Source organism: Synechococcus sp. 63AY4M2 (genome assembly GCF_002760475.1).
Taxonomy (GTDB): domain Bacteria; phylum Cyanobacteriota; class Cyanobacteriia; order Thermostichales; family Thermostichaceae; genus Thermostichus.
In genome coordinates this window covers 2,753,892-2,810,110 of the sequence record NZ_AXUX01000001.1, presented here as the reverse complement: position 1 = coordinate 2,810,110, position 56,219 = coordinate 2,753,892, and the positions used below count along the sequence as shown (strand labels likewise).

Here is a 56,219-nt window from a genome sequence, read left to right as displayed (position 1 = left end):
TGGTGTCCGACTCCCGCACCACTTCTTGGCGGCGGAAGCGGCGGGCAAAGTCGAGCTTGCGCAGCAGCGCCTCGGAGGGACGCTTCAGCCGCTCTTGCCAGAACCGCCGGATGCGATTGCGGCGCTCCACCCCCTGGTTGCGGAACTGCAACGTCAGCCACCGCACTGCAGGCACTGCCAAAAACAGCGTGCCGTAGAGAAAGAGGAATCCAATCAGCGGGTAGATAAACGCCAAAAAGGCGTTGCTGCCAGCGGCGGCTGCCACCTCCTCCCGCGCCCCGTAGAGAATGGCCGCCAAGAGGAAATTGAGCACACCCAAGCCAGCAGCTAGGGTCAGTTGCTCAGGGGTGGCGCGGCTAAACACCCAGGGTTTTTCTTGCAACACCTCCGGGATCTTCTTGGAGCGGCGCTCTGAGGCGGCCACCTGTAGCTCTGGGAAGCGATAGACGATATCGCCGTCCTCGCTTACCTCCGGCTGGCCGTCGAACTTGAGCAGAATGGGCAGCATATAGTCTTCGTATTCTAGGGCCGGGGATCCCGGCTCCACATCCAGGTAGGGCAGCACCTGCTCGGCGGCGATCACCCCCCCGTTGGCGCGGATCACTTGGCCGATCAAGGCATAGCGCTCCTCTTCCAGGTTGGCGTTGGGATCCCCGTCCCCAAACAGGAAGCTGTACACCGCCTCCAAAAAGTTCATCTCCGATTTTTCCCGGCGGGGCTGCGCCCGACCGGAATAGCCCCCGTAGTAGGGGTAGGGACTCCAGAAGGGGTTGCCCACCCAAAGGTTGGGGAAGTAGAAGAACCCCACCTCGCGCGAGCGACTGCGACTGCCGCTGCCCTCTTCACGACTGCTGGCCATCTGCAGAGCTATCAACGCCAGGGTGATGAGGATAATCGACACCACCAACAGGATGCCGAAGGAGATGCGCAGCCCGTAGAGAAAGCCGCCCCACAGCTTGCGTCGCAAGGCTGCCAGCCGATCCTGCTGCTCCCTGCGCTTGAGAATGTCGCGAAAGTCGGGCGGGAAAACGTAGGCAATCTCCCCCTGCCGCGAAACCTGGAGATGCCCCCCAGCCTTTTGGGCTAACTTCAGCAACTCCTGTTTGGCCTCCTCTAGGGCCAGGCCTGTGCTGGAGGCAATATCTCCCAGAGTGACCCGCAAGCCCAACTGCTCTACTGCATCGATGACCAATGTCTGTGTAGCCACTCTCAACCTCCGCTGGTTACCTACTGTTGCCCGGGATCCAACTGGGACGCTCGCCCAGCATCTGCAGCCAAGGGTTACAGCCATCCCTATTCCCAGTATCTCTCTTCAACTCGGGGGCGACGAGGGCGGCTGTTGCTGCTTTTGGGTCAGGCAGCCTGTCTCTGCGCCGACCCAGGGCTGGGCTAGGGCAGCCAGGCCATCACCGCTAGCAGGGCGAAAAGGATCCCGATCAACACCCACGTCAGCCGTTGGGTATTCAAGGGGGGAGCAGCCTCGCGGCGGATGGGATCGGCGACTTTTGGCAGGGAAGCTGGGCGGCGGGGGCGCTCATAGACCAGACGGCGTTCCCCTGGCTCGGCCTCTTCCAGATGGCTGAGATCTGGGATTTCGAGCAACCACTCTGCTGGTCGCCGCAGACGCGGAGCCTGCCAGATGCCCAACACGTAGCGGGCCTGTTGAGCCACTTCCGGATCCGGGTTGCCCAGCAAGGTTTGCGCCAAGCGGATCGCCTCCTGGGTCTCTCCAAGGGCCTCCTCGGCCAGGGCCTGCCAGAGCCGCAGCTTGCCCGCTTGCGGGTAGCGGCTTTGGGCCTGTTTCACCTGTTCCAGAACCCGACGGTATTGTCCCCGCTCAAAGCTGGCCTCAATCCGGGCCAGATGCTGGGGCAGGCGCAAGTCTTCGGGAGGGATCAACTCCGGATCCACCGATAAACCCCCCTAGGTAAGCTTTTGTTCTACCCCAAACCCCACCAGCAGCAGCTCCTCCAAGGGCTGACCGTGAGGGGGTCGTTGGTAGGTGAGGATCTGGCGCAGGCGCAGGCGTGGGTTAAGCAAGGTGATGGTATCCACAGCAACGACGCGGGTGTAGGTGGTGGTCATCACCAGTTGCAGGGATCCGGGATCGAAGCGGAAGCTGGCCACTATGGGGCGGTCTTCCTCATAGGCCCGATCCCGCAAGTAGTCGCCCTCCAGCCCACGGGGCCCTTCTCGCCGGGGCACGAAGAGCATGTTTAGCTCTTGCCCAGCCTCCTCCCCTTTTTCGGAAACCGTCTCAAACGCCAGGTGGAAGCCCAAAAACCCGTCCACACCGTGGTTGGGGTAGTTGTTGTCGGCCAGGACCTTCTCCTTGAGCTCAGGGGTGAGGGTGCGAATGGTGAAGTCGGTGCGCGAACGCTCCACCTCCCCTCGATCCAAATAGTGGTAGGTGCGCTCGGTGTGCCAGGCGCCAATGCAGCAGTTGAAGAAGTGGTGAAATTTTTGCAGGGCATTCATGCCAGAGGGATCGAGAGCAGGGCCAAGTGGACGGCTAAACCCGATCCTAAAACGAATCGCAGACAAACAGGCACTCCCCTTCTCCCCCTCAGGTGTTAGCTGCCGCTGGGATCCCCTGGGCCACCGACAAAGTCGCCCCCAACACTTCCAAAGCCCGCTGCAACTGCCCATCCTCAGGGCCGCCCAGGCTTTCTGCCGTCAGGGGAACAGGGCCCGCGGCCACCTCCACATCGGGCTGGATCCCTTGGCGATGAATGTCGTGGCCGTTGGGGGTGAGGTATTTGGCAGTGGTCACGGCCAGCCCCGAGCCGTCCGCCAGCTCCAGCAGGGATTGGATCAGCCCCTTGCCGAAGGTGCGCGTTCCCACCAGTTGCGCCCGTCCGCTGTCCTGCAACGCCCCCGCCAAGACTTCGCTGGCGCTGGCACTGCCCTGGTTCACTAAGACGACCAAGGGGGCTGCCGTGAGGACTTCGCCGGTGGCGGGAATGCCGTCCTGAATGCCGTAGCGATCCGTCACTCGCACGATGTCGCCTTTGGGGATCCAAAAGCGAGCAATCTCAATGGCCGCCTGCAGTAACCCTCCGGGGTTGTTGCGCAGATCGAGGATGTAGCCCCGCACTCCTCGCGCTTCTGCGGCCTGGATGGCCTGACGCACTTGAGCGGCGGCATTGCCGTTAAACTGGCTGAGGCGGATGTAGGCTACCTCCCCCTGGGGCAGCTTGAAAAAACCGGTGCGCACCGGGTTGATCAGGATGGACTGCCGCACCAGCTCCACCTCCCAGATGCGCTCCTGCCGCCTTAGCCGTAGGCTAACGGTTGTGCCGCTGGGGCCGCGCATGCGTTCTGCCACCTCATCCAAGCTCAGCCCTGCCACTGGCACCTGATCCACCGCCAGGATCTCATCTTGAGGTTGGATCCCGGCCCGCTCGGCAGGAGTCCCCTCCATTGGGGCGATGACCCGTACTGCCCCCTGCCCGTCGATGGCAATCTGGAGGCCGACGCCGCTCAACTCGCCAGCAGTGGAAGTCTGCAGGCTGAGGTAGTGCTCCCTGTCCAAAAAGCGGGTGTAGGGATCCCCCAGAGTTGCCAGCATCTCCTCGATGGCCCGGTAGGTCTCTTGCCGATCCTTCAGGGGCCGAGAGAGAAAGCGCTGGCGCACCTGCCACCAGTTCTGTCCGTTGAAACCCGGATCCACGTAGGCCCGATCCACATAGGCCCACGCCTGCGCCAGCAGTTGCTGCTCTTCCCCCCAGCGGCTGGCCTGCACCTGACAGGCGCCAATGCCCAAACTCGCCCAGAGCAGGCACCCTAGCAACAAAACTCGGACAGCCTGGCGTAACCCCCATCCGATCCCCAACCCTCTGCAACTGCTTTCCCCAGATCTCGGCTTCTGCGCAATCATCGGATCCCAAACTGAAGAAGAAGCTAAGAAATACTAAGAAACGTGAACAAGATGAGACATCAGCAGGCGTTTGGGCTGTTGGTGTAGGGATCCCTGTCTCAAAGCTGAGCCCGACTTCATGATCGTGTTAACGAATTGTGTTACAGTGCTATAGGGAGTGGGCCCGCCCCGCCCTGGATATCCAACTCTAAAAATTGCAGGCATCATGAGCAAAGTTTACGACTGGCTAGACGAGCGGCTGGAGATCACGCCTTTCGTCGATGACGCAACCGGAAAATTCATTCCGCCCCACGTTAATATCTTCTACTGCCTCGGCGGCATCACGCTGGTGTGCTTCCTCATTCAGTTTGCCACCGGCTTTGCCATGACTTTTTACTACCGTCCAACGGTGGCCGAGGCTTTTGAATCGGTCAACTACATCATGACCCAGGTCAACTTCGGCTGGCTGCTGCGCTCCATCCACCGCTGGAGTGCTTCCATGATGGTGTTGATGATGATTCTACACACCTTCCGGGTTTACCTGACGGGGGGGTTCAAGAAGCCGCGCGAGCTGACCTGGGTAACTGGCGTGATCTTGGCGGTACTGACGGTTTCCTTTGGGGTTACCGGTTACTCCCTGCCTTGGGATCAGGTGGGCTATTGGGCAGTCAAGATCGTCTCCGGGGTGCCCAGTGCCATTCCGGTGGTGGGGGATGCCCTGGTCCAGCTTATCCGCGGCGGCGAGGCAGTTGGCCAAGCCACCCTCACCCGTTTCTACAGCCTGCACACCTTTGTGTTGCCTTGGCTGACGGCGGTCTTCATGACGATGCACTTTCTGATGATCCGCCGCCAGGGCATCTCCGGGCCTTTGTGATCCCAAACCGGTTCTTGTGAGCCGGGCACCCTGGATGCATCTTTTCAGAACTTTTGCCCTAGACAAGGAGAATGGCTATGCCGGTCTCAAAGCAAGTGATAGCAACCGAGGCGATTACCCGCAAAGTTGACCTAGACAATCCCAAAGTTTTGGCCAAGCTGAAGAAGAACATGGGCCACATGACCTACGGGGAGCCCGCTTGGCCCAACGATTTGCTCTTTATGTTCCCGGTGGTGATCCTGGGCACTATTGGGGTGATTGTCGGCCTGGCGGTCATGGATCCGGCGGGTGTCGGCGAGCCGGCGGATCCCTTTGCCACGCCGCTGGAAATTCTGCCGGAGTGGTATCTCTACCCCGCGTTTCACATTTTGCGCATTGCTCCCAACAAGCTCTTGGGCATTGCCCTGATGTCGGCCATTCCGGTCGGCCTTCTGTTTGTGCCTTTCATCGAAAACGTCAACAAGTTTCAGAATCCGCTGCGCCGCCCCGTGGCGACGACGGTGTTTTTGATCGGCACCTTGGTCACCCTCTATTTGGGCATTGGCGCCACCTTGCCTCTGGATAAGTGGGTCACCCTGGGCCTGTTCTAGAGGGCAGAATATCGGCTTGATAACTCTGAGTGCAGCAGGCCGGTGGCCGGGCTGCACTTTTTTTGGACGTGGGGGACTTTTCGGCAAACCTGGGGGCCAAGGGATGGTAATATCGCTACGCATTCTTTTGCTGTGACCGCCCATGAGCGTTCCTTCCTCTGCTGTCCGAACCTATCGGATTACAGCCCTGGCCGGAGATGGGATCGGTCCTGAAATCATGCAGGTGGGGCGGGCGGTTTTGGATGCGGTTGCCGCTCAGGTGGGGTTTTCCCTCCAGTGGCAGGAGGGCTTGATTGGCGGGGCCGCCTACGAAGCCACGGGGGATCCCTTGCCGCCAGAGACCTTGAAAATGGCCCAGGAGAGCGATGCTGTTTACTTGGCGGCAGTTGGCGACTTTAAGTACGACACCCTGCCGCGGGAGAAGCGCCCTGAGCGGGCTTTGTTGGGCTTGCGGGCGGGCCTGGGGCTGTTTGCCAACTTGCGCCCGGTGAAGATCTTTCCGCAACTGGTGCAGGCCTCTTCCCTCAAGCCGGAGGTGGTTGCCGGGATCGACCTGGTGGTGGTGCGGGAGCTCACCGGCGGCATCTACTTCGGCCAACCCAAAGGGATCTTCACAGATGCCAAGGGATCCCGGCGGGGTGTGAACACCATGGCCTACAGCGAGGCGGAGGTGGATCGCATTGCCCGTGTGGCTTTTGAACTGGCCCGCAAACGCCGGCGCAAGCTCTGCTCGGTGGATAAAGCCAATGTCCTGGAAGTGTCACAACTGTGGCGGGAGCGGGTTACCGCCATTGCGGCTGAGTACCCCGACGTGGAGCTGTCCCACCTGTACGTCGATAATGCTGCCATGCAGTTGGTGCGCTGGCCCAAGCAGTTTGACGTCATTCTCACGGAGAACCTCTTCGGGGATATCCTCTCCGACGAGGCGGCGATGCTGACCGGGTCCATCGGCATGTTGCCCTCTGCCTCTTTGGGATCCTCTGGCCCTGGGGTGTACGAACCCGTACACGGGTCAGCCCCGGATATTGCCGGACAAGACAAGGCCAACCCCATTGCCCAGGTGCTCTCCGGGGCAATGCTGCTGCGCTACTCCTTGGATCAGCCCCAGGCTGCCGACCGCATCGAACAGGCCGTCGAGGCGGTTTTGGCCCAGGGCTACCGCACTGCCGACATCTACTCTGAGGGGATGACCCTCGTCGGCTGTCGGGAAATGGGGGAAAAGATCTTGGCTGCTCTGGCCCAGCAGCAAGCCTCCCCCCAAGGATCGCTCTCAGCCCCTGGTGGTTGAGGGGAGGTTCCCTCGTCGCTGCCCTGCCCTGGTGGCACGGCTACTCCTCTCCCAGAGGGAGGGATTGTCCCGACTGGTAAATTCCTGGAAACGGCCCTAGGGGCAGCTTCTCCCCCTAGGCAAAGCGATGGCCAAGCTGCATTGGGTCGTGGACGGTGATCTTTTTCTTGTGGATGGAAATGTAGTTCTTCTTGCGCAGCTCCCCCAACAGACGAGTGATGGTGACGCGAGTGGAGCCGATCGCTTCCGCAATGGCCTGGTGGGATAGCTTGAGATCGATGGTGACTCCATTGGGGCCGGGCACCCCGAAGTCGCGGCAGAGGATCAGTAGAAAGCTGACCAGACGGGATCCCATGTCGCGGTGGGCCAGCGTCTCGATCATCATCTCCGTCTGCAAGATGCGGGAAGACAGGCTCTTGAGGAGCAACATGGAGAGCTCAGCGTTCTCCCGCAAGGATTTTTCCACCTGTTCGATGGGCAGAGAGAGCAGCTCGACGCGGGTAAAGGCCACCGCGTGATAGAAGCGGTCGGAGCGCTGCCCCGTGATGAAGGAGAGCACCCCAAAGATGCTGTTTTCCCGCAGGAGAGCGACGGTAATTTCTTCCCCCATTTCGTAGACCCGCGAGAGCTTGACAGCTCCTTTCACCAAAAAGTAAACCCGCTCCGCCGGATCCCCAGGAAAGAAGATGGTCTTACCGCGCTCAAACGTTTCGATAACCGGAGGATGGTGAGGCCCTCCCAACTGTTTGAAGGCTGCAACCAGAGATTTTTCTGCAATGGCCACTGCCATATTCTTCAACCTTTTAAGGTCAGTTTATCCCTTAGAATCAACCCAACAAGATCAGCCAGGAGTGCCGGGGTTGAGCTGCCCGCTATTGACCCAAGCCACCCTTGACTCAAAAATGACCTCGGCGGCAAGATTATCCTAAGCTAAAAGACTCTGCTTGGATATCTTTGTAGCAGGAGCTACATCTTTGAAGTCTTGTCTCCTGTCCAAGATATGCCTCTAGCGCACTGTTTTGGGACGGTGCAGGCGGGAGGTGCGAGGAAAGTTATATGGGGATCGCGCAGGGTGGGGTTGCCGCCCCTTCTCAGCTAAGCCGTCAGCATTTCACGGTGCGGATGCCGGAGCCGGCCAATCACCTTTTGGAGGTGGAACTACAGATCCAAGAGGTGGATCCAGAAGTACCTCTGCAACTGCGGCTGCCGGTGTGGACGCCGGGATCCTACCTGGTGCGGGAATATGCCCGCCATGTGCAAGAGTTTCAGGCAGCAACGGAGCAAGGGATCCCTTTGGCCTGGCGGAAGGTAGATAAGCACACTTGGGAGATCGAGCCGCCCCGCTGTTCGGCTGTCGCGATCCGCTATCGGGTCTACGCCTACGAGCTGACGGTGCGCACCAACCATTTGGATCTCACCCACGCCTACTTCAACGGGGCGGCGCTCTTTCTCTACGTGCCCGGTCGCGAGCGGGAGCCCTACACCTTGACGATAATCCCTCCCAAACCCGACTGGCACGTCGCCATCAGTTTGCGACCTTTGAGGTCTTCTTCTGAGGATGCTGCTTCCGGCCAGTCTTTTGTGGCGGCAGACTACGACGAGCTGGTGGATAGCCCGGTGGAGGTGGGCCTGCACCAGTTGCGGTCGTTTGCGGTGGAAGGGATCCCTCACTACTTCGTGGTCTGGGGAGCGGGCACCCTAAATTTGGAGCAAGCGGTGGCCGATGCCGAGAAAATTGTCCGGGCCACGGCGGCGTTTTTTGGCGAGCTGCCCTACGACCGCTACTGGTTTATTGTGCATTTGTCAGCCGGGGGATTTGGCGGCCTGGAGCACAAGTACAGTGCCACCCTCAATTATTCTGGACTGGAGCTGCATCAGCCCCACTCCTACCGCCGCTTTTTGGCGCTGCTGGCCCATGAGCTTTTCCATGCTTGGAACGTCAAGCGGCTGCGCCCTCTGGCTTTGGAGAAAATTAACTACAACCAAGAAAACTACGTGGACTGTCTGTGGTTTTGCGAGGGGGCAACCAGCTACTACGAAAATGTCATCTTGCTGCGGGCAGGGATCCTCAGCGCCGAAGATTTTTTAAAGATCCTGGCCGAGCAAATTGGCCGGCTGCAGCGCACTCCAGGTCGAGCCGTACAATCGCTGCGAGAATCCAGTTTCGACGCCTGGATCAAGCTCTACCGTCCCCACGAAAATAGCCTCAACAGCCAGGTTTCCTATTACCTAAAGGGCGCTTTGGTCTGCTGGCTGCTAGATCTGCACATTCGCCACCTCTCAGGGGGGCAGGGATCCCTGGACACGGCCCTGCGGGATCTGTGGCAGCGCTTTGGTCGGACAGAGAAAGGCTACAGCAACCAAGACTTGCAAGAGGCGTTTGAGCGGGCAGCCGGCGCCGATCTCAGCCCCTTTTTCGCCGCCTATGTGGACGGCACGGAAGAGCTAGACTACAACGCCTACCTCCACCCCTTTGGCCTCACCCTCAAGGTTCACTTCAGCCGACCCAACCCTCCCCCCTACCTGGGCCTCAACTTCAACGGCGAAGGCAATCGCATCAGCGCCGTCGAGATGGGATCCCCCGCTCAAAAAGCCGGCATCTGGGCTGGCGATGAGTTGGTGGCCTTGGATGGCTTCCGGGTAAGCGCTGCCAACTTGCCAGAACGCTTGGCGGCCTACCAGCCCCACCAGGCCATCTGCCTGAGCGTCTTTCAGGGCGATCAGTTGAAGCACTTCTGGATCCCCTTGGATCCACCCCGCCCGGATGTGTACACCCTCGAGGCCTTGCCTGAGCTCACTCCCGCCCAGAAAGCGCTCCAACAAAGCTGGTTGGGATCCCTGCTCGGCTCTTCAGGACAAGATACGCCTCTTCTTGCCTGAGAATCTTGAAACAGGCGGGTAACCTAGTTAACCTAGACAAAAAGTAACAATAGGGGCAAGGAGCCAATCTGATGGACCTCGTTTTGGCTTTGTTAATTGGAGTGGCTGTTGGTTTCTCATTGGGTGTTTACGTTGCCCGCCGTTACAAGGCCAATCCTAGACTAGAGGCCTGGCAGCGAGAGGTCATTAGAGAGATATCTTCATGGCTGGGCCAAGAACTCGACAAAACCTTAATCAAGTTAGGAGAAGGATTGGCAGACGAGACTTCTCAGAGGTTACAGTCTATCCAAGATGATCTTAAAGAGTTCGGGCTGCGTCTTCTAGAAAGTTATCAAAGTTTTCTGCAGGTTTGGGGTAAGGATCTTACGCAGGCTATATCTGTAAAGCTAGCTGAACATAATGAGCAGCTCAACAGTCAGCAAGCTATCCTAAAAAACTTAGTGAAAGAAGCTAGAGGTATCTATCAGAAACTACAGGTTGTTCTTAAAAAATCTTCCAGATTAGGGATATCCCAAGCTACAGATCAAAACTCTCAAAAAGATCAGGCTGCTATCCATAAAACAATAGAGAATAGTCTACCAAAGGAAAAAGTAGCTGCTTCTAACATGCTAGAAGTTGACATATCGAAGATAGAATCTTTCTTAAACTCGAAAAACATAAAGATCAAAATCAAAAAGAGAAGCATAGATATGGAGGAAAAAGAGAAGGAGCTAGATCAAATAGCTGACCTTATGGGTAGTCAGTACTCTTTGATCAAAAGATTCTATAGAATGATTAAGTCAAGTATGAGCAGCGGAAACTCTTTCTCAATAGACCTTAGAGACGAACCTCAACAAGTAATTGACACAACTCGCCAGCTTGCCACAGAGCTACACAAGATCGCATTTTTGGAAGAGTATAGATACTCCGAAGCGCCCAAGTGTCTGCTAGAAGCAAGAGCCAGCAGATCTAAACAAGCACTGAATTTTCTCTCAGGAAACTGGCTGGAGAGATACGTTAGGAATAGGTTGATTGGCCTTGCTAAAAGGCAAACTGGAAAGATTGATTTTCCTTACGTAGCAAATGTTGAAGTTACTTTGTCAAACAGAGATGATTTTGAGATGGATCTTCTCTTCTACGTTAATGATCAACTTTACTGGGTAGAGTCGAAGACAGGTAAGTATAAGTACCGAGATAAAGTAAAAAAGTACTCCAAGATTGCTTCTGACCTTGGTCTTCAGAGAAACCAAGCCATCATAGTTTTGACCGACGTTAGTCAAGATGCAAAAACCGATCTATCCTCTCTCTATCATTTGTCGGTCATCAGTGTTGATGAGGTTGAGGCTACATTTGAGAGGATCTTAAAAAGTCACCTTCGAGAAGTCTGAAAGGCACCCAAGAGCATTAGCTTAAGCCACAATTTTGACAGCTTGTTCCATACACCACCAGGGATCCTCGGCAAAAGCTGGCATGGGCGTGCTGCCCGCCTTGCCCAGAATGGCCAGCCTGACTTCTCTATCCAGACGGGATCCGGAGCCATAGGGATCGTCAGAGGGGGGCTCCAGCCTTTGTCCTAGAGGGGGCATTGCCATAATGCCCGGCTGCATGCCGGTACTGGTGACCCAGATTTTGAAGCGATCCACCGCCGTTTCTGTGTCTTCGGGCAGTTGCATCTGGAGCAGATAGCGAGGGCCAGAGCCAACTAATACGCTTTCGCTGGGGCGCAGGCGGGCAGGAGAGTCCGGCTGGTAGGGATAGACTAAACCGACGCTGCACTGCCGTTCGTCAAAGACTGTTACATAGACGTGCACCGGCGTAAGGGCCCTGTTGCGCAGGGCGATGGCGAGGTTGCGGCCTGCTTGAATTTGCACCTGGCCTTGGGGATCCCGCGGCAAAGGGCTAACTTCAGCAGGGCTAGAGCCACTGGCCGGCGTTTCCAGTTGCAGAAACTCTACTTCCAGAACACTGCTCAGAGCATCGCTGGCAGGTTGCAGGTTGAGGAGGTTGTCGAAGGCGGCCACATGTTCCAGCAGCCGCACCAGCTTGCGGGGCAGAGCCTGTGGCTTTTTTACCGGGATCCGAAAGGCTGCCAGCGCCACCTCTTCCTCCCGTCGGTAGAAGTGGTAGATGGCATCTGGCAGCATCTCTACCCGCAAGTCCGCTGCTTCTGGGTCGGTGTAGGCTAGAAGCGGCGAGGCCGGCAGAGCCGCCAGCAACTCGGCAACAGGCATTTGCGCTTGGCTGGGATCCGCACAGGTGAAGGCCACCCGCAACGGCTGAAACCGGACGGCAGACATGGGCGATCCTCAGAAAAAATCTCGTGATCCAGATCTACCGGATCCGCAGACCCAGCTCCAGCTTTGCCCTGTGCTGTAACGGCAAAGCATGGCAACGCATCCTGAACCAATCGGGCGTTCGCTTCAGCAGCGCGGAGCGCCTACGCTTGGGGAGAGATGCCTCACTGCCGGCATGGTGAATTAGGGACTAGCCACTGGCTAGCTAAGTGCGCTCGTAGAACCCAAAACTAGGAATCCCTACCCTTTAAGGCAGGGGGCAGGTCAACCAATTCTGAAGGGGTACCCATTACCTCGAGGGAAGTGCTTGCTTTCTGCCAAAGCAACCCGCTATGCTACCGCCCAGATTGAGGCATCCTTCTGTGGCAAGTCAGCAGCTTCGAGTCTATGTCCCCTCTCACCCGCTCATTAAGCACTGGTTAGCTGTGGCTCGCGACGTGGAAACCCCCACGCCCTTGTTTCGCAGTGCTCTATCGGAGCTGGGCCGCTGGCTGACCTATGAGGCGATGCGGGATTGGATCCCAACTCAGGCGGTGCAGGTGCAAACTCCTCTGGAACCTGCTGCAGCAGAAGTTATCGCCCCCAACACGCCGCTGGCCATCGTGCCTATTTTGCGGGCTGGGCTGGCCCTGCTGGAAGGCTGTCAGTCCCTCTTGCCCCAGGCACGGATTTTTCATGTGGGCCTGGTGCGGGACGAAAAGACGCTGCAGGTGAGTTGTTACCTCAATCGCCTGCCGGAGCGGATCCCGGAGCAGATGCGCATTCTCATCCCTGAGCCGATGTTGGCTACTGGCGGCACCTTGCTCTGGATCTTGGACGAGCTGAAAAAACGGGGAGCGGATCCCAGCTTAGTGAGAATTGTGAGCGTCTTGGCTGCTCCGCCGGGGCTGCAGCGGCTGGGATCCCATTACCCGATGGTGCAAATTTTCTGCGCCATGATCGACGAGCGGCTAAATGACCGGGGGTTTATCCTGCCCGGGCTGGGGGATGCTGGGGATCGCGCTTTCGGCACCTGATCCCTCAAAGGAATCGCGAGTCAAGAGGCTTGCTCTGCCGCTAGTATCGGCTGGGCACGGCAGCAGAGTGTAACATTTGGCATCAATTGCCCCAATGCCGCTCTGGGTGCTTCACTCCTCCAGAAGGTGGCCAAGAAGGGCACGTTGAATTAAACCTCTTCACTTCTGTCAAGGCTGTTGGATGATGGGAATGCTGGCCGCTTGAGCCCCAAGCCCGCCTCAGGGATCCGGCTTGCGCTCCTCGGGCTAGAGGCCGTTTGATCTGGCTAATTGACTGCTGCCAGCGCCTTTTCCTTTCCTGGGCTTATGCGACTTGTCCTCAGCAGTTTGGATGGCAGCCTCTTAGATCCCCAGTCCAACAGCTATGGCGCTGCCCGACAAGCTTTGGCGGCTTTGGAGCGCCGCTCCATTCCCTTAGTGCTCTACAGCCTGCGTACCCGCACCCAACTGGAACATCTGTGTCGACAACTGCGCCTGGAGCATCCCTTCATCTGCGAGGACGGCTCCGCTATTTACGTTCCCGAACATTACTTTCCCGCAGGCATTTTGGACGAGCGCTGGCAACACCGCCCTCCCTACTACGTGTGTGCCCTGGGATTGCCCTACCCCTGCTTGCGCCACATTTTGCAACAGGTGCGCCAAGATTACCACTTGGATCTCATCGGGTTCGGGGATTGGACAGCCTCGGAGCTAGCTGCCGCCACTGGGATCCCTTTGGAGGAAGCAGAACGGGTGCAAAAGCGGGAATATAGCGAGATTTTCAGCTATTCCGGGGATCCAGCAAGGCTGCGAGAAGCCCTTGCCCAACAAGAGGCCACCCTCACCCAGCACTTGTTACGGCTGCACCAGCTCCACTTCTCCGACCCCTCGCGGTGGTATTTGACCGGCTGGAGGCGGACAACCTTAACCTCAGAGCCCAGTTCCCTACCGGGAGAACAGGCGGTGCGGCTGCTCCTGGATTGCTACCAGCGGCATTTGGGCCCTGTCAGGGCCTTGGGCATCGGCTGCTCCCCCCCAGATTTGGCTTTTTTGCGGTGGGTGGAGCGGAAAGTAGTGCTTCCCAGCCCAATTGCGGATAGCCTCTGGAAGGAGGCCGTTCGCCTCGGCGGGCCAGAGGTTCAGACCCAGTGGCAACTGGCCCGGCTCCCCGGTCCTGAGGGGTGGAACGAAGTGGTGTTGAGGTGGCTGGAGGAAACCGATCATGGGGATGAATAAGCAACAAACCGGTGGACGGACTGCTCCCTTGGGCCTGCGTGTGGTGGGATGCCTGCTGAGTTTGGCGCTAGGACTGCCTGCCTCTGCCCAGCCGCCTATGAATCTGCTCACCGGGGAGCCGACAGTGGCCCAACTCAAGGAAGATGCAGCCCGCTACCTGCAGATGGGCTTTCACACCCTAGCCATCAACGCCTACCGGGCCGCCCTTGAGCTGGAAGACAAAACCAAAGTTCTCCCCAGCGAGCGGGATCCCGACGTGCCTTTTAACCTTGGCCTGATCTACGCCCGCCAGGGCAACCTCCCAGAGGCGCGAGCTGCCTTCCAACGTGCCGTAGAAGTGGATCCCACTAGCTTTAAGGCACGCTACCAATTGGCTCTGGTGGATCTTAAGTTAGGGAACCTGGTAGCGGCCAAGGAGCAGCTTACCCTCTTGGCCCATGCTGCCCGCAGCAATCCCGAAACCTACAGCCACATCCAGTCCCTGCTGGCCCCCCTGGAGTCGGTGCCCTTGCCCAACCAGCAGGCCAGCAACCCGCCTCGCCCTCCAGCCGCTGAGCCAGAAGCAGCCAAGCCTGCGCTCGAGCCCGAAAGGGACAAGACAACCACTCCACGGGCAGCCGCCTCGAAAAAGCAGCCAGAAGAGGAGAAGCCTCTCTCGGCCTTGCAACGGCTACGTCGGCGGGAGTTGGACTAGTCCAAACCGGGCCCAGACAGCTACAGCTTAGGAAGGAGAGCTAACCCCCCCCGAGAGCTACTGGGAGTGGAGCTTTCCCCAGCGCGCTTGACACTTAGGGCATAAAAAAAGGCTGGTATTAAACAGCACTTTTCAAGCTTGCAGGAGCAGCAGTAGAATCCTGCTAGCAAGGCAGCAGAGGCGGGATCCCTTCATGAAAGATTTCTATAGCGAGCTGGAGGTAAAGCCCGACGCGACCTCTGAAGAAATCAAAGAGAGCTACAGGCGGCTTGCCAAAGAGTATCATCCCGATCGGCTTCCTCCCGGCACACCGGAAAAGGCCCGACGGTACATCGAAGAAAAATTTAAGTCCCTTCAAGAAGCCTATTCAGTGCTGAGTGATCCCGTAAAGCGGAAAGCCTACGATTCCCAGAGGCTTTCCCAAACGAAAGGAAACGAACGTGATCTAGGTCTAAAAGCCAAACCAAGCTACAGCACACAAGACGGCAGCACTTGGCCGTTTGACCCTGACAAGATGCAGAAAGCTGCCGAGGAGATAGAGCTGCGGAGGCGAAGGATTGAAACCAACTATAACCAGAAAATAGAGCAAGTGAAGTCAGAGCTAAAGAGAAACCTTATTTTAATCGGCATTAAGGAAGAGGATGCCAGAGTTGACTATACCTTCCTTACTAGAGACGAAAACATACAGAGCTGCTTTGTCTTTTTGTTTTTGGGCTTGTTGGCTTTCTTAGGAGGCTGGGGATGGATTGGTGCTATACTCGTACTCATTGCTTTGGTATCCGCTTGGTCGGCATTTTTTGAATCTGGGTATAGTAAAGAGCAAGTGGAAAAAGCCAAAAGTCTCCAAGAAAGGGCAAAGTCAGAAATAGAACTGCGCGAGAAAGAAAAAAGCTCAGAGCTCTCTCAACTGACGCTTTACTGCAGGAGCAGGATCGACTACTTTAAGAGTCTCCCCCTTGAGTCTTTATCCCCTGAGTTTATAAGCGGGCTTAGCGGAGAGGATCAACTCTTCCTGTTGACAGCGATAAAGGAAAGAGCCGACGCTGAAAAGCTAAAGGAGGATCTGAAACTAGCAGCTGGGATCGCTGTCGGTATTGGCATATTAGCCGTCTTGTTTGGTTTGGGCGGCGGATTCTACCCCCATTGATCCTGCTTCCTAAGCCGGCAGGAGCAGTAAAACTTTGGGGCCTGGATCCTCAGACGAGTTTTTTGGCGGCAAAACCAGACTTTGCCACTCTTGGTAGCTGAGGCCAAGCCGAGTCATTTCAGTGATTTCGTATCTGTAGCCTTCCAGTCTCCTGTCCAATTCGATCATGGACTGGGCAGCCGCTATAACCTGATTTGCTCGACTGATGATAGCTTCTCTCCGAGGAGGATCCCAAACTATGCCATCCAAGACTGTCCACCAGCTTGGATCAATCAAACGTGGGGCAATGAGGGCAAGGATAGCATTCTTAGATCTTGTCGGCATACTATCAAAATAGGATTCAATGCTTTGTGCGCTGAAAATATCTGGTCGTATATATTTGTCAAACAGCTTATCCACATCCGATTCACTCTTTACATACTTGAGAATCTCCACGACGCTTGATAGGCTAACTCCTTCTTGGTAAGCCTTGTGAAGATATACTGAAGGTTTCGTGGTCAACAAAAGCTCGACATACTTTCTAATACGAGGTCTTAGAATCTCCTCTGCCTCCGCCAGGCGTTTCAGAGCTATCTCATGCTCCTCCATCTCTAGGTAGCATTCAATCTCTGTAACATAGACTAAAGATAGGATTAAGATGTACTCGCAAGCCAAAATGCCGTCGTTCTTGTTCCAATTGGAATCCCACGCAGCTAGATAATAGTGCTCAGCCTCAAGCAGAGGCTGAATGACCTCGGTTACCAATCGCTTCCTGTTGGTCGAAGAAGACATCTTCAAAGCTATTTCTCCAACGTCGATAGCAGACTTAGCTTTGGCAAGAAGCGATCTATCTATGGATTCTCGAAGACTTTCTACGGATGCTTGAAGACTTTGGATTCGAGAATCGATTTGATTGAGTTTAGAGGTAACGACTGCAAAGTCTACGGCAGACAAACCCAAGTTAGTTAGACCAATAGCAGCATTGAATTTGGTTAAGCCTAAGACAGTGTTTAGTTTACCTCTAGTGTCAATTAGTCTTAGGTTGATCTGCCTCAACTGAATGTTGGCAATAATCCCGTTGACTATGTCCACTGCCGGGATGCAATTGCTAATGCTATCTGCGAGTGTCAAGCCTCCAGTTTCTCTCAGCCAGGCCACCACCCGCTTAGAGGCCACTTCTCGCACCACGCCGCCTACGCCTCGTAGGTTCCATTCTGCAGGCCTTTCAGGATGGCTTCGGGGATCTCGAGGATGACTTGCTCGGCAACCATGAGTCAGGAGCTCCCTGCGTTTGCTGCCGTCAAACTAGCATAGAGAAAACCTTCTGAAAATACTTGTACTTGGAGAGTTCGCCAAGGTTTATTCTCAGTTACAGGGGCAAGAGCCTAGCATAGAGATCTAGCCCTCCTCGCTGTTGCGTTGCCGCCATGTCTGAGCCTGCCGGTCGTCTGGTTTGGAACCACTCCACCCACATTTCCGGGCTGATCCCTGTTCTGGAGCGCCTGACTCGACAACCTGGCATTAAAACCGTAACGCCAGGTGCTCTGTCTTGCAGTCGCGGGCGGATCCCGCAGTTGCAGTTGCGGGTTTCCGTGCCCATTCGAGGGGGCTACAAGTTGGTGGCCCGCAAGGGCAGCAGCGTGCAAGAGGTCTTCGTGGTTACCGACCTCAGCCAGTTGGAGCTGGAAGCAGCGATTCGCCGCTGCTTGGAGTAGATTGGGGTTTTCTTGGCAACGCAGTCCTGCTTTGGGCGCGCCATGTCCCGTGCTAGCCTCAAGCCCGCCCGCATTAGCGCTGTGGTGCCCGGATCCCTGGCGGCAAAGGTGGGCATTCGGCCAGGGGAGGCCCTGGTGAGCATCAACGGCGAGAAGCCCCGCGATCTCATTGACTATCGCTTCTTGTGTGCCGATGAATATCTCTGCCTGGAGATCCTGGACAGCCAAGGGATCCGGCGCATCGTCGAGCTGGAAAAAGACATCGATGAAGATCTGGGGCTGGAGTTTGAGACGGCTTTGTTCGATGGCCTCATCCAATGCACCAACGCCTGCCCCTTTTGCTTCATCGACCAACAGCCCCCTGAAATGCGGGCAACGCTGCACCTTAAAGACGACGACTACCGCCTCAGCTTTCTCTACGGCAGCTACCTCACCCTTACCAACTTGACCGCTGCCGAATGGGATCGCATCGCCCGCCTGCGCCTTTCCCCCCTCTATGTCTCGGTTCATGCCACGGAGCCGGAGCTGCGCAGCCGCCTGCTCAAAAACCCGCGCGCCGGTCTGATCCTGGAGCAGTTGGCCTGGTTTCGCCAACACCGCCTGCAAGTGCATGCCCAGGTGGTGGTCTGCCCGGGCTGGAACGATGGAGAGCACCTCACCCGCACGCTCTTGGATCTGGCCGCTTTTCGCCAACCTGTCGAAGGGATCCCAACCGTCCTCTCGGTGGCGGTGGTACCGGTGGGGCTGACCCGCTTCCGCCCCCCCAATGACGAGCTGATCCCGGTGGATGCCGCCAAGGCGGCGGAGGTGATTGCGCAGGTAGAAGCGCTGCAGGCGCAGTTTCGGCAAGAATTGGGGTCCACCTTTGCCTGGCTGGCCGACGAGTGGTACTTGCTGGCAAATCGAGAATTGCCGCCGGCAGAGCACTATGAAGATTACCCCCAACTGGGGAATGGAGTGGGATCCCTGCGCCTGTTCTTGAGCGAGTTTGAGCAGGTGCGGCTGCCGACTGGGATCCCTTCTCCTCTCAAAGTTCTCTGGGTGGTGGGCAACGCAGTGGAGCGAGCCTTCCAGCCGGTGGTGGAGCGGATGAACAGCATCCCCAGGTTGCAGTTGCATCTTCTGCCCATTGCCAGCCAATTCTGGGGACAAACCCTGACGGTAACCGGACTGTTGACGGGGCAAGACATTCTGGGCGCTTTGAAATCGGTTGAAAACTTGGCAAGTTACGACGGCCTGCTTTTGCCCCAGATCGCCCTCAAGGATGGGGAGCGCTTTTTGGACGATCTCACCTGGCAAGAGTTGCAGGCCCAAGTGGGGATCCCGGTGATGCGGGTGGATGGGGGCCCGGCGGGCTTGCTGCAGGCGGTGCAGCGGCTAGGATCAAGGGCGACCTCGAGCGGGACGCTGTGAGGCTATGCAGCGGCTACAGCGAGGGTTGGTTCTCTTGCTTTGGGCGGGGCTGGGGATCCTGGCCATCACAGCTTTGGCCTCTTTCTATGTCGATCTGGCCTGGTTTGCCGAGCTGAATGCCCTGCCGGTGCTCTGGACGCGGGTGCTGGCTCGCTGGGGGCTGGGCCTGGGCGCCTTTGCCTTTGCCCTGGCGGTGGTGGGATCCAACATCCGCGCCTGCTGGCGGGGGGCAAGCACAGCCGGGGCCTGGGCCATTGCCCTGGGGTTGAGCGGCGGCTTGGCCTGGTCTCTTTCTCAGCACTGGTTCGCGCTGCTGCTCTGGTTGCACCAAGTCCCTGTCGGCGAGTCCGATCCAATCTTCGGTCGCGACCTGGGCTTTTTTCTTTTCGGCCTGCCCTTCTGGGAGACGCTGCAGCAGTGGTGCTTCAACCTAGTGCTGCTCACTTTGATCACGGTGGCGCTTATTTACCTAGTGGAGCTGGGGCTATCGGAGCAGCGGCTGACGCTGGCTCTGTCTTTATTTGCCCAACGGCACCTGCTGATCTTGGGGGGAGCTCTGTTTTTGCTTCGTGCCTGGGGCCATTGGCTGGAGCGCTACGAGCTGCTCTATTCCACCCGCGGCGTCGTCTTTGGCGCCGGCTTTGCCGATGTGCACGCCACTTTGCCAGCTACCACGTTGATGAGCGGGGTGGCTTTCCTGACAGCAGTTGGCTTCTGGGCTTTGGCCCGCCAGGGGATCCGATTCAACCTTCCCTTGTTCAAGTCTTGGTGCCCTGCCTGGGCCAGTTCCCTGCTGGCGCCGGCCCTGCTCTGGGGGGCCTACCTGGGGTTTGGGCTGCTGACCACCCGGCTTTACCCGCAACTGCTGCAAACCCTTTTGGTCACGCCCAACGAGCTGGAGCTGGAGCGCCCCTACATCGAGCACAACATCCGTTTTACTCGCGCCGGCTTTGGCCTGGCCGAGGTGGAGGTCAAGCCCTTCCCAGAAGAGGGATCCCTGACCTGGGAGATCCTGCAGCAAAATCAATCCACCCTGCGCAACGTGCGTCTTTGGGATACAGAACCCCTCTTGGCCACCTATCGCCAACTGCAGGAGATCCGCCCTTACTACCAATTTCCCTATGTGGATGTGGATCGCTACCGCATCGGGGGAGAGCTGCGCCAAGTGATGCATGCAGCGCGCGAGCTGGACTTTGCCCAGGTACCACCGGCTGCCCAAACTTGGGTTAACCGGCGCTTTTTCTACACCCACGGCTATGGCCTCACCCTCAGCCCAGTCAACGTGGTTACTGCTGAGGGGCTGCCGGACTTTTTCCTATCGGATATCCCACCGCGGGTTTCCCCCCGCTATCCAGAGGTGGCGCAGGTGCTGCGGGTGGAGCAGCCGGCCCTCTACTACAGCGAGCTGACCACCACCGACGTGTTCGTGGGGGCCGAGGCGCGTGAGCTGGACTATCCCGCTGCCGATCGCTATGTCTACAGCAGCTACCGCGGCACGGGCGGCGTGCCCATCCCCCACCTCTGGCAACGGCTTCTCTACGCCTGGCACTTCCGGGATCTGCGCATCCTTCTCAGCCGCGAGCTCTCCCCCAGCACCCGCTTCCTCTATCGCCGCCAAATCCGGGAACGGGTGCGCCAGGTGATGCCCTTTTTGCTCTACGACCAGGATCCCTACCTGGTAATTCAAGGGGGCAGGCTCTACTGGTTTTTCGATGCCTACACCACCAGCAGCCGCTACCCCTACTCGGAGCATCTGCCCGGCTTCCCCTTCAACTACATCCGCAACTCTGTCAAGGCGGTGCTGGACGCCTACAACGGCAGCATCGACTGGTACATTGCCGACCCTCGGGATCCCCTCATCCAAGCCTACGCCCGCATCTACCCCACCCTGTTCAAGCCGCTAGAGGCCATGCCGGAGCCGCTGCGGCAGCACATCCGCTACCCCCAAGATCTCTTCCGGGTGCAGGTGCAGCAATTTGCCACTTACCACATGACGGATCCCCGTGTTTTCTACAACCGGGAAGACCAGTGGCAGATCCCCAACCAGTTCCGCAAGCGGCGGCGCCTGCCCATGCAGCCCCAGTACCTCATCCTCACCTTGCCAGAGGATCCCCAAAAGGGATCCCCAAACCAGCCCGAGTTTGTCTTGCTTTCTCCCTTCACCCCCCTCAACAAACAAAACATGGTGGCCTGGATGGCGGCCCGCTGCGATGGGGAAAACTACGGCAAGCTGCTGGTGTACGAGTTTTCCAAGCAGCGCCTCATCTACGGCCCAGAGCAAGTAGAGGCGCGGGTCAACCAGGATCCGGCCATTTCCGAGCAAATCGCCCTCTGGAACGAACACGGGTCGCGGGTGAACCTGGGCACCCTGCTGGTCATCCCCATCGAGACCTCGCTTCTCTACATCCAGCCCCTCTACCTGGAGGCAGAACAGGGCCGCCTGCCCCAGCTCACCCGGGTCATCGCTGCCTACGAAGACCGGGTGGTGATGGAGCCCACCCTCAGCCAGGCTCTGGAAGCCCTCTTCTCCCCCACCGGCAGCCGCCGCTCCAACCGCTGAGGCCGGGATCCCTTCTCAGATTTCTAAGGGTAGTTGACAGAACTTAACGGATGATTTAAGGTTAGGTTGTCAATCTTCGCGCTTCCTCAGGGAAGTTTGCCATCATGACCACTGTTATCCAACGTCGCTCAACCAGCAACGTGTGGGAGCAGTTTTGCGAGTGGGTCACCTCCACCGACAACCGCCTCTACATCGGTTGGTTCGGGGTGCTGATGATCCCCACCCTGCTGACTGCCACCACCTGCTTCATCATTGCCTTCATTGGTGCTCCCCCGGTGGACATCGACGGGATTCGCGAGCCAGTTTCGGGTTCGTTGCTGTATGGCAACAACATCATCACCGGCGCGGTGGTGCCTTCTTCGGCTGCGATTGGCCTGCACTTTTACCCGATTTGGGAAGCCGCTTCTTTGGACGAGTGGCTGTACAACGGCGGCCCCTACCAGCTGATTGTGCTGCACTTTTTGATTGGGGTGTTCTGCTACATGGGCCGGGAGTGGGAGCTGAGCTACCGCTTGGGGATGCGTCCCTGGATTGCGGTGGCTTACTCGGCGCCGGTGGCGGCGGCGACGGCCGTGTTTTTGATTTACCCGATTGGGCAAGGCTCGTTTTCGGACGGGATGCCGCTGGGGATTTCGGGGACGTTCAACTTCATGTTGGTGTTCCAAGCGGAGCACAACATTTTGATGCACCCGTTCCACCAGCTGGGCGTGGCCGGCGTGTTTGGGGGTGCGCTGTTTAGTGCGATGCACGGGTCGTTGGTGACCTCGAGCCTGATTCGTGAGACTTCGGAGGAGGAGTCGCAGAACTTGGGTTACAAGTTTGGGCAAGAGGAAGAGACCTACAACATTGTGGCGGCGCACGGGTATTTTGGCCGGTTGATTTTCCAATATGCGTCGTTCAACAACAGCCGGAGCCTGCACTTTTTCCTGGCGGCGTGGCCGGTGATTGGGATTTGGTTTACGGCGCTGGGGATCAGCATCATGGCGTTCAACCTGAACGGGTTCAACTTCAACCAGTCGATTGTGGACAGCAACGGTCGCGTGGTTGGGACGTGGGCGGATGTGCTCAACCGTGCCAACCTGGGGATGGAAGTGATGCACGAGCGGAATGCGCACAACTTCCCGCTGGACCTGGCGGCGGTGGAGGTAGCGCCTGCGGTGCGTGGCTGATGGCCTGACCTGACGCTTCAACAGCATTGGTGGATCCCCCGGCTTGGTCTGGGGGATTTTTTGTTCTCTTTGCTGGGGTGATCTTTCCCAGAGCTTTTCCAGAGTTAAATTGGGGCCATTGCCTCTGTGACTTAGGGATATGGCAATCATTTCTTCTCGGGATACAGGCCAGAACGCTGAGGGCCCCAAGCGGCGGCAGCAAAAGTCTTCAGCCTGGAGAAAAGAAGGCAGAGAGTTGAGCTTTGCTGGGGAAAGGGGAGCGGATCCCTCTGCCCTGTTGCAGCCGCAAGCCCACCCTGGCGAAGCCCAGGAAGAATCTCTGCGCCCGCGCACCCTAGCGGAATATATTGGCCAGACGGAACTTAAAGAAGTGCTCTCCATTGCCATTGCGGCGGCCCGCGCTCGCCAAGAGCCTCTGGATCACCTGCTGTTCTACGGCCCGCCTGGTCTAGGCAAAACCACGGTGGCAGCAGTGCTGGCGGCAGAAATGGGATCCCAGTTCTACATGACCACCGCGCCGGCTTTGGAGAGCCCCCGCGACATTGCCGGGTATTTGGTGCGCTTGAAGCGGGGGGATGTGTTGTTTATTGACGAGATCCACCGCCTGCCCAAGGTTACAGAAGAATTGCTCTATCCGGCGATGGAGGATTTTCGTCTTGATATCACCATTGGCAAAGGTCGCTCTGCTCGCATCACCTCTCTGCCCTTGGAACGCTTTACCCTCATCGGGGCCACAACCCGCATTGGCGCCCTCACTTCTCCGCTGCGGGATCGCTTTGGCCATGTGCAACGGCTGCGCTTTTACGAGCCTCACGAGCTGGTGCAGATCGTGCTGCGCACGGCTCGCCTCTTAAATGTCTCCACCGATCCAGAAGGGGCTGCAGAGATCGCCCGCCGTTCTCGGGGCACGCCCCGCATTGCCAACCGCCTGTTCAAGCGGGTGCGAGATTACGCCCAGGTGCGAGGGGATGGCCACATTAGCCAAGAAGTGGCAGCAGCCGCTCTGGAGCTGTTCCAGGTGGATCCCATGGGTTTGGATTGGATCGATCGCAAGCTGCTGACGGTGCTGGTGGAGCAGTTCGGTGGAGGGCCAGTGGGCTTGGAGACGATGGCCGCGGTGACGGGTGAGGATCCCCAGACAATTGAGGAGGTGTACGAGCCCTACCTGCTGCAGATTGGCTACCTGCAGCGCACGCCCCGGGGTCGAGTGGTTACCCCTGCTGCGCTACGGCATCTGGGCTATGAAGCCCAGTCTCCTCTGCCTTTGTGGAGCTAATTTGTCTTTTCCCTCTCCCACAAAAGGAGAGAAGGGGTTGAGAGCATGCCTCTAACCCCCAAAACCCTGAACTTTGCTGAATTTACTGAGCTTTAGGCGGTTTGGCAAAAGTCATTGAGAGGGATATAGTAGACCAAGTTTCCCCCTGATCCTTGAGTCCACCGCAACGGTTGCCGGGAAGTGAAGGGGGAAAGCGCTCGGGGGGTATTCCTCAGGGCTTTGCGGGATACCGCCTTCCTGCTCAGAGATAGGCAGGATGCGATCGCTTCTTTCCTGAACCATGTTCAGGAGAGTTCAGCGTGAATGTATCAGCTCCATATCTAGCTGCGGTCATTGCCCACAGGGCTGAAGCTGGGCACCACCAGCTCGCGGTTTTGCTTGGTAAGGCGACCGTACAGCTCCTGCGTGTTGGGGAAGTTGGCCGCCGGCAAGGTGGGGAAGCGGCGATAGGGCACCGTGTCCTCGCCGAAGAGATCGCGATACTCCTGGGTGTTCAGCAGGGCGCGCACAAAGGCTTTCACCCCCTGGGTGGCCAAGATCTGGTTGTACTTGCGGATCTCCTGCTGGTTTAGGGGTGCGCGGCCCAGGAAGTGCTTGGTGCCCAGCTCGATCACCTTGGTATTGGGATAGGGAGCGTAGAACTCGGAGCGGTACAGTTCCGAGCACCCCAGCGCCTCGACGAACTCCTTGACGGTGATCTCGCCATTGCGCAGCTTGGACTCGGCAGAGCTGAGCTCGGCGCTGATGTTGTAGATGTCCATGTCGCGCTCGAAGATCTGCCGGTAGGCGGCGCGGATGAGGTTGTTGACTTCGGCTTTGTTGGCCAGGCTGGTGAGCTTGAAGATGGGTATCTCTTGGCGTACCTTGGGCACCCCCTGCTGGACTCGCCGCTGGATCTCCAGCTCGCCGGAGGGCTTGTCCTGGGGCTGGCCCAGCTTGACAAAGAGGGGGATATCGTCGTCGGTGCGGATGGGCCTGGTGACCACGGCCATGTCGCTGGATCCGGGGCGCATGCGCCGCCGCGCTAGACCGGCAGGGGTGAGGTAGCGCTCGTAGGGCACGACGTCTTCCCCGAAGACCTGCTGGTACTCCTCGCTGTCGAGGATGGCGTCCACGACGGCGTAGAAGCCTTTCTTGGAGGCGATGTCAAATAGGCGGTTCATCTCCTGGCGGCCGTAGGTGGGTCGGCCCAGCAGCTTGCGGTGGATGAACTCGATGGCTTTGCAGACATAGAGGCTGGACCAGTACTTGTTGCGGAAGAGATCCGACTTGGCCAGTTGGCGAATAAACTCTTTGACAGGAATTTCCCCCGACTCCAGCTTGATCTCCCAGCGGGTTAGCCGTTGGCCTTCGTAGGGCATGTAGCCGTACACCTGCTGGTAGCAGGCGCGGATCACCGCTTGGGTCGAGACTTCGCTGCCAACAATCCCGGCCCGCACCCCTAGCCGCCGGCTGCGATCGCCGGGGGTTTGGGTGAGCTTGAAGACTTTGGGGCCAAGGCTAGCGGGATCCCCTGCTGCTCTGGGATTGGTGCGGGCGTTGGTGAGGGCAAAGCCGCGCCGGATAAGGATGCGCTTGACATCCTTGTTGAAGGGGGCGGGGCGGGCGCTGAGGGAACGGGTTTCCTTGGGGAAGATGGCCCCAAATTGGATCTCCAGCGGGTCGTTGCCGGAGCCATAGGCATGCTGATCCGGCAGAGGCCGGTTGTAGCGGGCAAAGAGGGTAATGAACTGGGGCACCTTGCGGCGCGGGGCCGCGTAGTTGTAGAGGTCGAACTTGGGTCCCCAGTTGGCGCTGGTTTGGGCTTCTATCCCCAGCTTGCGCAGGTAGGGCACCGTCTCCTCGCCGAAGTAGTCCCCGTACTCGCGGCTGTCCACCAGGGCGTCCACCAGGCCGGCCAGGCCCTTGCTGGAGACGATGGCAAAGTAGGTCTGCACCTCTTCACGGGTCTCTGGTGCCCGTCCCAGGAAGTGGCGGAAGGCCAGCTCCACAACGCGGCTGTTGATGTAGGGCTCGTAGAACTGCTTGCGGTAGAGTTCGGATTTGCCCAGGCGGCGGATAAACTCCTTCATGGAGATCTCGCCGTTTTTGACCTTCGACTCCAGGTCGGCCAGCTTAAGGCCATAGGCACGGCGGATGTCCCGCTCAAACACCTGCCGGTAGGCGGCCTTGATGACTTCTTCCTTCTCGGCGTTGGACAGCCCCGGCTTCATGGCAAAAACGGGAACTTTCTCGGCAGCCAAGTTGTAAACCTGGGGTAGCTGCAGCCCCTGCAGGGGCAGGCCGTCGGCGGTGCTGGCGTTGCGCTGCCGCAGCTTGTCGGAAGGGGCGGGAGCGATGAACTCGCTCAGCAAAACATCGAAGTATTGGTTGATGATGGCAACCGCTTCGGCATCTTTGCGGAAGTAGCCAGCCGCCGCCCGTTTCATCTCTTGAATGGCGACAATGGTGGCCTCGGCGGAGCAGGCGTTTTCGATGATCTCCCGCAGGCCGCGGGTGTTGACGGCGATGATGCTGGGATCCCCGGCCACCAGGGCGTAGGTAACGTAGCGCAAAAACCAGCTCAGATCCCGCAGCGATTTGCGCATGTTGGCAGCTCCGTAGCGGGAGATGTTGATGGGGCGGAAATTGGGGGGAATCTCCACACCGCTGGCGCTAAAGATGTTGCGGATGGCCTCAATGAATCCGCCGGTGGATTCCACGTAGAAGGCAGTACCCAGCTTGAAGGCTTCTTTCTCGTCTTGGGTCGCTTCTGGCCGCTCCAGATAGGCCATGGGCGAGCCCCCTGTGAAGATGCGGTTGGCTGCCCGGCTGACGATGATTTCCGAATTGGCCGCAATGACCTCGGCAATCTCTAGCCGTTTCAGGCCGCTGGAGAAAAAGTCCTCGAGGCGATCCAGCTCGGTGCGTCCCAGATAGCGATCCTGCTGTTCCGCCTGGGAGATGGTCGATACAGGCACGGTTTGGTAGAGACGGGGGTTGGAAACGACTGCGCCAGCGGATACGTTGATACCCATCGATCTCTTAAACTCCGTTTTGATCGAAAAAACTGCCGACAAAGGCCGAGGACAGTGCCATCGAAGGGGGTGAAGAGGCTGACCCACGACTGGAGGAGCATCCCTCTCTGAGCTGAGAAGGATCGATGCCCGATCCCTGAGGGGGAAGCCAAGCCTAGAATACTAGGGGCATGGGCCCAGAGGGGGAGGATTGTTGCAGTTTGTAACACTGTTTCTCATCCACAAAGACATGGCTCCCAACCCAGCTCTACCCCCCCATCTGTTGTCTTCTGCTTTTCTCCTTGAGGATTGGGAGCAGGGGCATTACGAGCACGTCATTCAGGTCTTGCAGCAGCGGCTCGAGCAGGGATCCCCCTCTCCAGAGCTGTATTGGGATCTGGGATCTGCCTATCTCCTGCTGGGTCGGGAACTGGAGGCGCAGCTGGTGTGGCAAGAGGGCTTGGCGATGCTGCAAGCGGGGGGGGGTGGCCGAATCCGAGGCCGTCTACCACCTGCTGAGGAGCTTGCAGGCTTTGGCGGAAAGGCTGTGGGAGAAGGGCCATTGGCCGCAGGCAGCAGCTCTGTATCGGCAGCTTCTGGAGTTGGGGGATGGGCTTTCTGGGCTGGAGCTGTCTTCTGGCCAGGCTTTGGCTGCTCACCGCATTGGCCTGACCCAAGAGCGGAGCCGGCTGTGGGCTGCGGCAGCGGAGTGGTTTGAGCGGGCTTGCCAACGGGATCCGGCGGCAGCAGAGAGTTTTTGGCGCTGGGGCTTGGCCCTGATGAAGCTGGGCCGTTTGCGAGAGGCGATTTCCCCTCTACAGGAGGCTGCGCGGCTGCGCCCTGAGTGGGGGGATCCCTGGGTACAGATGGGCCTGGCGTGGCTGGATCTGCAGGATCCAGTTCAGGCTGTGGGGTGTTTCCAGGCGGCTGAGGCGCGGGGCACCGGGACGGCGCAACTCTACAGCTACTGGGCGGAAGCGGAAGTGCGGTTGGCTCACCCTGAGGCCGCTTGGGAGAAGGTTTGCCGAGCGGTGGCAGCGGAACGGAATTGGGTGCAGGCGTGGTGCGAGGGCAGTGGCAGAGAAAGCCCTCTGCGGTCTGGACTGGAGCAGGCATGCAGAGGGGAGGGCCCCGATTGCCTGCTGTACTCGGCTTGGCGGCAGCGTTGGGCTCCAGAAGGCGTTGCCCTTCAAGCGGACTCTTTTTCCCAGAACACCCCCCCTACAACTGACTTCTGGCCAGTGCCAACCCAAGGCTACCTCACCACCCGACAGTGGCATCAGGCCACGGGCGAAGGGGACTACCAACTGCTGGATCCAGGGGGGGTTCTCTGTCTAAAAGCGCCCCCTGCCGCTGATCCCGACATTTTGCAAAAGTTGCGCCCGCAGCGCATCCCCTTGGCAGAGACCTTTGTCGCCCAGATCCCCCGAGGATCCGTCCACGTGGGCCACTACCCCCGCCACCTCTACGCCAGCTTTGCCAGCGGGGTGCTCACCCGCCGGGGAGAATTGCTCGCCGATCTGTCCCTGAGCTTGCCGCCGCCGGAGTTCCTCGACTGGGACTACAGGCCAGATCACCTGCAGCACCACCCCCTGCTGGGCTTGCCCCATCTCCCCCCACCGATCCCACTGGATGGCCCCGTTGCCCTTTTGCCCTTGGGGGCAGTTAATTACTTTCACTGGATGGTGGATATTCTGCCGGCCCTCGATATCCTGCAGCGGTCGGGCGCCCTGGAAAAGGACATCCCCATCTTGATCCACGGGTATCAAAGAAAGCCCTTTCAGGTGCAGAGCTTGGCTGCTTTGGGGATCCCAGCCGAGCGCATCCTCAGCTTTGAGCAGTTGGGGGGATCCCATCTGCAAGCCCAAAACCTGATCGTGCCCTCAGCAGGCGCTCCGGTGGGGTGCTTGACGCCTAGGGGATTGGAGGTGCTGCGGCAACTGGCCCAGCCGAGTTTCTCCATTGACCCCTTACAACCGCGGCGAATTTACATCAGCCGTCGGTCTGCCCGCTGGCGGCGGGTGATCAACGAAGCGGAGGTGCTGGCCTGCTTGCGCCCCTGGGGATTTGTACCGGTGCCGATGGAAACCCTTTCTCTTCAAGAGCAAATAGCCCTGATGCAGGGGGCAGAGGCGGTGATCGGGATCCACGGGGCGGGCCTGACCAACCTCGCCTTTTGTCCACCCGGCACCACCGTCATCGAGATCTTGCCCAGCAATGCAGTGCTCCCCTATTTTTGGATCATTGCCCAGGTGGCAGGGTTAAGGTACTTCCCTTTGGTAGCACCTGTTTGTGATCCGGCTTTGGTGGCTCTTCTTTCCAGCCCCGATTTGGATCGAGAAGATGCCTGGGTTCGGATCTCGAACTTGCTGGAGGTGCTGGAACAGACAGGGATCAAGGGATGATGGGATCGGAGGGACTCGAACCCTCACGTTCTTGAGGAACAACGGATTTTAAGTCCGTAGCGTCTACCATTCCGCCACGATCCCAATCTGTCGGCAATAGCCGTACTACTCTACCAAACTGCTTGCCTTGGGGGGGCAAGTCTTTAAGTTGGTTCACCCAGCCCTGCAGTGGAGGGTATGAAGTAGGGGATTGCTGCCCCTGCTGATGGGATCCCTGCTGTGCCCGCTGGCTTGAAGCTCCTACAACTTCTCTTTCAAAAAAACGTTGGCCACCCAGATCCCCACCACCGCCAAGGCGGCCATCCCATAAAAGGTATAGCTATAGCTGCCCAGCCTATCGCGAATTTGCCCCGCGATCATCGTTCCCACCAAGGCCCCAACTCCATAGGCGGTAAACACAATGCCGTAGTTCTGGGCGTAGCGTTCGGGATCAAACAAGCGCAGGGTCAGGGCGGGAGCCATGGCCAGCCACCCCCCCAGGCAAAACCAAAGCAAGGAAAAAGTTACCCAGTAGGCCAGAAGGGATCCCTGAGGAGGCAGGAGCATTAGCCCACAGGCCAGCAGGATCAGCCCGTAGGATCCCGTAGTGACCTGATGGGGATGTAATCGATCGGCCAACCAGCCAAACAGAGGACGGCTGATCCCGTTGAAAATGGCGAAGAGAGCCACGCTGTTGGCAGCCGCAGGGGGATCCAGGCCGATCAGCTCTTCCCCCACAGGACCAGAAATCCCAATGGCGCTTAAACCAACCAGGGTGCCGATGGCATAGCAGATCCACAGGCCATAGAAGGAGGGGTTCCTCAGCAGAGGGAGAGAGCGCCGAGAAGTCAACGGAGAGCGATCTGGGCCATTCGTGGATTTTCTTGGAAAAGGTGAGGAAGGGATCCAATCGGGGGGAGGAAATCTCAGTTGGGTTGCGATCCCCAGGATCACTGCCGCGAAGAGGATCCCCAAAATCAGCAGCGTAGGTCGAACCCCCAGCGCCTCGATCAAGCGGTTGGCTAGAGGAGCGGTAAGCAGGGGGGATAGGCCAAAGCCGACAATGGTGGACCCCACCGCCAATCCCTTGCAATCGGGAAACCAACGGGCTGCCACGGCCATCGGCACCCCATAGGCAACCCCTACTCCGCTACCGGCAATCACCCCATAGCAGAGGGTGATCCACCCAATAGAAGGGGCAAAGCTAGCCAGCCCATAGCCCAAACCCACCAAGCTGCCCCCCAGAGCCAGTACTCGGCGGGATCCCCAGCGGGGGATGACAAACCCTGTGATGGGCATGAGGGTAGCGTAGAACACGAGGGCAACCGTGTAGGGCAGCAGGCTCTCACTGGCCCCAATCCCCAGCTCTGTTTCCAGGGGCTTGCGGAAAATGCTCCAGGAATAGACGGTTCCCAAGCAAAGAAGAACCAGGAGCCCCTGGAGGATAAAAAGCCATCTCCCCATATGGGCCGGTTGTCCATACAAAGTAACGGGGAATCCAACCCTTTTCATGGGTATCTAGAGCTTGTTGGAGCTGAGTTCAACCCATTCTCTCAGCCCTTTCGGGGATAGGCCAACAGAATTTTTAGCCAACCGTTGGCTAGAGGCGTTTGGCCTCTACTGTCTTGGGCAGAGACAAAGGCTCCGGCAGCTCCGGGATGGACAATTCCCAACCGTTGCTCAAGGTGAAAATGGTTTCCCCGGCCTCTGAACGGGTGGCCACAACCGATTCTTCCAGATCTTTTTTGGGAACGTAGACCATCAAATGCCCGTAGGCACTTTCGTGCAGGATGACTTTCATAGCCCTTTCTCCACAAGTTCCAGCTCTTGGGCACGGCACCCCACCACCAAGCCTTTGGCCAAGCAGTGGACGGCATAGACGTAAAACCGTTGTAGAAAGGTGCCAATGGAAATCACGTAACCTTCGTCGCCGGGAACGGCCAAGATTTTTCCCACCGGCTGGCCGAAGAAGGTGCCATCGTTGCGGATGACCTTACGGATGCGGACTTTGTCGCCCAGCTCAAATTGGGGAGGGCGATCCAGCTCCAGTTCGTCGCTCATGGGGTACCTCCTGTGATTTCTGCCAGCACCTGACAAAGCTCTTGGCGGGTTAGGCTGCGGCCTACTTGGCGCGCCCGTCGAGACACGGCTGCCAAAATGGCCTGAGATTTGGAAGTTTCCTTTCCGGACAAGCGGTTAGACAACATCGGGATGGCTTTCCTCTGGGATGGGTTCTGGAGTGTGTTGCGCCCATTGCGTCAGCGTTGCGCGGCAATAACGGGCCAGTTCCGCCGGTGGGATCGGATGCTTGCAGTGGGTGACGTGCTGCCGCACCTGTTCCAGGAGCTTTTCCAGTTGGCCAGGTGGGATCTGCTCGACAGGGATCCCGTGTTCCTTGAGGATCTGGAGCAGCAAATGCCGGCCGGAGTGTTTGCCCAACACCAGCCGCCGCTGGCCGCCCACGGCTTCTGGTGGGAAAGGCTCATAGGTCTGGGGATCCCGCAGCACTCCCGCCGCATGAATGCCCGACTCGTGGGCAAAGGCGTTGTCACCGACGATGGCCTTCCAGGGAGGTAGGGGAGCACCGCTGGCCCGTGCCACCTGTTGAGACAGCTCCCGCAAACGGCGGGTATCCACCCCAACATCGATCCCCAAGGTGCAGCGCAAAGCCATCACCACCTCTTCCAAGGGGGCATTGCCGGCCCGTTCCCCCAAGCCGTTGACGGTGGTGTTCACCGACTGAGCGCCGGCGCGGATCCCGGCTAAGGCATTGGCAGTGGCCATGCCCAGGTCGTCGTGGGTATGCATCTCCACAGGGATATCGATGGCCCGCACCAGACGGCGAATCTGCTTGTAGGTGCTAAAAGGATCCAAAACGCCCACCGTATCGCAGTAGCGGAAGCGCCGACAGCCCCAGCTTTGGGCCATTTGGGCCAACTCGATCACCTGCTCCAGGGGGGTGCGGCTGGCATCTTCTGCCCCCACCGAGACCCACAGCCCCTGCTCCAAGGCCATCTCCACGCATTGGCGCAACTGTCGCAGCAGCCGAGGGCGATCCCCTTGGAACTTGGCAGCGATTTGCCGATCCGAGACCGGCACGGAGATGTGGATCCGCTTGAGGCCGCAACGAATAGAGGCGAGGATATCGCTGGGCACAGCCCGGTTCCACCCCAGCAGGTGGGCCCGCAGCCCCAGGCTGAGCATGGCGCGAATGGCTTCCGTTTCCACGGCGCCCATGGCCGGGATCCCCACCTCAATTTCGGGTACGCCAATGGCATCCAAGAGGGCAGCAATGGAGATTTTCTCGGGGATTTGGAAGGCTACCCCTGCCGCTTGCTCCCCATCGCGTAGGGTGGTGTCGTTGATGGTGATAGAGGAATTCATGGGATCCATCCTCCAAGACCTACGGCCCGCCTAGGCAATCGGTAACCGTCGATGGTGCTCCGCACCGCTGGCGCGACCCCGGTTGCGTCAGGGCAATCATGTCCAGGGTAGAAAGCTCAACCGAAGTTCTGGCAGAATTCATCAGATTCCTGTAAGGCTTGGCTGTTCCTCTTAGCGGGGTGGAGTCTTTGGAGCAGGGGATCCTTGACAAGATCTATCTAGCCTCTGGGATCCCCCTACTCCGGAAGCTAACGAATTAAGTCGAAGGAAAAATCGGTTTTGCCGGGGATGATGCTGCGCCGATCTGCCTCATCCAGAATGGTGTTGACAATCCAGTTAAGGAGGTTGAGCGCCCCCACATAGCCATAGGTGGGATAGCGATGCAGATGGTGGCGGTCGAAGATGGGGTAGCCGATGCGCACCAAAGGCGTGCCCGTATCCCGCCACAGGTATTTGCCGTAGGAATTGCCGATCAGCAGATCCACCGGCTCGGTGAACATCAGAGAGCGCAGATGCCAGAGATCCTTGCCCCCCCAGACGGTTGCCCCCTGTCCATAGGGACTGGAGGCCAGCAGTGCCCGCGCCTCGGCTTCGAACTCCTCGTTGCTGTTGGTCACCACCACATGGATCGGCTCCGCTCCCAGCTCCAGCAACAGGCTGAGCAAGCCCATCACCAGATCCGGATCCCCATACAGGGCTACCCGCTTGCCGTGGATCCACGCTTGGGAGTCCGTGAAAGCATCCACCGCCCGGCCCCGTTCGATCTCCAGCTCGGCGGGAATGGGCTTGCCCGTTAACTGGGATAGCTGCATCAAAAACTCATCCGTGCCCCGAATACCCACTGGCCGCGCCGTCAGGGTGGGCCGACCCGAGGCCTCTGCTAGAAACTCCAGGGTCTTGGGCGTGGTGTAGCGCTGGAAGGAAAAAGTAGCCTCGGCGTTCAAGCATTGGGCAGCCGCCTCCAAAGGGGTTCCTCCGGGATACATGTGGAAAGTGCCGTCGTTGGGCGAATCCAAATAGTCGGAGTTGTCCGCCAGCAGGGTCAGCGGGATCCCGAATAAGCCGAAGATGCGCTTGATCTCCCGCAAGTTGCCCATGTAGGTATCGAAGCCAGGGATGACGTTGATGTAGCCATTGCTACCCGTGCGGCCCACCGGCTCGGTGAGGGTGCTGAGAATGGCCTTGAGCATGTTGTCGTAGCCGGTGATGTGGGATCCCACAAAGCTTGGCGTGTGGGCATAGGGCACCGGGAAGTCGCGGGAAATCACTCCCTCATTTCTGGCCGTGGTGATGAAGGCCCCCAGGTCATCCCCGATCACCTCCGCCATGCAGGTGGTGCACACGGCGATCATCTTGGGCTTGTAGAGGGCGTAGGCATTTTCCAGTCCCTCGATTAGGTTTTTGAGGCCGCCAAACACCGCCGCATCTTCCGTCATCGAGGTGGAGACCGCCGAAAAGGGCTCCTTAAAGTGGCGGGTGAGATGGGTGCGAAAATAGGCCACACACCCCTGGGATCCATGGACGAAGGGCAAAGTTCCCTCGAAGCCGACAGCGGCGAAGATGGCCCCTAAGGGCTGGCAAGCCTTGGCAGGGTTTATCGTCAAAGCTTCCCGCTGAAAGTTTTTCTCCCGGTATTCCCAAGATTTTGTCCATTCGGCCACCCGGGCCACTTCTTCCGGGGAAGGGAGATCTTCAAAGGTTTGCTTGCACTGCAGAAGCGCCTGATATTCCGGATCTTGAAACAGGCGGGCGTGATCTTTGATGTCTTGGATATCTTGCGGCATGGTCGGTCTCCTAATGAGGAGCAGGGGAAGGAAGGGCCGTTGGCGTCTGGGATCCCGGCGGCAAGCTAAGACTTCCAGGGGGCTTTGACCAGATCCCAGGTGGGGCTATTCAAAGCCAAATCCATATCGCGAGCGAACACGGCAAAGCCGTCGTAGCCGTGGTAGGGGCCGGAGTAGTCCCAAGAGTGCATCTGGCGGAAGGGCAAAGCCATCTTTTGAAAGACGTACTTCTCCTTGATGCCGGAGGCGATGAGATCTGGCTTCAACCTCTTGGCAAATTCTTCAAACTCGTAGCCGGACACGTCATCGTAGATGAGGGTGCCGTCGTCGATGTACTGGGTGGTGCGCTTGTAGTCGTCGCCGTGGCCGAATTCGTAGCCGGTGGCAATCACCTCCATGCCCAGCTCCCGGAAGGCCGGGATGACGTGGCGGGGTCGCAGTCCGCCCACCATCAGCATCACCCGTTTGCCCTCGAGGCGGGGACGGTACTTGGCAATGATGGCCTCGCTCTGGGGCTTGTACTTGGCGATCACCTGCTCCGCCTTGGCCTGGATGGTCTCGTCAAACCGCTGGGCGATGGCCCGCAGCGACTTGGCAATTTGGGTGGGGCCAAAGAAGTTGAACTCCAGCCAGGGGATCCCGTAGGCTTCCTCCATGTGGCGGCAGATGTAGTTCATGGAGCGGTAGCAGTGGATGAGATTCAGCTTCACCCGAGGGGCAAGCAGCATCTCGTTCCAGGTGCCATCGCCGGAAAACTGGGTCACTACCCGCAGGCCCATCTCCTCCAGCAAAATCCGGGAAGACCAAGCGTCGCCGCCGATGTTGTAGTCCCCAATCAGGGCCACATCGTAGGGGCCGGGCTCAAAGTTGAGGGATCCCTCCTTGGCTTTCTTGTCGGCAATGGGCAGAACCCAGTCCCGCACTGTATCGTTGGCGATGTGGTGGCCCAGGGACTGGGAGACCCCCCGAAAGCCTTCGCAGCGCACCGGTACCACCGGCTTGCCAATTTCTTTGGAAACTCTCTTGGCCACCGCCTCGATATCATCCCCAATTAGGCCAACGGGGCATTCGGACTGGATGGTAATGCCTTTGGCCAAGGGGAAGAGTTCGCTGGCTTCCACCAAGAGTTTGGCCAGTTTTTTGTCCCCCCCGAACACCACATCTCGCTCCTGAAAATCGGAGGTGAACTGCATGGTAACGAAGGTATCTACCCCGGTTGTGCCGACGTAGTAATTGCGCCTTCCCGACCAGGAGTAGTAGCCGCAGCCCACGGGGCCATGGCTGAGGTGGATCATGTCTTTGACCGGCCCCCACACCACCCCCTTGGAACCGGCATAGGCACAGCCGCGAGTGGTCATGACGCCGGGGATCGACTTGATGTTGGACTTTACTCCGCAATCCGTTTTGCCCTCGTCATAGACGTTGAGGTGTTTGGCTCGCTTTTGCTTGGCCTTTTCCGGATAGGTTTCCAGAACTTCTGCAATAACTTTTCGGTTTTCCTCTTTGAGGGCGCTTTTTGGAGTAGTCATGGGAAGAGCCTCATCTACTGGATTTTTTTGAGAAAGAAACTAGGGGGAACCGAGGGCCGAGGGAGGAAGGGATCCACCCCCAGCCCATCTTTAAGTTCACACTGGGGCCAACTCTTTTTCGGTTTTGCCGATGAGGTGGGCGATTTTCTGGTCGTCGTCCAAAACGCCGAACTCTATCAACAACTGCTCCAGCTCATCCATAGAGATGGGGGTGGGGATCCTCAGATCCGTGTTGTTGATGATCTTTTTGGCCAAGGCCCGATACTCGTCAGCTTGGTTGCAGTCGGGGGAGTACTCGATCACCGTCATGCGGCGCAATTCTGCGTGCTGAACCACATTGTCGCGGGGGATGAAATGCAGCATTTTGGTGTTGAGCTTTTCGGCCAGAGCTTCGATCAGCTCGATCTCGCGATCCACTTTGCGGCTGTTGCAGATCAAGCCACCCAAGCGCACGCCGCCAGAGTAGGCGTATTTCAGCACGCCGCGGGCGATGTTGTTGGCCGCATACATGGCCATCATTTCGCCGGAGCAAACAATGTAGATCTCTTGGGCCTTGCCCTCCCGAATGGGCATGGCAAAACCGCCGCAGACCACGTCCCCCAGCACGTCGTAGCAGACAAAGTCCAGATCCTCGTAGGCACCGTTTTCTTCCAAGAAATTGATGGCGGTGATGATGCCTCGTCCGGCACAGCCAACACCAGGCTCGGGGCCACCGGATTCCACGCAGCGCACCCCTCGGTAGCCGGTGAGCACCACTTCTTCCAGCTCCACGTCTTCTACGGATCCCCGCTCAGCAGCCAGGTGAAGGACGGTGGTCTGGGCTTTGCAGTGCAACATGAGGCGGGTGGAATCGGCCTTCGGGTCGCAGCCGACGATCATGATCCGCTGCCCCAATTCGGCCATACCGGCAACGGTATTCTGACAGGTGGTGGATTTGCCGATACCGCCTTTGCCGTAGAATGCAATTTGTCTCATGGTTCAGTTCTCCTAATGAAGACTTGAGGAAAAACTTGAGGGCGACTTAAGGGTTAGAAATCTCTTGCCAATGGGCGCAACTGGTCGCATTAGCGAGACGGGATCCTTACTGCAAAGGATTTCAGCTCGCGGGAAGGCAGCCTTGGATCCCTTGGAATCCAAAAGCAAACCGGTCGAGCGGTGGGGCCCTCCCGAATTGATGCAGGAGATGGGGGAAGCGACGGGGAGTAACAGTGGGGCAGATCATAGGGCTCTCAGGCTTATCGAGAATGGGCAACTAGAGGGCATGCACGGTTAAGGTGGGCCACACCTGTTCTTGCAGGCGGGTTTCGATGAGCAACCGCAGCGTGTTTTGCTGGCTGGGGCAGGTGGTGCAGGATCCCTTGAGGCGTACCCACACCTGATCCCCTTCCAGGTCGTACAGCTCCACATCGCCGCCATCGGCCAACAGCAGCGGGCGAACTTCCTCCTCCAGGACGGCCTGAATGCGGGCGATCTTTTGCAAGGTGGTGAGGGGAGGGGGTGTCGCTGTTGCCGAGACAGGAGAGGGAGCAGCGGGAGAGGGCTCTGTCTGGTTTTGGGAGTTCCCTTTTGAATTTCTTGAATCTTCTGAAGGGGTTGCGTCAGTCTCGGCCAGAACGGCGGCGATCAGGTCTTCAATCTGGGCCAGGCAGGAGCCACAACCGCCGCCCGCTTTGCTGTAGGCTGTTACTTCCTCAGCGGAGGTGAGGTGGTTTTCCCGGATCAGGCGGCGGATCTTTTGCTCGCTGACGCCAAAGCAGGAGCAGACCAAAGCGCTGTCATCATCCGTGTGGTCAGGCAGAGGAAGGCCGCGATAGCTGTAGATGGCTGCCTCCAGAGCCTCTTGCCCCATCACCGAGCAGTGCATCTTGGCGGGGGGCAAGCCGCCCAGGTAATCGGCGATTTGGCGGTTGTCGATCCGCAGGGCTTCATCCAGAGTGAGGCCGGTGATCAGCTCCGTCAGAGCCGAGGAAGAGGCGATGGCGCTGGTGCAGCCGAAGGTTTGGAAGCTGGCAGCCAAGATGCGCTCGCTAGCCTCGTCCACCTTTAAGTAGAGCCGCAGGGCATCGCCACAGGTGATGCTGCCCACTTCTCCCACCACCACCCGAACACCAGGCTCGGAGCTGGGATCCATCGCCCCTTGGTTTTTGGGGTGGTAGAAGAGTTCCAAAACTTTTTCGCTGTAGTCCCACATGGCTGGATCCTGAGTTGAGGATGCTAACGGTCGAGGGAAGATGAGTTTGAGGGGGGTCAGCGGCGAGCCAGTTCCCGTTCCTGCTGTTGCAGCCAGTCTTCCGCCTCGTGGCTGAAGGGGGAGATGGCCCGCAAATGCTCAATGATCCCCGGCAAAACCTCCAGCACCCGCTCCACCTCTGCCGGCTGGGTAAAGCGGGAGAGGCTGAAGCGGATTGAGCCGTGCAAAACGGTGTAGGGCAGGCGCATGGCCCGCAGCACATGGGAGGGTTCCAGGGATCCGGAAGTGCAGGCGGAGCCGGAGGAGGCGCAGATGCCGTATTTGTTCAGCCAGAAGAGGATCGCTTCCCCTTCCACGAACTTGAAGCCCAAGTTGGTGGTGTTGGGCAGCCGCTGAGTGGGGTGGCCGTTAACCTGGACATCCGGGATCCGCTGTAGCAAGCCCTGCTCCAAGCGATCCCGCAGCAGCCGCTCATGGGGATCCCCGAGGTGGGCTTGGGCCAGCTCAGCCGCTTTGCCCAGAGCGATGATGCCCGGCACATTTTCCGTCCCGGCGCGGCGGCCTCGCTCCTGATGCCCTCCCAGCAGCAACGGACGGAAGCGCAAGCCCCGCCGCACATAGAGAGCGCCGATCCCCTTGGGGGCATGCAGCTTGTGCCCGGAAAGGGTGAGGAGATCCACCGGCAGGCGCTGCAGATCGAGAGGGATCTTGCCCACCGCCTGCACTGCGTCCACATGGACAACAGCCCCATAGCTGCGAGCCAGGGATCCCACCGCCTCGATGGGGAAAAGCACGCCCGTCTCGTTGTTGGCGGCCATGCAGCTCACCAGGGCAGTATCGCCGGTCAGGGCTGCTTCCAACTCCAGCAAGTCCAGGCAGCCTTGCTCATCCACCGAGAGGTAGGTGACGCGGTAGCCTTGCTTTTCCAGGTGCTTGCAGACGTTGAGCACCGAGGCGTGCTCTACCTGCGTGGTGATGATGTGGCGCTTCTGGGGTTGGGCTGCCAAGGCTGCATAAATGGCCGTGGTGTTGCCTTCGGTGCCGCCACTGGTGAAGACAATCTCCGTCGGGTCGGCTCCCAGAAGGGCTGCCACCTGTTCGCGGGCTTGGTTAAGGGCACGCCCCACCTGGCCGCCAAAACTGTGCATCGAGGAGGGGTTGCCGTAGAAGGTCTGCAAATAGGGCAGCATCGCCTCCAGAACCAGGGGATCCACGGCGGTGGTGGCGTTGTTGTCCAGGTAGATCACGGGGTTCATACAGGCTCCGAATCGATACAAGGTAGGGGTTGGGCAACGTTAAACGGCTTGCGGAGCGTGGGAATGGCACTGCTTTGGGCAAATGCGGGCGCAAGCCTGACAGCCGATGCAGAGGGCGGCATTGAGGATGGTCATCACTTTGCGCTCACTTTCTTCTTCCTCTTCGTTGTCGACAAACTCGCCGTCTTCGTTGAGGGCTCTGAGGGCAAACACACCACGGCCACAGACTTTGAGGCAACGGCTACAGCCGAGGCAGCGGCTGATATCCAGGCTTTCGATAAACTGTGGGATCCAGGGCAGTCCGCCTTTGGTGAGAGCAGTTGCAGTAGCCATGGCCGCGTCTCCAAAAGATGAGGTCTCAAGATCGGGAAGATTTGCTGTCCAGGGCCTGGTTGACCAACCAGGTGCGGTAAAACTTGAGGGCCACCGTTTCAATGAGGTCGTAGTCTTCCACCACTTCGATGCCGGCCTCGCGAATACGCTTCATGGGGCAATCGCCGATCTTGGAGACCAGCACGGCTCGGCAATCCCTGATGAGATCCAGAATTTGCTCTAGGTTGTTGTCCTCCCCGGATCCCCCGTGGCAGTACTGCGGAACCTTGCGGTGGCCGACAAACTGCGCCCCACGGGCGTTGACCTCGTAGATCAAAAACTCCCGCGCATGGCCGAAGTGGCGATTGACCAGGCCGCCGCCTTTGCTGGCTACGGCCACCAGGATGGAGGGGCTGTCGGGAGGCAGGTCGGCTGTCCAGTGGGTTGGGGTTGACTGCTGCTGAGCTTGCAGTTGGGCAATGCTTGCCTGGACCTGGCGGCGTTTTTCGGGGTCGTATTCGGGGGTCATCTGCATAAAGCGCTCCTTGGTAAACTCTTGGCTGCGGTCTTCCCCCAGCAGGCCCACCGCGTCCGCCCGACACTGGCGACAGTGGCGCATCATCCGCATGTTGCCGGAGCACCGATCTTGCAGGGCTTTCAACTCCTGAGGGGTGGGGCCCCGCTGGCCGATAAGGCCGAAGTAGGTGCCGTGTTCAGGCGCCGAGATCAGGGGCATGATGTTGTGCAAGAAAGCCCCTTTCTCCTGGATCACCCGGTTCACTTCCAGCAGGTGGGTGTCGTTGATGCCGGGAATGAGAACGGAGTTGACTTTGCAGAGGATGTCTGCCTCCCGCAACAGATCCAGGCTTTCCATCTGCCGCTCGTGCAGGATGCGGGCTGCCTCCACCCCCCGAATGCGCTTGCGCCGCCAGCGGATCCAGGGGTAGATCTTGGCTCCGATCTCTGGATCCACCATGTTGATGGTCAGGGTGACGTGGTCAATGTTCAGCCGTTTGATCTCGTCGATGTAGTCCGGCAACATCAGGCCGTTGGTGGAAAGGCAGAGCTTGAGATCCGGAGCTTTCTCGGCAATGCGGGCAAAGGTCTCGAAGGTTTGCTTGGGGTTGGCCAAGGGATCCCCAGGCCCAGCAATGCCCACCACCGTCAGTTGCGGGATCTTGCCGGCAATCACCAGCACTTTGTGGGCGGCTTCCGCCGGGGTCAGCAGCTCGCTGACCACACCGGGCCGGCTCTCGTTGGCACAGTCGAACTTGCGGTTGCAGTAGTTGCACTGGATGTTGCAGGCGGGGGCTACCGCCACGTGCATGCGGGCGTAGTGATGGTGAGCTGCTTCGCTGTAGCAGGGATGGGTGGCGATGCGTTGCTGCAGATGAGGGGGGAGAGCCTGGCGGGGGCTGCTGCTGCAAGCGCAGGCCGATGGGAAGGGGGATCCCTGGCGGGGCGGAGTTGAAAGGGGCGGCATAGTGGGGTCAACCAGGGGATAGAACGTTACTGGCGGTTATATCAACCGCCCTCTGCCCGCTCCGTTGCACTCAGCCCGGTAGAACTGATCGAGTTTATTGGCTTTGTACTCAAGACCTGCAAAGCCTGATGGCAGGCCAAATCCAACTTTTTTTAGGGGTCAAGGGTCTGGTTTTTCAAGGCCGGGGATGCCGTATTTTGACCCAAAGGGGCGGGGGATCCGGCTGTGGGGAGGATCCCCGGAATCCCTGATTCGACAAGGGCTTGGGGCAATGCTTAGGAAATACTAAAAATCTGCTCAGATGCACTCAAGCGCCGCAGCCTCGGCTGCGTTTTGCATCAATTGCTACGATTTAATATCGTATCAGCCCAAAAGTGTATTGAAAATAGCCGTTTGAGTTTGAGGAAAGATCCCCCTGGGGCAAAGTCCTCGCCAAGGAAGTGAAGACTATTGCGGCGGCAGGCCGTCGGACTTTCTTGTTGTGACAGGGGGGATGTACTCGCTCAAATACCCATACCCTTCCCCAAAAATACCGGATCCCTGCGGGCAAAAGACTCAACCCCCTGCCCTCAGAAAAACTTTTTTTGCGCTCTGGGCCAAGCTTCCAGGGTTTGAGTACATCGGCAATAACTCAATCAATCCTGATCGCCCGCTGCCAAGCCTGAGCCCCTGCAGCCGCTTGCTATAAGCGGGGGATATAAGCGGGGGAACAGAAACCCAACGGTTCTGCCCTCTGCTGAGACTCCCTCCTGCTTCCCAACCGGTGAGCTTATGTCCCCCCTTGTTTCTCCCCCACCGAAAACGGCTGAAGTGCTGCAGGTGCCCCGTTGCGATCGCTGGCGGATTCTCTACCGTCTGCAGGAGCTGGATTTGACCTGTGGCTGTACCCCGACCGGCCAACTGTGGGTGATGATTCGCACCCCCACCGAAGCCCTCCTCGTCCACAGTGTGCTCCGCCTTTTCACCCTCAACCGCTCTGGCTGGCTGAGTTGGTTGGATCGCTGCTGGTCTCTCCAAACCTGGGATCCCCCTGAGAGATCTGCAGGAGGGGATGACCACCCCTGAACCTCTGCCGTTTGCCTCCTTGCTTCTCCTGTTCACCTCGTTTTGGTAGCGCCAATGAGCACTCCATCCCCCTCGACTCGCTCCTTCCAACAAGTCCGAGACAACCCCGTTCACCTGGGACGGGAGATCACGGTTCCCATCTGCGAGGGCCTCAACCTAGTTTGGGCCAGTCTTCAGGGGCTGTATTTGCAGTATCTGAAGCACCATCTGGTTGTGGAAGGAGCAGAGTTCTACTCAATTCATCAATTTTTCAACGAAAGTCTACAGGAAGTTCAGAACCACGCCCATGAGGTGGGGGAGCGCCTGAACGGCCTGGGTGGGATCCCGGCCTCCAGCTTTGCCAAGCTGGCGGAGCTGTGCTGCTTCAGCCCGGAAGGGGACGATGCATTGGCCGTGCGGCCCATGCTGGAAGCGGATTTGCGGGCCGAGCAAAGCCTAATCGATCTGCTGCGTCGCCAGGCGGCTCTGGCGGAAAGTGTTGGGGATCGCGCCACCCGTCACCTCTACGAGCAGATTTTGCTGCGGACGGAAGAACGGGCCTTTCACCTGGCCCACTTTCTGGCTGCCGACAGCTTGGTTTTGGGCTTGTCCCCATCCTAGCTTGCCCATCTACGCCCACCCCTCGTTTTGGGAGACTCTGCCATGCTTACCCCCGATCGGGCGCCGCTGCTGCAGTTTTTGCAAGTTGAGCTTGGGATCCCGGAATCCGCCCTCACCTTCGCCCTGAAACGGCATGGGTGTGAACAGGGCCCTTTGCCCATGATTCTTTGGCATTACGGGCTGATTTCCTTGGAGCAACTGGAGCAGATTTTTGAATGGTGTGCTCCCCCTCCTCTTGTTACCAATTCTACCCATTCGGAGGTTTAAGCCATGACTTATCCCTACCCTTCTCTTCCCTTTCCCAGAGTCGGCAACCCTTTGGGATGGCTCGGCCTGGTTTTGAACTCAATTTTCAGATCCGCCCTGAAGTGGCCGCGCCGCTGGCTCAACAGCATTGAAATTCGGGGATCCCGGCAGGCCCGTTGGATTTGTCGTTTGATCCCGGCTTCCTGTCCCTTTGAGCGGGATATCCGGCTGGGATCCCGCACCGTCCACATTCCGGCCCTCTGTCGCATCAACCCCCTCTACGAGGAGATCATTGCCCTGCGGCTACGGGCGGCGGCTTATCTGGCCGAAGCTGCGGCTCAACCCCAGCCCCCCTCTTCTCAGGAGATCCCATCATGCCCTTGATCAGCCGGACTAAAGTGGCGGAGCTGCTCAACGAGACCGCCTGCGAGCACAACCACAAGAAAGACGGCAAAGGCAAAAACAAGGTCTGTGCCGAGCAAGCCAAGCCAGGAGGAGCGCAGGGAGGCTGTGCCTTTGACGGGGCTTCGATTGCCCTGGTGCCGATCGCCGATGCCGCCCATCTAGTACATGGGCCAATCGCCTGCAGCGGCAACTCTTGGGGGACGCGGGGCAGCCTCTCTTCTGGCCCCCAGCTTTATCGGGTGGGCTTCACCACCGATCTGAGCGAGAACGAGATCATCTTCGGGGGGGAGGAAAAGCTGTTCCAGGCCATCCTTGACTTGCAGGCCAAATACCAGCCTGCCGCCATTTTTGTCTATCTCACTTGTGTAACTGCCCTCATTGGCGACGATGTGGAGGCCGTGTGTCAGCGGGCCAGCCGCCAGCTTGGGATCCCGGTCATTCCGGTGAATGCGCCCGGCTTTGTGGGCAGCAAAAACCTAGGCAACCGTCTGGCCGGAGAAGCCCTGCTGGACTATGTGATCGGCACCGCCTCCCCGGAGTACACCACTCCCCGCGACATTAACCTCATCGGCGAGTACAACATTGCCGGCGAGCTGTGGGATGTCTTGCCTCTGTTTGACGAGCTGGGGATCCGCATCTTGGCCAAGATCACCGGCGATGGCCGCTACCACGAGATCTGTACCGCCCACCGGGCCAAGCTGAACGTTCTCATCTGCGCTAAAGCCTTGCTCAATGTGGGCCGCAAGATGCAGGAGCGCTATGGGATCCCCTACATTGAGGCTTCCTTTTACGGGCTGCAGGAGATGAACCACTGCCTACGGGCCATTGCCCAAGGGCTGAAGGATCCCGAACTGCAGGAGCGTACCGAGGCCCTCATCGAGCGAGAAACTCGCGCCACCGAGGCGGCTTTGGCCCCCTACCGGCAGCGGCTGGCGGGCAAACGAGTTGTCCTTTATACCGGCGGGGTGAAAAGTTGGTCGATCATCTCCGCCGCTCGAGATCTGGGGATGCAGGTAACGGCCACCAGCACCCGCAAAAGCACCGAAGAAGACAAAGCCCGCATCCGCGAGCTGCTTGGCCAGGATGGCATTCTCTTGGACAAGGGCAGCCCGCAAGAGCTGCTCAAGGTGGTGGAGCGCACGAAAGCGGACTTGCTCATCGCCGGCGGACGCAACCAGTACACCGCCCTCAAGGCCCGCATCCCCTTTCTGGACATCAACCAGGAGCGGCACCATGCCTATGCCGGCTATCGCGGCCTGGTGAACTTGGCGCGGGAGATCGATGCCGCCCTCCACAGTCCCATTTGGGAGCAGTTGCGACGGCCTGCCCCCTGGGAGACCTCAGCAGCAAAGGAGGTGGGAGGATGGCCCAGTTGATTCAAGAACGCAAGCCCCTCAGCGTCAACCCCCTCAAACTCAGCGCTCCGCTGGGGGCGGCCCTGGCCTTTCTGGGGATCAAGGGCTGTCTGCCGCTCTTCCACGGTTCCCAAGGCTGTACGGCCTTTGCCAAAGCGCTGCTGGTACGTCATTTCCGCGAGGCCATTCCCATGTCCACCACTGCCATGTCCGAAGTGGACACCATCTTGGGAGGCGAGGAGAATGTCGAAGCTGCCATCCTCACCTTGGTGGAGAAGGCCCAGCCGGAGCTGATTGGTCTTCTGACCACCGGCCTCACGGAAACCCGCGGGGACGATATGCCGCGCATCCTGCGGGAGCTGCGCCGACGCCAGCCGCAATTGCAGGATCTGCCCATCGTCTTGGCCTCCACGCCTGACTTTAAGGGATCCCTGCAAGACGGCTATGCCATCGCCGTCAACAGCTTGGTCAGCACCCTGCCGGAATCGCCGTCGGGATCCGTCCGCCCTGCCCAGGTAACGGTGCTGTGCGGGCCTGCCCTCACCCCTGCCGACGCCCAGGAGATCAAAGAAATGGCAGAGGCTTTTGGCCTAGAGCCGATCCTGGTGCCGGATCCCGCGGGTTCCCTGGACGGACACTTGGGCACCGGCTTTAGGGCGACCCCAGACGGCGGCACCACCCTTGAGCAATTGCGCCAGCTCGGGCGTTCCGGCCTCACCATAGCTGTCGGCGAGAGCATGCGCCCTGCCGCTCAGATCCTGGCCCAGCGCTTTGGCACCCCCTATCGGGTTTTCCCCCACCTGACCGGTCTCAAGGCTGTGGATCCCTTTTTGGCAACCTTGGCCGACTACAGCCAACAGCCGGTGCCCCTGCGCTACCGCCGCCAGCGCAGCCAGGTTCAAGATGCCCTCCTGGATTGCCACTTTTTCTTCGGCAACCAGCGGATTGCCTTGGCCCTAGAAGCCGATCTGCTCTGGGGGTGGGTGGACTGGCTGCTGGATATGGGCTGTCAGATCCAGGCGGCCATCAGTCCCACACCGGATCCCCACTTGACCACCCTTCCCATTGAGGCAGTGCGGGTGGGGGATCTGGGGGATCTGGAGGAGCTGGCACCCGGGGCCGACCTGCTGGTGGGCAACTCCCACGTGGCGCGCCTGGGCAAGCGGCTGGGGATCCCGGTGCATCGGATGGGGATCCCCATCTTCGACCGGCTGGGGGCCAACCACATCTGTCAGGTGGGCTATCGCGGCACCCTATCCCAACTGTTTGCCGTCGGCAACCTGCTGATGGAGCAGGAGGAAGCCCGTCACCCCAGCCCACCCCAGGTTTCTGGGCATGGATTCTAAGGGATCCAGAGCTTCGAAGGGCAGCCCAAGTGCCCCTAGCTCCCCCAAACCCTCAAGTTCACGTTTCTAAGGAGAACGCCTATGCAAGTGGCCTTTACAACCCGCGACGGCAAGCACGTCAATGCCCACTTTGGCTGGGCCAACCAGATCGACCTCTACGAAGTCACCCCCGAAGGCTACCGATTTTGTAAGACCCTCACCTTTGGGGGCAACTTGGAGGCAGATGGCAACGAGGACAAGCTGGTGCCCAAGCTGCAGGCTTTGGCCGATGTCACCCTCATCTACGTGGCTGCCATTGGCAGCAGTGCCGCCGCCCGCCTGATCAACCGCCGCATCACCCCCATCAAAGTGCAGTCGGAAGAAGAATCCATCGAGAGCTTGTTGCAGCGCCTGGTATCCACCCTGCACAACCCTCCCCCCTGGCTGCGCAAAGTGCTCTTGGCCGAGCGCGCCCGCAAAGCCGAAGCCCCAAATCCCTCTACTTCCCCTGCGGAGGTTTAGCCATGACGGTTACCCCTCTTTCCCCCTCGACCAGCCCCATCTTGCAAGAGATCGTTCGCCAGATGCGGGCGGCGGATCCCTACGGCACCTACCGCGCCTGGAGTGATGAGTTGCTGCTCAAGCCCTTTGTCGTCACCAAAGCCCAGAAGCGCCAAATATCCCTGGAAGGGGAGGTGGATCCGGCAGTGCGGAGCCGCATCCTCATCTACTACCGCGCCATTGCCGCCCTGATCGAAAAGGAGACGGGCCTCCTGGCTCAGGTGGTGCTGGATCTCAACAGTGAAGGTTTTGGTTGGGTGCTGGTCTTCTCAGGGCGGTTGTTGTTGGTGGTCAACACCCTGCGAGACGCCCATCGCTTCGGTTTCGAGTCTCTCGAACAGCTCACTGAAAAAGCTACTGCCCTTATCGACAAAGGGATCCAACTGGCCCGAACCTACCCCGAGGTGGGCCGGCTGTAGCCGCCTGCCTCCCCTTTTGTCTGTGCAGCAATTTCTTTAGCCATCAGGAGTGCCTTGCCCATGTTGAATGAGAGGGATGTTGAAAATGTTGTGAACGACCTGGCTTTCGAGCCCTTCGAACACCTCTCTGCCGACCAGCTCCGCAGCGAGATCAAGCGCCTAAACAGCAAAGCAGGCCAACTGAAAATGGATCTGCACGATCTGGCCGAGGGGCTACCCGACGGGTTCGAGCGACTCCCCGACTTGGCAGCCCGCACCTATGCCCTGTTTGCCCGGCTGCACACCCTCAGACAACGCTTGAAAACCCTGGAGACCTGCCGATGAGTTGGAACCACAACCGCCGTTGGAAAGACTTCCAAGCCCTAGTCAATGCCGAGGATTATTTCGCTTTTTTCGAGCTCCCCTACGATCCGCGGGTGGTCAACGTGAATCGCCTGCATATCTTACGCAAATTCGCTCAGTATCTGGCTCCTCTGGAGCACTTCCAGGGCAGCGAAGAAGAATGGCTGGAGCAAGCCCGGCAAGCGCTGGAAAAAGCGTATCAAACCTTTCTCACTTCTACCCCGCAGCAGGAGAAGCTCTTCCGAGTCTTTCAAGACTACGGTTGTCCGGATCCCGTTGGCGGCTGTGCCGGCTGCAGCTCTTTGGGAGAGCGGGGCGAATGCAGCCCTGGGATCCCTGCCTAAGCTCCCTTGTTTACCCCTCGTCAACTCTCTGGAGATCTCATCATGGCTACCTACACAGTTCACTTGGTTAACCCAAAACGACGGCTCGACACCTATATCTCAGTAGATGAAGATTCGACCATCCTAGAAGCGGCTGAGGATCAAGATGTGGACTTGCCCTCTTCCTGCCGCTCCGGTAGTTGTTCCTCTTGCGTGGCCAAAGTGGTAGAAGGAGAAGTCGATCAATCGGAGCAAACCTTTCTGGATGAGGAGCAAATAGCCAAAGGATTTGTGCTGCTCTGCGTGGCTAAACCTCGCTCCAATTGTACGATTCGCACTCACCAGGAAGCTTACTTGGTTTGATAGACGGCTGCTCTCCAGTTGCTCGCCGATAGGCTTAAGCAGCCTTTTTTCTATTTTTTTCTAGAATTAGGGATCCCTATATGTTGGCACCGCCCACCGTCCCTAAGATCTCAATAACCATATCTCCTCTCCAACTCATGAAGGTTGGAGAAGAAGGTCGCATCTACCAACTGCGCGGATCCGAAGCTGCTTGCGCCCAATTGCAGCAAATGGGTCTCACTGTGAGCACCTATCTCCAGGTTATCCAACGTCACCCTGAGTGGATCCTACTCCTACCCAGTGGCCAACTTTCCCTTCCTGCTCATTTAGCTAAACCCATCTGGGTTTACATGGATCCCCGTTGCGCCTTGATGTCTACCCAAGAACCGAATAAGAAAACAATCTTAAATTTGCCAAGAGCCTTCTAAAATGTAGTCTATTTACCCAATTTTTAACTTGCAATGAGAGACACTCAAGGTAAGCACATCTCTTCATAACCTATCTTGATTTGGGAGCAAAGCCATGAACACCTGTTTGTTGCACCTGGGCTCCATCCTTAAAGCTGCTGAAGAGCTTAGCCTTGTGGAAAAGCCATTTCCCAAGTTGCAACACATCCAACTCTGCACAGGACTAAGCCCAGAGGAAATCGTGCGGGCGCTGGAGCTAGAACCCAATCCCTTGGGTTGGCATCTGGAGCCAAGCCACAACCTTGCCGATGAATCGACGTATTGGGTGGGCGGACGACCTTGTGTCGGCTTGGTTATTGAGCGTTTCGCCTGACACTTGTTGCAGTTCGGATCCCTAAAAGGCTCTCAAGGGGGGAGGAGTAGCCTGCAAAGCCATCTCAAAAGTTCACTGCAAACATTAGAAGTTAAGAGAAAACAAAGCTTTCCAGAAGGTTCACCCTAGACCAAATCTCCCTGGCCTGCCGGGGATCTTTTGAGGTATCGTTCAATCCAGTTCACGAATTGAGCTTAGGAAACAGACCTTAAACTAAGGTCTCTCGCCGGGCTGCCACGGCTTTGCGAGGAAGGTCTCCATGGCCGGGTTTAGGGTTTTGCAGATGCGATAGCAGGCGTGAACAAAGGAGAGCTACAGGGAAACGCTATGGAGTTCGAGGGCTATGGCTTATCAAATCTCAGGGGATTGTATCGGTTGCCACGCTTGCGTAGATAGCTGTCCTACAAAAGCTATTGTTGTCCAGGATGGGGAATACTGGATTAATCCTCTGTTGTGCAATGACTGCGAAGGTTTCTTCCCAGAACCTCAGTGCGTTAGCCTATGTCCCGGTTCTGCCCCGCAGCCCTATGAAGCCATGAAGGGGCGCAATCGCAGGATCACCGCCCGCATTCGCAGCAGTCCACCTCTATTTTTGAACGGCCATAGCCAGGCTTTTGCTTCGTCAATTGTGGTCTGGGAAGCTTGCAATTTCCTATCTCAATTTCAATCTCTCAATCTGCAAAAGCAGGGAGATAACCAGGTTTGCTATCAGAAATCTGTTGGCCACAACCAGGGATCTCTGACCCTAACTCTATGTTTGGACGGGATCCCACAAAGTGCTCCGATCGATGTGCGAACTGCCTGTTTGCATCTTATTTTTGCTGCCTATGCTGCCGGGTTGAATAGCCCCTGGAAGGAATCCTTTGTTTTCACCGACTCACAATTGGAGTCCTATTTGGGCTGGGATAAACGTAAAGATCTGAGCAAGATGACCCGTCTCCACCTGTTCATGACCTGGATAGAGCAGCTCTGTCGGATTCAAGTCTCCATCGATTGGCCGGATCAGGGGCGGGTGAAGGGGTTTTCGGTACCGGCTGGCCCTCTGTGGAGGCTGCTCAAGATGCATCGCCACTTTCAAAAAGATGAGCAGGGCTGCAACCATCTGGTGGGCCTGACTTGGGCGATTCAGCCCGGCGAATGGACACGGTACTTTCTCAATCGACAAGGGTGCCGCCAGGGGCAAGCCTTTTATCAGTACAGCAGCCTGCCCCTATCCCTGCTGCAGGCCGTGATGAGCCATTGGCAACACCATGAAGGAGCCATGCGCCTGCTGCTGTGGCTGTTGTTCAAAGTGAGGATGGGGCGGCAACAGCGTCTGACGGTGCCCACCCTGATGCGAGTGGCCTACGGGGAAGAGCGACTGCAGGAAGCTTATCTCAATCTCCAAGAACGCAAACGGCTGGTGCGCACCTTTGAAAGCGATCTGGAGGTTCTCAACCACTACGGCCTCAAGCCGGAGTTCGATCCCCTCACCTATCCTTCTTCCATTCAACCCCTGTGGGCTCGCCTGGAAGCTGTGCCCGAGGATGCGGACGAGGCATTGAACTTTTGGATTGAAGATGCCAACAACGGTGGCTTGCTGACGGCTGCCGGGCCGCGGGGCAAGTGGGGACTCTTGATGCAGGCTCGCATTCAACGATTTCATCTGCCCTCCGACTGGCATCGTCAAGCAGTTCAAGAAGCCAGATCCCCAACCCGAGAATCGGGATCTCGGCGGCAGCGTAGGGCAAAGTCTGCGCCTGTTGCAACAGACTCGGATCTCCCTGGCCCTCCCGAAAACCCAAAAGACTTCCCCTCAAGCAAAGCTTTGCGTGGAGCGGATATCTCGGCGGCACGCCGGCAAAAGGGAATCAGCCAGCGGGAATTGGCCCAGAGGCTGGGGCGCAGCCAGAGCTGGGTGCGGGATGTAGAGAATGGGCGGCTTCAGATCAGCCTAAACGATCGCCAGCGCCTTATCAAAGCCCTGTATTTGGATCCCAGGCAACAGCAAGTCTAGGCCAGTCACTCAATTTGCTAATCCACCACTAATCCACGGCGATGACCACATCCGAGGCTTTGATGGCAGCATACGCTTCTTTCCCAACTGCTATGCCCAACCGTTCGGCAGAGTGCTTAGAAATAATGGCTGTTATTTCTATGCCTGGTGCAACTTCCAGAACAATTTCGGCATTGACCATGCCTACCTGGACACTTTTTACAGTTCCTTTAAAAAAGTTGCGAGTGCTGATTTGCATGACTTCTCCTTTGTTGAACAAGCAGAGCAACAGGGGTGTCGACCGAACTGAACAAGAGAGGAGCTTGCCGGATGGTCATTCAACACCGGTTTCAATACTATCAGATGCTTATCGTTGCCTCTGGGGAGGAAGGGCTGCCAATAGTCTAGATTATGTATCCTGAAGATACAAACTGCAACCTCTAATGGTCAAAGTACCGAGCGATTGGTGGATTTTCCTGTTCTGAAAGTCGTCACGGGTCAAAGAAAAATGGCTATGAAACGAAGAACTGCAATGTTATTCCTGGGGATCCTGGCCGCTCTGGCTTTGAGGTGGGGGTCGGCTCCCGGCTTGGCGCAATCTCAGCCCATTTTGGTGGGGGCTGCGGTGAGCTTGCAACCGGCTTTAACGGAAATCGACCGGTTGTTCACCGCCCGCTATCCCGACATCAAGGTTGAGTACAACTTCGCCAATTCCGGCTCTCTCCAGCAACAGGTGGAGCAGGGGGCGCCTCTGGACGTGGTATTTTTCGCAGCCGCCTCTTTTATGGACGCCCTTGCCAAGCAAAACCTGCTGGTGGAGGGATCCCGGCGAGATCTTCTCAGCAACCGCATGGCTTTAATTGTGCCTGCCAATGCCAGAACCAAGGTTCAGGATTTTGCCGACTTGGTGGCGGAAGAGATCCGGGTTCTGTCCATTGGGGATCTGCAGGCCATGCCCGCCGGACGCTATGCCCAGGAAATTCTCACCGAGGCGGGGGTGTTTGAGACGCTGCGGCCCAAGATGGTGTTTGCCAGCACGGTGCGGGAAATTTTGACGGCGGTGGAGCAGGGCAATGCTGACGCTGGGATCCTGTTTACCTCGGATGCTCAGCTTTCAAATCGGGTGCGAGTAGTGGCTACGGCGGATCCCATTACGCCAATTATCTACCCGGTGGCATTGGTGCGCGATACTCCCGCCGGACAGTCTTACTTGGAGTTTTTAACCTCAGAAGAAGCAGCAGAGGTGTTTGTGAAGTACGGCTTTATCCGCCTGTGAGGGATCCCTCTGCAATGGCGCGGATGAGTTACTCCAAATGAGCGACTACGACCTATCCCCGCTTTGGATCTCCCTACGGATTGCCGGCTTGGCCACGGGCATCACCTTTGGGGTGGGGACGCTGGCAGCTTACGGGATGTTGCACTACCGAGGTCGCTGGCGCTCTCTCATCGAGGCCCTCTTGTTGGCGCCGCTGGTGTTGCCGCCCACCATGGTGGGGTTCCTATTGTTGCTGCTGTTTGGCCGGCGAACCCTTCTGGGACAACTTTTGGCCTCGCTGAACTTGTCGGTCATCTTCACCTGGTATGCCGGGGTGATCACGGCAGTGGTGGTGGCCCTGCCCCTGATGTACCGCACGGCCTTGGGAGCTTTCCAGCAGATCGACCCGACGCTGGTGGCGGCAGCCCGCACCCTGGGAGCAAGTAGGGCCAAGATTTTTACGCGGGTGCTGATCCCACTGGCCTTACCAGGGATCCTGGCGGGGATTACCCTCAGTTTTGCCCGCGCTCTGGGGGAGTTCGGCGCCACCTTGATGCTGGCAGGCAATATCCCGGGCCGCACGCAAACCCTGTCCATGGCCATCTTCTTTGCCGTTCAGGCGGGGGATATGCGGGGGGCGGCCATCAGCTCGGCCCTGGTCTTGGGGTTGTCCTTGGGGGTGATGACGGCAGTTAACCTTTGGTTTCAGCGACGGCCCTGGCAGCGACCTCCCTCTCGTCCTCTACAGGTTCTCACCAGAAGGGATCTGGATTTCTCAACTCCGGCCCCCCGCCTCTGGGTGGACATTGACAAGAAGCTGCCCCAATTTGAGCTGCAGGCGCAACTGAGCTGCGACGGGCGGCCATTAGGACTGCTGGGGGCCTCTGGATCCGGCAAAAGCCTACTTTTGCGCTGCATTGCCGGGATCGAAACCCCGGATGGTGGGCGCATTTTGCTCAACGAGCGGGCGTTGTTTGACGCCGAACAGGGGATCCGGCTGCCCCCCGCTCAGCGACGGGTAGGGGTGATCTTCCAGAACTACGCTCTGTTTCCCCATCTCACCGTCGCCCAGAACATCGCTTTTGGGATCCCTGCGGGCTTGAGCGAAGCGGAAAAACAGGAGCGGATCCAGGCCCAGCTGCGGTTGGTCAAGCTGAAAGGCTGGGAAAACCGCTATCCCACGGAGCTCTCTGGAGGACAGCAGCAGCGGGTGGCCCTGGCGCGAGCCTTGGCTTCTGAGCCGGAGATCTTGCTGCTAGATGAGCCTTTTTCTGCTTTGGATGCCCACCTGCGCAGCCAACTGGAGCAGGAGATGGGGGAGATCTTAGCCGACTACAAGGGAGTCACGCTTTTGGTAACCCACAACATTGAGGAAGCCTTCCGCCTCTGCGGGGATCTGGCTGTAATGGAGCAGGGGCGAATCATTGCCCAGGGGGACAAGCGTCAGCTATTTGAGGCTCCCCCCTGCCTTAGTGTGGCGCAACTGACGGGTTGCAAAAACATCTCGCGGGCCAAGCTCCTGGGCCCTCAACGGGTGCTGGCCTTGGATTGGGGCTGTGAGCTGCAGGTACAGGGATCCCCAGCGGGAGAATACATCGCCATCCGCGCCCACCACCTCACCTTCAGGCCCGACGGGAAGCTGCCCAACACGTTTCCGGCTTGGCTGGTGAAGTGGAGCGAGACCCCCCACCGACTGACTCTCTTCTTTAGGCTGGGCGGTCCTCCTGCCCACCGCCAGGACTATCACCTGCAAGCTGAGGTGTGGCGGGAGCGCTGGCGCGAGGTGGAGACTTGGGGATCCCCCTGGTGGCTACAGTTGGATCCCCGGCATCTGATGGTGTTTTGAGTCTGGAGCCCAGGAGTCAGGTGGGCTCGCCCAAGCGGTAGCCCCGCGGGGTAATCAGCCGCTCCCCATGGCGAAAGGTCTGAGAGTTGCCGATAAGAACCAGGGTGAGCATGTCCACCTGCTCTGGATCCAGCTCCCCTAGGGTGGTGAGGTGGAGGGTTTCGCCGGGGCGGTAGAGGTTGCGGGCCAAAGCCACGGGGGTATGGGCGGGTCGGGCCTGCAAAAAGATCTGCAGAGCCTTGAGGAAGGGATCCACCCGCTGCCGGGAGCGGGGGTTGTAAAGGGCCACCACAAAATCGGCAGCTGCAGCCGCCTGCAGGCGTTTTGCAATCACTGGCCAGGGGGTAAGCAAATCCGAGAGGGAAATGGCGCAGAAGTCGTGCATCAGCGGAGCCCCCAGCCGGGCAGCAGCCGCCTGGAAGGCAGAGATCCCCGGCAGCACCTCCAGAGAAGGGCGGATCCCATCCCAGCCAGAGCGGACCAAGCACTCCAGCACCAAGCCCGCCATGCCGTAAATGCCGGCATCCCCCGAAGAAATCACCGCCACCTTCAGCCCCTGCTGCGCCCAAGCAATCGCCCGTTCGGCTCGCTGCAGCTCTTGGGTAATGGGAGAGGCCTCCCGAATTTGGCCGGGGTGCAAAAGGGGATCCACCAGATCCAGATAAAGCTGGTAGCCAACAACCACATCGGCCTGAGTTAAAGCCATACGAGCAGCCAAAGTCAATTGACCCAGATCCCCAGGACCAGTGCCGATGAGCCAGAGGTGGCCGCTGCGAGGGGAATACTCCTGCGCCGCGCGGGCAATGGCCAGGGTGCAGGCCCCTTCGGTTTCTGACGTGAAGACCTGCTTGGGGCAGAGAAGAGTTGCCTTCCCCTCCGCAACGCAAGAGGGCCTCTCAAAAGCTCGGTCACCTCTTCCCCAGATCTGAGCCGCCAAAAGAGCAGCCGCCTCGGCTACGGAGGGAGTGCCCACCGCCTGCCGCACCGCCTCCGAAGGGTGGGGCACTGGGATCCCAGCCAAAGCCTCTGCCGAGAAAAACTCAATGGGCCAGCCGTGGGCCTGAGCCAGCTCCAAAAGACCCGGCTCGTCTTGCTTGAGCTCTAGGGTGGCCAAGCCGGCAATGGCCTCGAACGCCAGCCCCTGGGCCTGCAGCAGGCGGCGCAGGGATCCCTCTAGCCAAGCGCGGGTGGTGCCCCGCTCGCAGCCCACCCCCACCCACAGCACCCGCGGATGCCAGTGCACTGTCGGGATCCCCGTGGGAGGGGAGAGGTATTCCCCAATCCAGATCTGGGCAACGGGATGGGGAGGAGAGGAGGCCACTAGGGGATGATCTGCCGGCCAAGCTTGTCGCCAAAGCCGCGTGCCGCAGGTCTGGTGAACGGCCACCGGCTCTCCCCGCGTCAAGGCGGCTGCCACCCCGTTCCAATCTCCAGCGCCCCGCCGCCAGCCGTAGGGATCCCCCAGCAAATCCAAAGGCGGGATCCCCAGCCCCTCGGAAGCAGAGGTGAGAACCGGCTGGGCTCCCAAGGTAGCGGCCACCTGCCGCGCCAGGGCATCGGCCCCCCCCACATGTCCCCCGCACAGGCTAATAGCCCAGCGACCGGCTTCGTCCACCACCACCACCGCTGGATCCCGCTGCTTGTCCTGCAGGAGAGGGGCAATGAGCCGCACCACCGACCCTGCGGCCAAGATGAAGAGACAGCCCTGCACCTGGGGCCAGGTTTGGGCAACGGCTTCTGCTAGGGAGCCTGGCGCTGTGGGATCCTTGGGATCCCCGTAAGCCTGCCAGGGGGAGGGCAGCCCCTGCGGTTCAGCTTTGCTCCAGCAGATGACCTCCTTGCCTAGGAGGGGGATCAGGGAGTCGGCCAACCGGCGGGCGCGCGGGCTGGGGGCAAACAGAGCAAGCTTCATCGAGCGTGGGCCAAGGCTAGGATTCTCCCCGGATCCTATACTGGACATAGAGCCACCCGCGAAGGGACAAGTGCCGATGGTCATCCCACCTGGACTGATGCTGCCCCTAATCCCCCTGGAGGTTTTGCTCTCCACGAAGGGGCTGATGTTTTTGCTGCTATCGGCCTATGGGGGGGCCATGTGGACATTCTTAAGCGGCGC

Annotated in this window: 52 protein-coding genes and 1 tRNA gene (1 of these 53 only partly in view); 31 read left to right on the top strand and 22 right to left on the bottom strand. The window is 58.7% G+C overall.

Annotated elements, in window-relative coordinates; translation table 11 throughout:
• The 4 genes from SYN63AY4M2_RS12450 to SYN63AY4M2_RS12435 all read right to left on the bottom strand — a co-directional run.
• Positions 1 to 1,207: the 5' portion of a hypothetical protein gene (locus tag SYN63AY4M2_RS12450; RefSeq protein WP_041438408.1), read on the bottom strand. 131 nt of this gene lie to the left of the window's left edge; the window shows 1,207 of its 1,338 coding nt (coding positions 1-1,207); it begins with the start codon at positions 1,205 to 1,207; its stop codon lies off the left edge, out of view.
• Positions 1,208 to 1,389: 182 nt separating this feature from the next.
• Positions 1,390 to 1,911 (bottom strand): hypothetical protein, encoded by a 522-nt coding sequence (locus SYN63AY4M2_RS12445; RefSeq protein WP_228375239.1) that lies wholly within the window; start codon positions 1,909 to 1,911, stop codon positions 1,390 to 1,392.
• Between the two features lie 12 nt (positions 1,912 to 1,923).
• A complete protein-coding gene (locus SYN63AY4M2_RS12440; RefSeq protein ID WP_228375241.1) occupies positions 1,924 to 2,544 on the bottom strand; it encodes a phycobiliprotein lyase in 621 nt (206 codons plus the stop codon).
• Between the two features lie 22 nt (positions 2,545 to 2,566).
• Entirely contained in the window at positions 2,567 to 3,793 is a 1,227-nt protein-coding gene (locus SYN63AY4M2_RS12435; protein ID WP_240527355.1) for a S41 family peptidase, read from the bottom strand.
• A 292-nt stretch (positions 3,794 to 4,085) separates the two neighbouring features.
• On the opposite strand from SYN63AY4M2_RS12435, the gene petB reads away from it, so the two are divergent.
• The 3 genes from petB to leuB all read left to right on the top strand — a co-directional run bounded on the left by petB (position 4,086) and on the right by leuB (position 6,611).
• Positions 4,086 to 4,733 (top strand): cytochrome b6, encoded by a 648-nt coding sequence (gene petB, locus SYN63AY4M2_RS12430; RefSeq protein WP_011430625.1) that lies wholly within the window; start codon positions 4,086 to 4,088, stop codon positions 4,731 to 4,733.
• Between the two features lie 77 nt (positions 4,734 to 4,810).
• Positions 4,811 to 5,323, top strand: a complete 513-nt coding sequence (gene petD / locus SYN63AY4M2_RS12425) for a cytochrome b6-f complex subunit IV (protein ID WP_049749760.1) — start codon at positions 4,811 to 4,813, stop codon at positions 5,321 to 5,323.
• A gap of 142 nt (positions 5,324 to 5,465) precedes the next feature.
• Positions 5,466 to 6,611: a 3-isopropylmalate dehydrogenase gene (gene leuB / locus SYN63AY4M2_RS12420; RefSeq protein WP_011430627.1), complete on the top strand. Its 1,146-nt coding sequence runs from the start codon at positions 5,466 to 5,468 to the stop codon at positions 6,609 to 6,611.
• 115 nt (positions 6,612 to 6,726) lie between these two features.
• Here the strand turns inward: leuB and ntcA are convergent, their stop codons facing one another.
• Entirely contained in the window at positions 6,727 to 7,401 is a 675-nt protein-coding gene (ntcA, locus tag SYN63AY4M2_RS12415; RefSeq protein WP_011430628.1) for a global nitrogen regulator NtcA, read from the bottom strand.
• Positions 7,402 to 7,667: 266 nt separating this feature from the next.
• On the opposite strand from ntcA, the gene SYN63AY4M2_RS12410 reads away from it, so the two are divergent.
• Together SYN63AY4M2_RS12410 and SYN63AY4M2_RS12405 are read left to right on the top strand one after the other, a co-directional pair.
• On the top strand, positions 7,668 to 9,491 hold the full coding sequence (locus SYN63AY4M2_RS12410; RefSeq protein ID WP_099887433.1) for a PDZ domain-containing protein: 1,824 nt from the start codon (positions 7,668 to 7,670) through the stop codon (positions 9,489 to 9,491).
• A gap of 71 nt (positions 9,492 to 9,562) precedes the next feature.
• Entirely contained in the window at positions 9,563 to 10,858 is a 1,296-nt protein-coding gene (locus tag SYN63AY4M2_RS12405) for a hypothetical protein (protein WP_099887432.1), read from the top strand.
• A gap of 21 nt (positions 10,859 to 10,879) precedes the next feature.
• On the opposite strand, the gene SYN63AY4M2_RS12400 is transcribed toward SYN63AY4M2_RS12405, so the two are convergent.
• A complete protein-coding gene (locus tag SYN63AY4M2_RS12400; RefSeq protein ID WP_099887431.1) occupies positions 10,880 to 11,767 on the bottom strand; it encodes a hypothetical protein in 888 nt (295 codons plus the stop codon).
• Between the two features lie 329 nt (positions 11,768 to 12,096).
• On the opposite strand from SYN63AY4M2_RS12400, the gene upp reads away from it, so the two are divergent.
• The 4 genes from upp (at position 12,097) to SYN63AY4M2_RS12380 (ending at position 15,836) form a co-directional block, all read left to right on the top strand.
• Positions 12,097 to 12,780 carry a uracil phosphoribosyltransferase gene (gene upp, locus SYN63AY4M2_RS12395; RefSeq protein ID WP_049749761.1) on the top strand — a complete coding sequence of 228 codons (684 nt, stop codon included), beginning with the start codon at positions 12,097 to 12,099 and terminating at the stop codon, positions 12,778 to 12,780.
• A 306-nt stretch (positions 12,781 to 13,086) separates the two neighbouring features.
• Positions 13,087 to 13,995: an HAD hydrolase family protein gene (locus SYN63AY4M2_RS12390; protein ID WP_011430633.1), complete on the top strand. Its 909-nt coding sequence runs from the start codon at positions 13,087 to 13,089 to the stop codon at positions 13,993 to 13,995.
• Positions 13,988 to 14,689 carry a tetratricopeptide repeat protein gene (locus SYN63AY4M2_RS12385; RefSeq protein WP_228375243.1) on the top strand — a complete coding sequence of 234 codons (702 nt, stop codon included), beginning with the start codon at positions 13,988 to 13,990 and terminating at the stop codon, positions 14,687 to 14,689. Before SYN63AY4M2_RS12390 ends, SYN63AY4M2_RS12385 begins: the two co-directional genes overlap by 8 nt.
• A gap of 193 nt (positions 14,690 to 14,882) precedes the next feature.
• Complete coding sequence (locus tag SYN63AY4M2_RS12380) at positions 14,883 to 15,836, top strand: DnaJ domain-containing protein (protein ID WP_099887430.1); 954 nt, start codon at positions 14,883 to 14,885, stop codon at positions 15,834 to 15,836.
• Between the two features lie 9 nt (positions 15,837 to 15,845).
• Here the strand turns inward: SYN63AY4M2_RS12380 and SYN63AY4M2_RS12375 are convergent, their stop codons facing one another.
• Entirely contained in the window at positions 15,846 to 17,003 is a 1,158-nt protein-coding gene (locus SYN63AY4M2_RS12375; protein WP_143597414.1) for a hypothetical protein, read from the bottom strand.
• 239 nt (positions 17,004 to 17,242) lie between these two features.
• Here SYN63AY4M2_RS12375 and SYN63AY4M2_RS12370 point away from each other — a divergent pair, with 239 nt between their 5' ends.
• The 5 genes from SYN63AY4M2_RS12370 (at position 17,243) to ruvB (ending at position 23,948) form a co-directional block, all read left to right on the top strand.
• The gene (locus tag SYN63AY4M2_RS12370; protein WP_011430637.1) at positions 17,243 to 17,530 is read left to right on the top strand and encodes a DUF2103 domain-containing protein; all 288 of its coding nucleotides are present in this window, start codon (positions 17,243 to 17,245) and stop codon (positions 17,528 to 17,530) included.
• A 42-nt stretch (positions 17,531 to 17,572) separates the two neighbouring features.
• On the top strand, positions 17,573 to 18,943 hold the full coding sequence (locus SYN63AY4M2_RS12365) for a TIGR03279 family radical SAM protein (RefSeq protein ID WP_011430638.1): 1,371 nt from the start codon (positions 17,573 to 17,575) through the stop codon (positions 18,941 to 18,943).
• Positions 18,944 to 18,947: 4 nt separating this feature from the next.
• Positions 18,948 to 21,503, top strand: a complete 2,556-nt coding sequence (locus SYN63AY4M2_RS12360) for a UPF0182 family protein (RefSeq protein WP_011430639.1) — start codon at positions 18,948 to 18,950, stop codon at positions 21,501 to 21,503.
• 104 nt (positions 21,504 to 21,607) lie between these two features.
• Positions 21,608 to 22,672, top strand: coding sequence for a photosystem II q(b) protein (psbA, locus tag SYN63AY4M2_RS12355; protein WP_011430640.1), 1,065 nt, complete (start codon positions 21,608 to 21,610; stop codon positions 22,670 to 22,672).
• A gap of 139 nt (positions 22,673 to 22,811) precedes the next feature.
• A complete protein-coding gene (ruvB, locus tag SYN63AY4M2_RS12350; RefSeq protein ID WP_011430641.1) occupies positions 22,812 to 23,948 on the top strand; it encodes a Holliday junction branch migration DNA helicase RuvB in 1,137 nt (378 codons plus the stop codon).
• A 320-nt stretch (positions 23,949 to 24,268) separates the two neighbouring features.
• Here ruvB and SYN63AY4M2_RS12345 read toward each other — a convergent pair whose 3' ends face one another.
• Positions 24,269 to 26,965, bottom strand: coding sequence for a phycobilisome rod-core linker polypeptide (locus SYN63AY4M2_RS12345; protein WP_099887428.1), 2,697 nt, complete (start codon positions 26,963 to 26,965; stop codon positions 24,269 to 24,271).
• A gap of 464 nt (positions 26,966 to 27,429) precedes the next feature.
• Between SYN63AY4M2_RS12345 and SYN63AY4M2_RS12340 the strand changes: the two genes are divergently transcribed.
• A complete protein-coding gene (locus SYN63AY4M2_RS12340) occupies positions 27,430 to 29,349 on the top strand; it encodes a glycosyltransferase 61 family protein (protein ID WP_240530547.1) in 1,920 nt (639 codons plus the stop codon).
• Here the strand turns inward: SYN63AY4M2_RS12340 and SYN63AY4M2_RS12335 are convergent.
• The 12 genes from SYN63AY4M2_RS12335 to nifB form a co-directional block, all read right to left on the bottom strand.
• A tRNA-Leu gene (locus SYN63AY4M2_RS12335) sits at positions 29,350 to 29,433 on the bottom strand.
• A gap of 156 nt (positions 29,434 to 29,589) precedes the next feature.
• Positions 29,590 to 30,744, bottom strand: a complete 1,155-nt coding sequence (locus tag SYN63AY4M2_RS12330) for an OFA family MFS transporter (protein WP_346426059.1) — start codon at positions 30,742 to 30,744, stop codon at positions 29,590 to 29,592.
• Positions 30,745 to 30,928: 184 nt separating this feature from the next.
• On the bottom strand, positions 30,929 to 31,129 hold the full coding sequence (gene nifT, locus SYN63AY4M2_RS12325; protein WP_011430645.1) for a putative nitrogen fixation protein NifT: 201 nt from the start codon (positions 31,127 to 31,129) through the stop codon (positions 30,929 to 30,931).
• Positions 31,126 to 31,389 carry a nitrogen fixation protein NifZ gene (locus SYN63AY4M2_RS12320; protein WP_011430646.1) on the bottom strand — a complete coding sequence of 88 codons (264 nt, stop codon included), beginning with the start codon at positions 31,387 to 31,389 and terminating at the stop codon, positions 31,126 to 31,128. Before SYN63AY4M2_RS12320 ends, nifT begins: the two co-directional genes overlap by 4 nt.
• A 135-nt stretch (positions 31,390 to 31,524) precedes the next feature.
• The gene (gene nifV / locus SYN63AY4M2_RS12315) at positions 31,525 to 32,712 is read right to left on the bottom strand and encodes a homocitrate synthase (protein WP_099887426.1); all 1,188 of its coding nucleotides are present in this window, start codon (positions 32,710 to 32,712) and stop codon (positions 31,525 to 31,527) included.
• 248 nt (positions 32,713 to 32,960) lie between these two features.
• On the bottom strand, positions 32,961 to 34,496 hold the full coding sequence (nifK, locus tag SYN63AY4M2_RS12310; RefSeq protein WP_011430649.1) for a nitrogenase molybdenum-iron protein subunit beta: 1,536 nt from the start codon (positions 34,494 to 34,496) through the stop codon (positions 32,961 to 32,963).
• Positions 34,497 to 34,561: 65 nt separating this feature from the next.
• A complete protein-coding gene (gene nifD, locus SYN63AY4M2_RS12305) occupies positions 34,562 to 36,025 on the bottom strand; it encodes a nitrogenase molybdenum-iron protein alpha chain (protein ID WP_099887425.1) in 1,464 nt (487 codons plus the stop codon).
• Between the two features lie 96 nt (positions 36,026 to 36,121).
• The gene (nifH, locus tag SYN63AY4M2_RS12300) at positions 36,122 to 37,000 is read right to left on the bottom strand and encodes a nitrogenase iron protein (RefSeq protein WP_011430651.1); all 879 of its coding nucleotides are present in this window, start codon (positions 36,998 to 37,000) and stop codon (positions 36,122 to 36,124) included.
• Positions 37,001 to 37,277: 277 nt separating this feature from the next.
• The gene (gene nifU / locus SYN63AY4M2_RS12295) at positions 37,278 to 38,216 is read right to left on the bottom strand and encodes a Fe-S cluster assembly protein NifU (RefSeq protein ID WP_011430652.1); all 939 of its coding nucleotides are present in this window, start codon (positions 38,214 to 38,216) and stop codon (positions 37,278 to 37,280) included.
• Positions 38,217 to 38,272: 56 nt separating this feature from the next.
• Complete coding sequence (nifS, locus tag SYN63AY4M2_RS12290) at positions 38,273 to 39,472, bottom strand: cysteine desulfurase NifS (protein ID WP_041438416.1); 1,200 nt, start codon at positions 39,470 to 39,472, stop codon at positions 38,273 to 38,275.
• Positions 39,473 to 39,511: 39 nt separating this feature from the next.
• Positions 39,512 to 39,805, bottom strand: a complete 294-nt coding sequence (fdxB, locus tag SYN63AY4M2_RS12285) for a ferredoxin III, nif-specific (RefSeq protein ID WP_011430654.1) — start codon at positions 39,803 to 39,805, stop codon at positions 39,512 to 39,514.
• A gap of 25 nt (positions 39,806 to 39,830) precedes the next feature.
• Complete coding sequence (nifB, locus tag SYN63AY4M2_RS12280) at positions 39,831 to 41,267, bottom strand: nitrogenase cofactor biosynthesis protein NifB (protein ID WP_099887424.1); 1,437 nt, start codon at positions 41,265 to 41,267, stop codon at positions 39,831 to 39,833.
• A gap of 771 nt (positions 41,268 to 42,038) precedes the next feature.
• Between nifB and SYN63AY4M2_RS12275 the strand changes: the two genes are divergently transcribed.
• The 14 genes from SYN63AY4M2_RS12275 to SYN63AY4M2_RS12210 all read left to right on the top strand — a co-directional run bounded on the left by SYN63AY4M2_RS12275 (position 42,039) and on the right by SYN63AY4M2_RS12210 (position 51,026).
• Positions 42,039 to 42,332, top strand: coding sequence for an Asr1405/Asl0597 family protein (locus tag SYN63AY4M2_RS12275; RefSeq protein ID WP_099813101.1), 294 nt, complete (start codon positions 42,039 to 42,041; stop codon positions 42,330 to 42,332).
• Between the two features lie 54 nt (positions 42,333 to 42,386).
• Positions 42,387 to 42,932, top strand: a complete 546-nt coding sequence (locus tag SYN63AY4M2_RS12270; protein ID WP_011430658.1) for a ferritin-like domain-containing protein — start codon at positions 42,387 to 42,389, stop codon at positions 42,930 to 42,932.
• 42 nt (positions 42,933 to 42,974) lie between these two features.
• Entirely contained in the window at positions 42,975 to 43,199 is a 225-nt protein-coding gene (locus SYN63AY4M2_RS12265) for a DUF2949 domain-containing protein (RefSeq protein WP_011430659.1), read from the top strand.
• Positions 43,200 to 43,202: 3 nt separating this feature from the next.
• Positions 43,203 to 43,562: a Mo-dependent nitrogenase C-terminal domain-containing protein gene (locus tag SYN63AY4M2_RS12260; protein ID WP_011430660.1), complete on the top strand. Its 360-nt coding sequence runs from the start codon at positions 43,203 to 43,205 to the stop codon at positions 43,560 to 43,562.
• On the top strand, positions 43,553 to 44,959 hold the full coding sequence (gene nifE / locus SYN63AY4M2_RS12255; RefSeq protein WP_099887423.1) for a nitrogenase iron-molybdenum cofactor biosynthesis protein NifE: 1,407 nt from the start codon (positions 43,553 to 43,555) through the stop codon (positions 44,957 to 44,959). The genes SYN63AY4M2_RS12260 and nifE overlap by 10 nt, the downstream gene beginning before the upstream one ends.
• On the top strand, positions 44,947 to 46,284 hold the full coding sequence (nifN, locus tag SYN63AY4M2_RS12250; RefSeq protein WP_099887422.1) for a nitrogenase iron-molybdenum cofactor biosynthesis protein NifN: 1,338 nt from the start codon (positions 44,947 to 44,949) through the stop codon (positions 46,282 to 46,284). Before nifE ends, nifN begins: the two co-directional genes overlap by 13 nt.
• Positions 46,285 to 46,365: 81 nt before the next feature.
• Positions 46,366 to 46,785 carry a nitrogen fixation protein NifX gene (nifX, locus tag SYN63AY4M2_RS12245; protein ID WP_011430663.1) on the top strand — a complete coding sequence of 140 codons (420 nt, stop codon included), beginning with the start codon at positions 46,366 to 46,368 and terminating at the stop codon, positions 46,783 to 46,785.
• 2 nt (positions 46,786 to 46,787) lie between these two features.
• Positions 46,788 to 47,243 (top strand): NifX-associated nitrogen fixation protein, encoded by a 456-nt coding sequence (locus tag SYN63AY4M2_RS12240; RefSeq protein WP_099813098.1) that lies wholly within the window; start codon positions 46,788 to 46,790, stop codon positions 47,241 to 47,243.
• A gap of 90 nt (positions 47,244 to 47,333) precedes the next feature.
• Entirely contained in the window at positions 47,334 to 47,567 is a 234-nt protein-coding gene (locus SYN63AY4M2_RS12235; protein WP_240527856.1) for a CCE_0567 family metalloprotein, read from the top strand.
• On the top strand, positions 47,564 to 47,929 hold the full coding sequence (gene nifW, locus SYN63AY4M2_RS12230) for a nitrogenase-stabilizing/protective protein NifW (protein ID WP_099887421.1): 366 nt from the start codon (positions 47,564 to 47,566) through the stop codon (positions 47,927 to 47,929). The genes SYN63AY4M2_RS12235 and nifW overlap by 4 nt, the downstream gene beginning before the upstream one ends.
• Positions 47,930 to 47,971: 42 nt before the next feature.
• A complete protein-coding gene (locus tag SYN63AY4M2_RS12225; protein ID WP_099813376.1) occupies positions 47,972 to 48,271 on the top strand; it encodes a 2Fe-2S iron-sulfur cluster-binding protein in 300 nt (99 codons plus the stop codon).
• A gap of 80 nt (positions 48,272 to 48,351) precedes the next feature.
• Positions 48,352 to 48,678 carry a ferrous iron transport protein A gene (locus SYN63AY4M2_RS12220; RefSeq protein WP_099887420.1) on the top strand — a complete coding sequence of 109 codons (327 nt, stop codon included), beginning with the start codon at positions 48,352 to 48,354 and terminating at the stop codon, positions 48,676 to 48,678.
• Positions 48,679 to 48,772: 94 nt separating this feature from the next.
• Complete coding sequence (locus tag SYN63AY4M2_RS12215; protein WP_011432066.1) at positions 48,773 to 49,030, top strand: hypothetical protein; 258 nt, start codon at positions 48,773 to 48,775, stop codon at positions 49,028 to 49,030.
• Between the two features lie 343 nt (positions 49,031 to 49,373).
• Positions 49,374 to 51,026 carry a helix-turn-helix domain-containing protein gene (locus tag SYN63AY4M2_RS12210; RefSeq protein WP_099887419.1) on the top strand — a complete coding sequence of 551 codons (1,653 nt, stop codon included), beginning with the start codon at positions 49,374 to 49,376 and terminating at the stop codon, positions 51,024 to 51,026.
• 28 nt (positions 51,027 to 51,054) lie between these two features.
• On the opposite strand, the gene SYN63AY4M2_RS12205 is transcribed toward SYN63AY4M2_RS12210, so the two are convergent.
• Positions 51,055 to 51,264 carry a molybdopterin-binding protein gene (locus SYN63AY4M2_RS12205; protein WP_099835857.1) on the bottom strand — a complete coding sequence of 70 codons (210 nt, stop codon included), beginning with the start codon at positions 51,262 to 51,264 and terminating at the stop codon, positions 51,055 to 51,057.
• 273 nt (positions 51,265 to 51,537) lie between these two features.
• On the opposite strand from SYN63AY4M2_RS12205, the gene modA reads away from it, so the two are divergent.
• Both modA and modB read left to right on the top strand, forming a co-directional pair.
• Positions 51,538 to 52,281 carry a molybdate ABC transporter substrate-binding protein gene (gene modA, locus SYN63AY4M2_RS12200; RefSeq protein WP_240530545.1) on the top strand — a complete coding sequence of 248 codons (744 nt, stop codon included), beginning with the start codon at positions 51,538 to 51,540 and terminating at the stop codon, positions 52,279 to 52,281.
• Positions 52,282 to 52,318: 37 nt separating this feature from the next.
• On the top strand, positions 52,319 to 54,106 hold the full coding sequence (gene modB / locus SYN63AY4M2_RS12195) for a molybdate ABC transporter permease subunit (protein WP_099887417.1): 1,788 nt from the start codon (positions 52,319 to 52,321) through the stop codon (positions 54,104 to 54,106).
• Positions 54,107 to 54,122: 16 nt separating this feature from the next.
• Here the strand turns inward: modB and cobJ are convergent, their stop codons facing one another.
• Entirely contained in the window at positions 54,123 to 56,018 is a 1,896-nt protein-coding gene (gene cobJ / locus SYN63AY4M2_RS12190; protein ID WP_099887416.1) for a precorrin-3B C(17)-methyltransferase, read from the bottom strand.
• Positions 56,019 to 56,219 lie beyond the last annotated feature (201 nt).

Coding starts and splice junctions, on each gene's coding strand:
- SYN63AY4M2_RS12205 (WP_099835857.1), bottom strand. CDS start 51,264: ATGCAAATCAGCACTCGCAACTTTTTTAAAGGAACTGTAAAAAGTGTC.
- SYN63AY4M2_RS12260 (WP_011430660.1), top strand. CDS start 43,203: ATGACTTATCCCTACCCTTCTCTTCCCTTTCCCAGAGTCGGCAACCCT.
- nifX (WP_011430663.1), top strand. CDS start 46,366: ATGCAAGTGGCCTTTACAACCCGCGACGGCAAGCACGTCAATGCCCAC.
- SYN63AY4M2_RS12410 (WP_099887433.1), top strand. CDS start 7,668: ATGGGGATCGCGCAGGGTGGGGTTGCCGCCCCTTCTCAGCTAAGCCGT.
- SYN63AY4M2_RS12370 (WP_011430637.1), top strand. CDS start 17,243: ATGTCTGAGCCTGCCGGTCGTCTGGTTTGGAACCACTCCACCCACATT.
- nifN (WP_099887422.1), top strand. CDS start 44,947: ATGGCCCAGTTGATTCAAGAACGCAAGCCCCTCAGCGTCAACCCCCTC.
- SYN63AY4M2_RS12365 (WP_011430638.1), top strand. CDS start 17,573: ATGTCCCGTGCTAGCCTCAAGCCCGCCCGCATTAGCGCTGTGGTGCCC.
- SYN63AY4M2_RS12345 (WP_099887428.1), bottom strand. CDS start 26,965: ATGGGTATCAACGTATCCGCTGGCGCAGTCGTTTCCAACCCCCGTCTC.
- SYN63AY4M2_RS12215 (WP_011432066.1), top strand. CDS start 48,773: ATGAACACCTGTTTGTTGCACCTGGGCTCCATCCTTAAAGCTGCTGAA.
- fdxB (WP_011430654.1), bottom strand. CDS start 39,805: ATGGCTACTGCAACTGCTCTCACCAAAGGCGGACTGCCCTGGATCCCA.
- SYN63AY4M2_RS12225 (WP_099813376.1), top strand. CDS start 47,972: ATGGCTACCTACACAGTTCACTTGGTTAACCCAAAACGACGGCTCGAC.
- SYN63AY4M2_RS12400 (WP_099887431.1), bottom strand. CDS start 11,767: ATGTCTGCCGTCCGGTTTCAGCCGTTGCGGGTGGCCTTCACCTGTGCG.
- SYN63AY4M2_RS12210 (WP_099887419.1), top strand. CDS start 49,374: ATGGCTTATCAAATCTCAGGGGATTGTATCGGTTGCCACGCTTGCGTA.
- nifV (WP_099887426.1), bottom strand. CDS start 32,712: ATGAATTCCTCTATCACCATCAACGACACCACCCTACGCGATGGGGAG.
- nifU (WP_011430652.1), bottom strand. CDS start 38,216: ATGTGGGACTACAGCGAAAAAGTTTTGGAACTCTTCTACCACCCCAAA.
- SYN63AY4M2_RS12380 (WP_099887430.1), top strand. CDS start 14,883: ATGAAAGATTTCTATAGCGAGCTGGAGGTAAAGCCCGACGCGACCTCT.
- SYN63AY4M2_RS12320 (WP_011430646.1), bottom strand. CDS start 31,389: ATGAGCGACGAACTGGAGCTGGATCGCCCTCCCCAATTTGAGCTGGGC.
- ruvB (WP_011430641.1), top strand. CDS start 22,812: ATGGCAATCATTTCTTCTCGGGATACAGGCCAGAACGCTGAGGGCCCC.
- nifE (WP_099887423.1), top strand. CDS start 43,553: ATGCCCTTGATCAGCCGGACTAAAGTGGCGGAGCTGCTCAACGAGACC.
- nifB (WP_099887424.1), bottom strand. CDS start 41,267: ATGCCGCCCCTTTCAACTCCGCCCCGCCAGGGATCCCCCTTCCCATCG.
- SYN63AY4M2_RS12405 (WP_099887432.1), top strand. CDS start 9,563: ATGGACCTCGTTTTGGCTTTGTTAATTGGAGTGGCTGTTGGTTTCTCA.
- nifW (WP_099887421.1), top strand. CDS start 47,564: ATGAGTTGGAACCACAACCGCCGTTGGAAAGACTTCCAAGCCCTAGTC.
- nifD (WP_099887425.1), bottom strand. CDS start 36,025: ATGACTACTCCAAAAAGCGCCCTCAAAGAGGAAAACCGAAAAGTTATT.
- psbA (WP_011430640.1), top strand. CDS start 21,608: ATGACCACTGTTATCCAACGTCGCTCAACCAGCAACGTGTGGGAGCAG.
- SYN63AY4M2_RS12265 (WP_011430659.1), top strand. CDS start 42,975: ATGCTTACCCCCGATCGGGCGCCGCTGCTGCAGTTTTTGCAAGTTGAG.
- SYN63AY4M2_RS12385 (WP_228375243.1), top strand. CDS start 13,988: ATGAATAAGCAACAAACCGGTGGACGGACTGCTCCCTTGGGCCTGCGT.
- SYN63AY4M2_RS12240 (WP_099813098.1), top strand. CDS start 46,788: ATGACGGTTACCCCTCTTTCCCCCTCGACCAGCCCCATCTTGCAAGAG.
- nifT (WP_011430645.1), bottom strand. CDS start 31,129: ATGAAAGTCATCCTGCACGAAAGTGCCTACGGGCATTTGATGGTCTAC.
- upp (WP_049749761.1), top strand. CDS start 12,097: ATGCTACCGCCCAGATTGAGGCATCCTTCTGTGGCAAGTCAGCAGCTT.
- SYN63AY4M2_RS12220 (WP_099887420.1), top strand. CDS start 48,352: ATGTTGGCACCGCCCACCGTCCCTAAGATCTCAATAACCATATCTCCT.
- ntcA (WP_011430628.1), bottom strand. CDS start 7,401: ATGGCAGTGGCCATTGCAGAAAAATCTCTGGTTGCAGCCTTCAAACAG.
- modB (WP_099887417.1), top strand. CDS start 52,319: ATGAGCGACTACGACCTATCCCCGCTTTGGATCTCCCTACGGATTGCC.
- petD (WP_049749760.1), top strand. CDS start 4,811: ATGCCGGTCTCAAAGCAAGTGATAGCAACCGAGGCGATTACCCGCAAA.
- petB (WP_011430625.1), top strand. CDS start 4,086: ATGAGCAAAGTTTACGACTGGCTAGACGAGCGGCTGGAGATCACGCCT.
- nifH (WP_011430651.1), bottom strand. CDS start 37,000: ATGAGACAAATTGCATTCTACGGCAAAGGCGGTATCGGCAAATCCACC.
- modA (WP_240530545.1), top strand. CDS start 51,538: ATGTTATTCCTGGGGATCCTGGCCGCTCTGGCTTTGAGGTGGGGGTCG.
- nifK (WP_011430649.1), bottom strand. CDS start 34,496: ATGCCGCAAGATATCCAAGACATCAAAGATCACGCCCGCCTGTTTCAA.
- SYN63AY4M2_RS12270 (WP_011430658.1), top strand. CDS start 42,387: ATGAGCACTCCATCCCCCTCGACTCGCTCCTTCCAACAAGTCCGAGAC.
- nifS (WP_041438416.1), bottom strand. CDS start 39,472: ATGAACCCCGTGATCTACCTGGACAACAACGCCACCACCGCCGTGGAT.
- SYN63AY4M2_RS12360 (WP_011430639.1), top strand. CDS start 18,948: ATGCAGCGGCTACAGCGAGGGTTGGTTCTCTTGCTTTGGGCGGGGCTG.
- leuB (WP_011430627.1), top strand. CDS start 5,466: ATGAGCGTTCCTTCCTCTGCTGTCCGAACCTATCGGATTACAGCCCTG.
- cobJ (WP_099887416.1), bottom strand. CDS start 56,018: ATGAAGCTTGCTCTGTTTGCCCCCAGCCCGCGCGCCCGCCGGTTGGCC.
- SYN63AY4M2_RS12275 (WP_099813101.1), top strand. CDS start 42,039: ATGTCCCCCCTTGTTTCTCCCCCACCGAAAACGGCTGAAGTGCTGCAG.
- SYN63AY4M2_RS12390 (WP_011430633.1), top strand. CDS start 13,087: ATGCGACTTGTCCTCAGCAGTTTGGATGGCAGCCTCTTAGATCCCCAG.